The organism is Pseudomonas sp. NFPP02 (assembly GCF_900119355.1).
Lineage (GTDB): Bacteria > Pseudomonadota > Gammaproteobacteria > Pseudomonadales > Pseudomonadaceae > Aquipseudomonas > Aquipseudomonas paracarnis.
Genome location: NZ_FPJI01000013.1, coordinates 110,345 through 155,496, shown reverse-complemented (window position 1 = coordinate 155,496; position 45,152 = coordinate 110,345). Strand labels below are relative to the sequence as shown.

At 61.8% G+C, this 45,152-nt stretch carries 43 protein-coding genes; 20 read left to right on the top strand and 23 right to left on the bottom strand.

The features are described 5' to 3' along the window. Window positions 1-73 precede the first annotated feature (73 nt). The 3 genes from BT204_RS22090 to BT204_RS22080 form a co-directional block, all read right to left on the bottom strand. Entirely contained in the window at window positions 74-685 is a 612-nt protein-coding gene (locus BT204_RS22090) for a 3'-5' exonuclease (protein WP_032895195.1), read from the bottom strand. A 25-nt stretch (window positions 686-710) separates the two neighbouring features. After that, complete coding sequence (locus BT204_RS22085; RefSeq protein ID WP_003194396.1) at window positions 711-1,187, bottom strand: LabA-like NYN domain-containing protein; 477 nt, start codon at window positions 1,185-1,187, stop codon at window positions 711-713. Between the two features lie 119 nt (window positions 1,188-1,306). After that, window positions 1,307-2,032, bottom strand: a complete 726-nt coding sequence (locus tag BT204_RS22080; RefSeq protein ID WP_054896176.1) for a DUF2076 domain-containing protein — start codon at window positions 2,030-2,032, stop codon at window positions 1,307-1,309. Between the two features lie 182 nt (window positions 2,033-2,214). On the opposite strand from BT204_RS22080, the gene BT204_RS22075 reads away from it, so the two are divergent. Both BT204_RS22075 and BT204_RS22070 read left to right on the top strand, forming a co-directional pair. Next, window positions 2,215-2,874, top strand: coding sequence for a YciC family protein (locus BT204_RS22075; RefSeq protein WP_032873246.1), 660 nt, complete (start codon window positions 2,215-2,217; stop codon window positions 2,872-2,874). A gap of 41 nt (window positions 2,875-2,915) precedes the next feature. Beyond that, on the top strand, window positions 2,916-4,004 hold the full coding sequence (locus tag BT204_RS22070) for an endonuclease/exonuclease/phosphatase family protein (protein ID WP_072448271.1): 1,089 nt from the start codon (window positions 2,916-2,918) through the stop codon (window positions 4,002-4,004). 122 nt (window positions 4,005-4,126) lie between these two features. On the opposite strand, the gene hrpB is transcribed toward BT204_RS22070, so the two are convergent. After that, a complete protein-coding gene (gene hrpB / locus BT204_RS22065) occupies window positions 4,127-6,634 on the bottom strand; it encodes an ATP-dependent helicase HrpB (RefSeq protein WP_072448269.1) in 2,508 nt (835 codons plus the stop codon). Between the two features lie 253 nt (window positions 6,635-6,887). Here hrpB and BT204_RS22060 point away from each other — a divergent pair, with 253 nt between their 5' ends. Continuing rightward, window positions 6,888-7,307: a hypothetical protein gene (locus tag BT204_RS22060; RefSeq protein WP_003194410.1), complete on the top strand. Its 420-nt coding sequence runs from the start codon at window positions 6,888-6,890 to the stop codon at window positions 7,305-7,307. Between the two features lie 9 nt (window positions 7,308-7,316). Then, window positions 7,317-8,210, top strand: coding sequence for a cation diffusion facilitator family transporter (locus BT204_RS22055; RefSeq protein WP_054896180.1), 894 nt, complete (start codon window positions 7,317-7,319; stop codon window positions 8,208-8,210). Here BT204_RS22055 and BT204_RS22050 read toward each other — a convergent pair. After that, window positions 8,207-9,169 carry a DUF6515 family protein gene (locus tag BT204_RS22050; RefSeq protein ID WP_054896181.1) on the bottom strand — a complete coding sequence of 321 codons (963 nt, stop codon included), beginning with the start codon at window positions 9,167-9,169 and terminating at the stop codon, window positions 8,207-8,209. The two genes, BT204_RS22055 and BT204_RS22050, sit on opposite strands and share 4 nt — an antisense overlap. Before the next feature lie 427 nt (window positions 9,170-9,596). Here BT204_RS22050 and BT204_RS22045 point away from each other — a divergent pair, with 427 nt between their 5' ends. Beyond that, entirely contained in the window at window positions 9,597-10,076 is a 480-nt protein-coding gene (locus tag BT204_RS22045) for an Lrp/AsnC family transcriptional regulator (protein ID WP_003194418.1), read from the top strand. Between the two features lie 227 nt (window positions 10,077-10,303). Continuing rightward, the gene (locus BT204_RS22040; RefSeq protein ID WP_025999909.1) at window positions 10,304-10,513 is read left to right on the top strand and encodes a DUF2788 domain-containing protein; all 210 of its coding nucleotides are present in this window, start codon (window positions 10,304-10,306) and stop codon (window positions 10,511-10,513) included. On the opposite strand, the gene BT204_RS22035 is transcribed toward BT204_RS22040, so the two are convergent. The 4 genes from BT204_RS22035 to BT204_RS22020 form a co-directional block, all read right to left on the bottom strand. Then, window positions 10,508-11,143 carry a pseudouridine synthase gene (locus BT204_RS22035; RefSeq protein WP_072448267.1) on the bottom strand — a complete coding sequence of 212 codons (636 nt, stop codon included), beginning with the start codon at window positions 11,141-11,143 and terminating at the stop codon, window positions 10,508-10,510. The two genes, BT204_RS22040 and BT204_RS22035, sit on opposite strands and share 6 nt — an antisense overlap. A 71-nt stretch (window positions 11,144-11,214) precedes the next feature. Further along, a complete protein-coding gene (gene amn, locus BT204_RS22030) occupies window positions 11,215-12,687 on the bottom strand; it encodes an AMP nucleosidase (protein ID WP_153475217.1) in 1,473 nt (490 codons plus the stop codon). A 182-nt stretch (window positions 12,688-12,869) separates the two neighbouring features. Further along, window positions 12,870-14,522, bottom strand: a complete 1,653-nt coding sequence (locus BT204_RS22025) for an acyl-CoA dehydrogenase family protein (RefSeq protein WP_072448265.1) — start codon at window positions 14,520-14,522, stop codon at window positions 12,870-12,872. Window positions 14,523-14,590: 68 nt separating this feature from the next. After that, window positions 14,591-16,990 carry a hybrid sensor histidine kinase/response regulator gene (locus tag BT204_RS22020; protein ID WP_057975545.1) on the bottom strand — a complete coding sequence of 800 codons (2,400 nt, stop codon included), beginning with the start codon at window positions 16,988-16,990 and terminating at the stop codon, window positions 14,591-14,593. A 275-nt stretch (window positions 16,991-17,265) separates the two neighbouring features. Here BT204_RS22020 and BT204_RS22015 point away from each other — a divergent pair, with 275 nt between their 5' ends. The 4 genes from BT204_RS22015 (at window position 17,266) to BT204_RS22000 (ending at window position 20,799) form a co-directional block, all read left to right on the top strand. Then, window positions 17,266-18,063 (top strand): hydroxymethylpyrimidine/phosphomethylpyrimidine kinase, encoded by a 798-nt coding sequence (locus tag BT204_RS22015; RefSeq protein ID WP_060764047.1) that lies wholly within the window; start codon window positions 17,266-17,268, stop codon window positions 18,061-18,063. A 30-nt stretch (window positions 18,064-18,093) separates the two neighbouring features. After that, the gene (gene thiE, locus BT204_RS22010; RefSeq protein ID WP_014720063.1) at window positions 18,094-18,723 is read left to right on the top strand and encodes a thiamine phosphate synthase; all 630 of its coding nucleotides are present in this window, start codon (window positions 18,094-18,096) and stop codon (window positions 18,721-18,723) included. An 11-nt stretch (window positions 18,724-18,734) separates the two neighbouring features. Then, on the top strand, window positions 18,735-20,018 hold the full coding sequence (gene hemL, locus BT204_RS22005; protein WP_072448264.1) for a glutamate-1-semialdehyde 2,1-aminomutase: 1,284 nt from the start codon (window positions 18,735-18,737) through the stop codon (window positions 20,016-20,018). Window positions 20,019-20,244: 226 nt separating this feature from the next. Further along, window positions 20,245-20,799 carry a tetratricopeptide repeat protein gene (locus BT204_RS22000; protein ID WP_034126914.1) on the top strand — a complete coding sequence of 185 codons (555 nt, stop codon included), beginning with the start codon at window positions 20,245-20,247 and terminating at the stop codon, window positions 20,797-20,799. Between the two features lie 126 nt (window positions 20,800-20,925). On the opposite strand, the gene BT204_RS21995 is transcribed toward BT204_RS22000, so the two are convergent. Further along, window positions 20,926-21,252, bottom strand: a complete 327-nt coding sequence (locus BT204_RS21995; protein ID WP_003215457.1) for a DUF1820 family protein — start codon at window positions 21,250-21,252, stop codon at window positions 20,926-20,928. A gap of 130 nt (window positions 21,253-21,382) precedes the next feature. Between BT204_RS21995 and miaB the strand changes: the two genes are divergently transcribed. The 5 genes from miaB (at window position 21,383) to lnt (ending at window position 26,811) form a co-directional block, all read left to right on the top strand. After that, a complete protein-coding gene (miaB, locus tag BT204_RS21990) occupies window positions 21,383-22,711 on the top strand; it encodes a tRNA (N6-isopentenyl adenosine(37)-C2)-methylthiotransferase MiaB (protein WP_014720071.1) in 1,329 nt (442 codons plus the stop codon). Window positions 22,712-22,941: 230 nt separating this feature from the next. Beyond that, on the top strand, window positions 22,942-23,946 hold the full coding sequence (locus tag BT204_RS21985; protein WP_019818064.1) for a PhoH family protein: 1,005 nt from the start codon (window positions 22,942-22,944) through the stop codon (window positions 23,944-23,946). Then, complete coding sequence (gene ybeY, locus BT204_RS21980) at window positions 23,939-24,397, top strand: rRNA maturation RNase YbeY (protein ID WP_003194442.1); 459 nt, start codon at window positions 23,939-23,941, stop codon at window positions 24,395-24,397. Before BT204_RS21985 ends, ybeY begins: the two co-directional genes overlap by 8 nt. Before the next feature lie 42 nt (window positions 24,398-24,439). Next, entirely contained in the window at window positions 24,440-25,279 is an 840-nt protein-coding gene (locus tag BT204_RS21975) for an HlyC/CorC family transporter (protein WP_003194444.1), read from the top strand. Window positions 25,280-25,287: 8 nt separating this feature from the next. Further along, window positions 25,288-26,811 (top strand): apolipoprotein N-acyltransferase, encoded by a 1,524-nt coding sequence (lnt, locus tag BT204_RS21970; RefSeq protein ID WP_072448262.1) that lies wholly within the window; start codon window positions 25,288-25,290, stop codon window positions 26,809-26,811. Window positions 26,812-26,917: 106 nt separating this feature from the next. On the opposite strand, the gene BT204_RS21965 is transcribed toward lnt, so the two are convergent. Beyond that, complete coding sequence (locus tag BT204_RS21965) at window positions 26,918-27,679, bottom strand: YdcF family protein (RefSeq protein ID WP_072448260.1); 762 nt, start codon at window positions 27,677-27,679, stop codon at window positions 26,918-26,920. Between the two features lie 97 nt (window positions 27,680-27,776). Further along, window positions 27,777-28,082 carry a hypothetical protein gene (locus tag BT204_RS21960; protein WP_034126911.1) on the bottom strand — a complete coding sequence of 102 codons (306 nt, stop codon included), beginning with the start codon at window positions 28,080-28,082 and terminating at the stop codon, window positions 27,777-27,779. Window positions 28,083-28,343: 261 nt separating this feature from the next. On the opposite strand from BT204_RS21960, the gene leuS reads away from it, so the two are divergent. The 5 genes from leuS (at window position 28,344) to BT204_RS21935 (ending at window position 34,506) form a co-directional block, all read left to right on the top strand. Continuing rightward, on the top strand, window positions 28,344-30,950 hold the full coding sequence (leuS, locus tag BT204_RS21955) for a leucine--tRNA ligase (protein WP_072448258.1): 2,607 nt from the start codon (window positions 28,344-28,346) through the stop codon (window positions 30,948-30,950). Between the two features lie 87 nt (window positions 30,951-31,037). After that, entirely contained in the window at window positions 31,038-31,643 is a 606-nt protein-coding gene (gene lptE, locus BT204_RS21950; RefSeq protein ID WP_014720078.1) for an LPS-assembly lipoprotein LptE, read from the top strand. Window positions 31,644-31,682: 39 nt separating this feature from the next. Then, window positions 31,683-32,720: a DNA polymerase III subunit delta gene (gene holA / locus BT204_RS21945; RefSeq protein ID WP_072448256.1), complete on the top strand. Its 1,038-nt coding sequence runs from the start codon at window positions 31,683-31,685 to the stop codon at window positions 32,718-32,720. Between the two features lie 234 nt (window positions 32,721-32,954). After that, window positions 32,955-33,119: an alternative ribosome rescue factor ArfA gene (gene arfA, locus BT204_RS21940; RefSeq protein ID WP_003176285.1), complete on the top strand. Its 165-nt coding sequence runs from the start codon at window positions 32,955-32,957 to the stop codon at window positions 33,117-33,119. Window positions 33,120-33,180: 61 nt separating this feature from the next. Next, window positions 33,181-34,506 (top strand): lytic murein transglycosylase, encoded by a 1,326-nt coding sequence (locus BT204_RS21935; RefSeq protein WP_003194458.1) that lies wholly within the window; start codon window positions 33,181-33,183, stop codon window positions 34,504-34,506. Window positions 34,507-34,621: 115 nt separating this feature from the next. Here BT204_RS21935 and BT204_RS21930 read toward each other — a convergent pair whose 3' ends face one another. From BT204_RS21930 to rsfS, 11 genes are all read right to left on the bottom strand, one after another. Next, window positions 34,622-35,542 (bottom strand): S66 peptidase family protein, encoded by a 921-nt coding sequence (locus tag BT204_RS21930; RefSeq protein WP_057975549.1) that lies wholly within the window; start codon window positions 35,540-35,542, stop codon window positions 34,622-34,624. A gap of 152 nt (window positions 35,543-35,694) precedes the next feature. Then, window positions 35,695-36,696, bottom strand: coding sequence for a lipoyl synthase (gene lipA, locus BT204_RS21925; RefSeq protein ID WP_161793230.1), 1,002 nt, complete (start codon window positions 36,694-36,696; stop codon window positions 35,695-35,697). 25 nt (window positions 36,697-36,721) lie between these two features. Further along, window positions 36,722-37,369, bottom strand: coding sequence for a lipoyl(octanoyl) transferase LipB (lipB, locus tag BT204_RS21920; RefSeq protein WP_072448254.1), 648 nt, complete (start codon window positions 37,367-37,369; stop codon window positions 36,722-36,724). Then, window positions 37,369-37,650, bottom strand: coding sequence for a DUF493 domain-containing protein (locus tag BT204_RS21915; RefSeq protein ID WP_005791752.1), 282 nt, complete (start codon window positions 37,648-37,650; stop codon window positions 37,369-37,371). The genes lipB and BT204_RS21915 overlap by 1 nt, the downstream gene beginning before the upstream one ends. An 85-nt stretch (window positions 37,651-37,735) precedes the next feature. Further along, window positions 37,736-38,893 (bottom strand): D-alanyl-D-alanine carboxypeptidase family protein, encoded by a 1,158-nt coding sequence (locus tag BT204_RS21910; RefSeq protein WP_003194468.1) that lies wholly within the window; start codon window positions 38,891-38,893, stop codon window positions 37,736-37,738. Window positions 38,894-39,076: 183 nt separating this feature from the next. Further along, a complete protein-coding gene (locus tag BT204_RS21905) occupies window positions 39,077-40,081 on the bottom strand; it encodes a septal ring lytic transglycosylase RlpA family protein (RefSeq protein WP_032895156.1) in 1,005 nt (334 codons plus the stop codon). Beyond that, window positions 40,081-41,091 (bottom strand): lytic murein transglycosylase B, encoded by a 1,011-nt coding sequence (gene mltB, locus BT204_RS21900; RefSeq protein WP_054896188.1) that lies wholly within the window; start codon window positions 41,089-41,091, stop codon window positions 40,081-40,083. The genes BT204_RS21905 and mltB overlap by 1 nt, the downstream gene beginning before the upstream one ends. A 17-nt stretch (window positions 41,092-41,108) precedes the next feature. Beyond that, a complete protein-coding gene (rodA, locus tag BT204_RS21895) occupies window positions 41,109-42,212 on the bottom strand; it encodes a rod shape-determining protein RodA (RefSeq protein WP_044268991.1) in 1,104 nt (367 codons plus the stop codon). 31 nt (window positions 42,213-42,243) lie between these two features. Next, the gene (gene mrdA / locus BT204_RS21890; RefSeq protein ID WP_034126905.1) at window positions 42,244-44,142 is read right to left on the bottom strand and encodes a penicillin-binding protein 2; all 1,899 of its coding nucleotides are present in this window, start codon (window positions 44,140-44,142) and stop codon (window positions 42,244-42,246) included. Window positions 44,143-44,157: 15 nt separating this feature from the next. Beyond that, window positions 44,158-44,625, bottom strand: a complete 468-nt coding sequence (gene rlmH, locus BT204_RS21885; RefSeq protein ID WP_003176297.1) for a 23S rRNA (pseudouridine(1915)-N(3))-methyltransferase RlmH — start codon at window positions 44,623-44,625, stop codon at window positions 44,158-44,160. Between the two features lie 9 nt (window positions 44,626-44,634). Next, on the bottom strand, window positions 44,635-45,129 hold the full coding sequence (gene rsfS / locus BT204_RS21880) for a ribosome silencing factor (RefSeq protein WP_003176298.1): 495 nt from the start codon (window positions 45,127-45,129) through the stop codon (window positions 44,635-44,637). Window positions 45,130-45,152 lie beyond the last annotated feature (23 nt).

The window sequence follows — 45,152 nt, the reverse complement described above, 5'->3', positions numbered from 1 at the left end:
CTCTTAAAGTCGTGACGCGGAGCGTCTCCAGATGCATGCCCACGCGGAGCGTGGGGACGATCAGCGCCAGGCCTTAAAACCCGCGATGTTTCTTCAGGTGCTCATTGATCTTCGCGGCCGGCACTTTCTGCAAGGTGCACAGCAAGTCATGGGACAGCTCCCGCAAGCCATGAGTCTGGCGCAGTTCCTGGGCCAGGTGCGCTGTGAGGTTGGCGGCCATTTCCGCATCCGCCAGCGCCCGGTGAGCCTGGCCGGTGTGGGGCAGTTTGGCGTAGGTGTTGAGGGTGCCGAGCTTGTGGTTGGGCGCCGCCGGCATCAGGCGGCGGGCCAGCAGCAGGGAGCAGGCGAATTTCTGCAGGCGGGTGCGGCGGATCAGGCCCAGTTCAAAGTCCCAGAACTTCTGGTCGAACGCGGCGTTGTGCGCCATCAAGGGCGTGGTGCCGACGAACTCATTGACTTCGTTCATCACCCGTTCAGCCGGTGGCGCGCTGCGCAGCATGGCGTTGCTGATGCCGGTGAGCTGTTCGATAAACGCCGGTACGCGCACACCGGCGTTCATCAGGCTCTGGTAGCGGTCCACGATCTGCCCACGCTCGAGGATGACCACGCCAATCTCCGTGGCCCGGCAGTGGCTGCTGGGGGTGATGCCAGTGGTTTCAAAGTCGATGACCGCTATACGTTCCAAACCTGTTCCAACTCCGTTCTACGATCTATTTAAGCAACAACGCGCCTTCGATCGGCACGTAGTGGCTGGCGGCGCGTATCAATGAGTTGGCCGTCAGCCCCGGCACGCCGTAGGCCACGGCCCGCACGCCATGCTTGTGGATGATGCGTTCGAGCAACATGTCGAAATCACCGTCACCAGAGGCCAATACGACTTCGTCGACATGGTCGGCGGCGTCCATGATGTCCAGCGTGATGCCCACGTCCCAGTCGCCCTTGGCGGAGCCGTCGCTGCGCTGGATATACGGCTTGAGTTTTACCGTGAAGCCCAGGTTGCGCAGGATCTGCTGGAACTGCTGCTGCTTGCTGTCGCCGCGGTCGATGGCATAGGCGTACGCCTCGACAATCTGCCCGCGCGCGCTGATGTCAGCCCACAGGGCGGCGTAGTTGAAGTGGCAACCATAGGCCTGGCGCACGGTGTAGTAGAGGTTTTGCACATCGGCGAACACTGCAATTTTTTTCACCGCACTTCCTCATGGACAGCCAGGCGCCAGCGCCCGGAAAGGGCGCCAGTATGCCAGCCAAGGGAGCGTTTCCGGGAAAAAATCAGACCGGAGCGCCGCAGCGCCCCGGGCCTGATGTGTCAGACGAAGGAATCGTCGTCGCCAAAGGAAGAGGAATCGTCGGAATAATCGCTGTCGGCGAAGCTATCGGCGTTATTGCTGCCCCAGCTGTCATTGCCGGCAAACGTCTGGTCATCGTTGCCCCAGTTACCTGAATCACTGGCCGGTGCCGGTTGTTCGATGATCTCCTCCACCACCTGCGGTTGCTGGTTGTGATGGAACAGGCTGCTGATCCCTTCGGCCAGCAACACCCCACCGGCCACGCCGGCGGCGGTCTTCATGGCACCACCGAGGAAGCCACTGCCGGCTGGCGCGGCTGCCGGTGCTTGCGCCGGCTGATAGTTCTGCTGGGGCGCTGGCTGGTTGAACGATGGCCGCGCCGGTTCACGCCAGCCGCCACCTGAGTTGCTCGGCGCAGGTTGTGGCTCACGGGAACCGCCGCCAAAGATGCTCGACAGGAACCCACCACCGCTGGCCGGCGCAGGTTGCGTGGCTTTGGCCCGTTGCAGCTCGTCCTGCAATTGCTGAATCTGCTGGGCCTGTTGCTTGTTCTGCGCGTCAAGACTCTGCAGCGCATGTTCCTGTACCAGAATCGACTGGGTCATGTAGTAGCCGACGGCAGGTTGGCGAGCCATATGCTCCTTGATCCGCGCTTCGGCCTGGGCGTCGCGGGGGGCTGAGTCCGTTTCGGCTTGCTGCAACCGTGAAAACAGTCCATCGATCAGGGTTTGCTCTTCGCTATTCATGGCGACCTCGTTAGATTGCCGATAAAAAATTCCGGTCCCGCCTGTGATCAGGCTCGGGGCTTTCCAGTTATGGGGATGTTACGAGTTGTTTCAATGGTCTTTACTCAAGGTTTACGTTTGCGCCCCTTGGACCCTGATCGGTTAAAGTGTGGCCCTCTGCTTCCAGGCCTGTGATGACCCTGATGAATCCGTTAGACGTTTTGCGCGACTCCTTCCGCTTTACCCAGCGCAACCTGGGCGCCATCGTCCAGCTGTGCCTGCCATTGGTGATCCTCGAAGCCTTGCTGCAACAGGTGCTGGACCACACGCTGGGCCCGGATGCGTTTCCCGGCTACAGCGTGGTCGTAGGTTTGTTGGTGTACCCGCTGTACACCGGCGCCCTGATCCTGTTTCTCGACGCCCGCACCCGGGGCGAGTCGCCGCGCACCAAGGACGTGTGGGCCATGGCCTTGAGCCTGTGGCCGCGTTTTGCCCTGCTGACAGCCATGAGCACCTTGCTGATTCTGTTGGGGCTGTCGCTGTATTTCCTGCCGGGCTTGTGGCTGATGGTGGTGCTGGCGTTTGCCGAATACCTGCTGGTGCTGCGCGGCATGCCCGCCCTGGAGGCGATGAAGGAAAGCTTTCGCCTGACCCGCGGGCATTTCTGGCGCATCCTGGTGTGCCTGCTGTGCGTGATGACGCCGTTGTGGCTGCTCAAGGGCGCCAGCGTGGCGGCGTACCCTGAGCCCGCGCCGTTGCTGGGGTTGCTGATGGACAGCGCCCACAGCTTCCTGCAACTGTTCACCAGCGTGGTGCTGTTCCGTTTATTCATGCTGATCGGTGGCGACGCCGACGTGCGGTGATATGCTCCGTGGCTCTTCTGACACGCATATAAGCCGAGCCGATGACCCGTTTATTGCGCATAACCCTGTTGAGCCTGTTGATCATCGCCGGCCTGCTGGCCGCGCTGATCTACAGCCTGACCTGGCGCCCTGCCGACAAAGAGACCCTGCCCGTCAGTTGCGTGGCACCCCGCGCCCCGACACTGTTGCCGGGGCAGGCGCTCAAGGTTATGACCTGGAATGTGCAATACCTGGCCGGCAAGAACTACGTGTTCTGGTACGACACCCCGGACGGCAGCGGCCCCGACGATCGCCCCACCGTCGAAGACATGGCCTTTAGCCTCGACGAAGTGGCGCGGGTGATTCGCGACGAACAACCCGACATCCTGCTGTTGCAGGAAGTCGACGAAGGCGCCAAGCCTTCCCATTATCAGGACCAGCTTGCGCTGTTGCAGGAGCGTCTGGTCGACCTCTACCCGTGCAGCGCCCAGGCCTTCGACTGGAAAGCCGATTTTGTGCCCAGCCTGCATATCTTCGGCAGCGTCGGGCGCAAGCTCGCTACGCTCAGCCGCTACCAGATCGAACATGCCGAACGCCTGCAACTGCCAACCGCCGATGCCAACTTCGTCAGCCGGCAGTTCCAACCTAAACCTGCGTTGCTACTGACTTACCTGCCCTTGAGCGATGGCGGCCAACTGGCGGTGCTCAATACACGCCTGGACGGCGGCGCACCTGGCCGCTCGGCAGCGCAACAACAAGTGCAAGCCGCGGCCAAGCTGCTGGACAAGTTCGAAGGCCGGGGCACGCCCTGGTTGATCGGCGGGGATTTCAACCTGCTGCCACTGGGCCAATACCTGCGCCTGGACGCGGCTAAGCGTGGGCAGTATGCGCCGGACAGCGAGTTGCACCTGCTGTGGGACAAGTACCCGATGATCCCGCGTAACAGCGAGTCCAGCGGGATTGATCGTGAGAAATGGCTGACGCACTTCCCCAATGACCCGAGCCTGGACGGGCCGGATCGCACCTTGAATTATCTGTTCTACAGCCCGCGCATCAAGCGGGTGGAGGCGAAGGTGAGGCAGGAGGACACATTGCGCATTTCCAACCATCTACCGGTTATCGCCCGCTTCCTGCTGCCTGCCGCGCAATAACCCACATCCTTAATCTTTTGTGGGAGCTGGCTTGCCTGCGATGCCGCCGATGCGGTCTTTCAGTGACACCGCAGCGATGCGATCGCAGGCAAGCCAGCTCCCACATTTGAACTGCATAGTGCCTACTTACGCGGCTTGATTCGGGCCGTCGCTTCGGCCACCAACGGGTCATCCGGCCAATAATGCTTGGGGTATCGCCCCTTGAGATCCTTCTTCACCTCGGCATAGGTACTGCGCCAGAAGTTCGCCAGGTCCTGCGTGACCTGCACCGGCCGGCGCGCCGGGGACAGCAAGTGCAACTTCACGGCCAGGCGCCCGCCGGCAATGCGCGGGGTGTCTGCCAGCCCGAACAATTCCTGCAAGCGCACCGCCAGGATCGGCGGCTGCTCGCTGTAGTCCAGGCGTACCGATGACCCCGACGGCACTTTCACATGCTGCGGCGCCAGCTCTTCCAGGCGTTGGGGCAAGGGCCAGGGCAGCAGGTTGTGCAGGTAGCTGGAGATATCCAGGTTGGCGAAATGGCTGAGGCGCGAGACCTTGCCCAGATAAGGCATCAGCCAGTGTTCGAGGCTGGCGAGCAGGGCCTTGTCGCTGAGGTCGGGCCACTCGCTGGTGTTGCCGGCATCCAGTTGGCGCAGCAGCATCACACGGGCTTGCCACTGACGCAGTTCCGGGGTCCAGGGCAGCAGTTCCAGGCCTTTGCGGCGCACCAGGTTGACCAGCGCCTGGCTGCGGGCGGATTCGTCGAGGCCGGTCAGGGGTTCGCGGCTGAGCACCAGTTCACCGACTTTGCGTTGGCGCTCGGCACGCAAGACGCCTTCGCGCTCGTCCCAGTCGAGTTGGTCGACGTTGCGCACTTGCTCGGTCAGCACCGTGTCGAACAGTGCCGGATCAAAATCCGCCGCCAGGTAGATGCGTTCTTCGCGCTGGCCCTGGCGGCTGCCCAGGTCGGCGATCACCAGCCAGGGTTGTTTCATCAGGCTGTCGGCTTCGGCAAACAGCGCTGCGCGGCCATTGGCCAGGCGGTATTCAGCGCCACCGGGGCGACGTTGCTGGGCGACGCGGTCCGGGTAGGCCAGTGCCAGCAAGGCGCCGAGCCAGCGCGGGTGGTCGGGGTTGTCCACCGGCTGGGTCGCCTTGCCGCGCAGGTAGCCACGGTATTGCCGGGCCAGTTGCTTGGCGCGCTGCACGCCACCCTGGGTACCTCGCGCACGCTCCTCGCCGGACATCAGCGCCAGGCGGCTGTGCAAATCGGCACCGCCGCCGCGCAAGATGTCGCGTTCGCCCAACAAGGCTGCCACGTCGCAGGCGGTGGCGGCGAGCCCCAGGTCTTGGCCACGCAATAACAGGTGGGCAATACGCGGGTGGGCGGGCAACTCGGCCATCTTCTGGCCATGGGCGGTGAGGTTTTCGTCGTTCAATGCACCGAGGCGTTGCAACAGATCCTGGGCCTGGGCATACGCGGCTGTGGGCGGCGCATCCAGCCACACCAACTGGCTGGGCGTCACGCCCCAACGGGCCAGTTGCAAGGCCAGCCCCGCCAGGTCGGCGGCGAGGATTTCCGCGCTGCCATAAGCGGCCAGACCGTCGTGCTGGTCTTCGGACCACAACCGATAACACACCCCCGGTTCCAACCGTCCTGCCCGACCGGCGCGCTGGGTGGCGCTGGCGCGGGAGATGCGCTGGGTGTCGAGGCGGGTCATGCCGCTGCCGGGGTCGAAACGCGGCACCCGAGCCAACCCGGCGTCGATCACCACGCGTACGCCGTTGATGGTCAGGCTGGTCTCGGCGATGTTGGTAGCCAACACCACTTTGCGCTTGCCGGCCGGCGCCGGGTCGATGGCGGCGCGCTGGGCATTGAGGTCCAGCTCACCGTGCAACGGGCACAGCAGCACATCAGGGCGATCACCCAGGGCATCGGCCAGTTGCTGGTTGACCCGGCGAATCTCCGCCTGCCCCGGCAGAAATACCAGCACACTGCCGGCCTCGTCATGCAGGGCTTCGAGGATGGTTTGCACCACGCGCGGCTCGATAAACTCCCCGGCCTGGTAAGGGCGCCCCCAGCGCATCTGCACCGGGAACATGCGCCCCTCACTGCGCAGGATCGGCGCGTCATCCAGCAGACCGGCCAGGCGCTCGCCTTCGAGGGTGGCGGACATCAGCAGGATCTTCAGCGGCTGCTCGTCGCGAAACAGCTCGCGGCCGTTAAGGCTCAGGGCCAGCGCCAGGTCGGCGTCGAGGCTGCGCTCGTGGAATTCGTCGAAGATCAACAAGCCCACGCCGTCCAGCGCCGGATCGTCCTGCAGGCGGCGGGTGAGGATGCCTTCGGTGACGACCTCGATGCGCGTGTTAGGGCCGACTTTGCTGTCCAGGCGAATGCGGTAGCCCACGGTCTCACCGACCTTTTCACCCAGTTCACTGGCCAGCCGCTCGGCAGCAGCACGAGCAGCCAGGCGCCGGGGTTCGAGCATCAGGATGGTTTGCCCGGCGAGCCAGGGCTCATGCAACAAAGCCAAGGGCACGCGGGTGGTTTTACCGGCGCCGGGGGGCGCTTCCAGCACGGCTTCATGGCGATGAGCCAAGGCGTCACGCAAGGCGGGTAAAACATCATCGATCGGCAACGAATTCATACTGGCTCCAAAGCAGAGCGGCGAGTATAACGGCGAACTGCCGGATGCCGATGCGGGTCTCAAAAACAGCCACTCTTGGGACTGGGAATGCAGTCAAAGGTCGGAGCTGGCTTGCCTGCGATAGCGGTATGACAGTTGCCACTGTATTCCCCGAGCCGACGCTATCGCAGGCAAGCCAGCTCCCACATGGATTCATCGGCGCCTGGCCGATCTGGCTTATAGTCACCCTTAAATCTGTTCAGGAGACTTTTTCATGCGTATCGCTTCCCGTGTCATCGGCGGTGTCCTCGCCGTCACCCTGCTGAGCCAACTCACCGCCTGTGGGTCGATTTTCTACCCCGACCGCCGTGGCCAGATCGACGGCAAGATCGACCCAACCATCGCGGTACTCGATGCCCTCGGCCTGTTGTTTTATGTGATCCCCGGCCTGATCGCCTTCGGTGTCGACTTCGCCACGGGCGCCATTTACTTCGAACCGGGCAAGACCGCCCAGGTCGCCCCCGAGAAACTGCACGAAGCCATCGGCGCCGACGGCACGGTCGATAACGCCAAGCTGCAAAGCATCATCCAGAAGGAAACCGGCCGCACCTTGCCGCTGGATGACCCGCGCCTGATCCAGTTCAAGGGCAGCGTGCAGCAACTGGCGGCCCTGGGCCTGCAGCCTGCCGCGTAAGGACAGCTCATGACCAGCAGCCCCGAACACGCAAGGCTCTTGCGCCTGGCCACCCGCGCCTCGGTGGGCGTGGCCTGTGTGCTGATTGTGACCAAGGCCATCGCCTGGTGGCTCAGCGGCTCGGTGAGCATGCTCGCCGGGCTGACCGACTCACTGCTCGACGGCGTCACTTCGCTGTTGAATTTGCTGGCAGTGCATTACGCCCTGCGCCCGGCCGATGACGATCACCGTTATGGGCATGGCAAGGCGGAGTCGCTGGCGGGGATGGCGCAGGCCTTGTTTATCGCCGGCAGTGCGGTGCTGATTGCGCTCCAGGCCTATGAACGGCTCAAGCACCCAGAGCCGGTTGGCGCACCGTGGTTGAGTATCGGCGTGATTATCTTGTCCCTGGCGCTGACCGTGGCCCTGCTGGTGCTGCAACACCGCGTGGTGCGCGAGACCGGCTCCAATGCGGTGCGCGCCGACTCGCTGCATTACCGCTCGGACTTGCTGCTCAATGGCAGCATCCTGATTGCGCTGGTGTTGGCAGGTTTTGGCTTTCATCAGGTCGACGCCTGGTTTGGCCTGGGGATCGCCGCCTACATTCTGTGGAGCGCGATCCAGATCGCCCGGGAAAGCTTTGCGGTGCTGATGGATGAAGAGTTACCGCCAGACGTCAGCCAGCACATGCTGGAACTGGCCCGGGGCGTACCCGGCGTGCTGGGTGCCCACGACTTGCGTACGCGGGTTTCCGGCAACCACTGGTTTGTGCAGTTGCACCTGGAGTTGCCGGGCGAGTTAACGCTGTCGGTGGCCCACGGCATCAGCGACCAGGCCGCCGATGCCATCCACCGGGAATATCCGAAGGCCGAAGTGCTGGTGCATGCCGACCCGCGGGAAGTGGTCACCGGCAACAAAACCTAGTACTGCACCTGATATCCACGACTGCCCAGGCAGTTGCCCTGGGCCTGGCGGTAAGTTTGTACCACCGCAGGGTCCGGGGCATAGGTAACGGTGCGCGGGTCGAAGCCACTTTGTTGCACCGCCCAGCGATAACAGTCGTAGCCGTCCTGCTGTACCTGGGCTGGCGATTGGCCGTTGGCCGGGTAAGCCACCACGTCATAGCCGTTGCCTTGAGGCGTCGGCGGAGGTGATGGCACCTGCGTCGGTGGTTGTACCACCACGTATTGCTGGGTGCTTTGCTCGTAGGCGTAATAGGCGCCTGCGGCGAGGAACAACAGCGAGCCGCCTACCCACACTTCACGTGCGTAGTCCGGCAGGTAATGCACGCGAATGCCATAGGGCGGCGTCACCACTACGTAGCGTGGGCCTTGGGGGCGATACCAGTAGCCGCCGGAGAAAAAGTAGTCCTGGCCACGGTAAGGCACGCGGTAATTGCGATCGGGGAAACGGTCGATGACATATCCAGGGCGATGCTGCGGGCCTGGACCCCAGCCATTGCCATGCCCGTCGGGGCGGCCTGGCCAGCGGTTATCACCGGGGCGATCGTTACTCGGACGCGAACCGGGGCCGCCGGCCTCCCAATGCCGGTTGTCATCGGGGCGTCTGGGAATATCACGGTAATAACCCTGGCGCGGCTCCTGGGTCTGGCGCACGGTATCGGGCCGGCCCTGGATCGGCAGGTTATTGGAGGGTTGCGGTTGCGGTGCTGGTCGCCCCGGCTCATGACCTTGAGGCCGACCTTGCCATTGGCCACCCTCGTGCTCGCCGCCACGATCACCCTGCGGGTTTTGTGGGCGTGGCTGATTGTGCTCAGGCCGTTGCCCCTGGCCCGGTGAGTTATCGCGTTCGTCGGCCATCGCCTGGGAGCCGACGCTGACCACCAGCAAACCAACACCTGCCATACGCCAGATGCGCTTCATGCTTTTCCTCACTGCGGATTGGGGCTTGATCATGAGACTGGAAAAGCCTCGCCCGGTTCTGAGACAGGTTATCAGTCACGAGAACTATTTTCTGAAGGCAAAACGCGCACAAAGAAAAAGGGGTGACCCGTCGGCCACCCCTTGAGAATTTCGTCCGTGCTCAACGCTTTTGACGTTGGCTCACCTCACGCCGTCTTGTGGACAGTGTGCAGCCTGGAGGCCGGCTCAACCCTGCTGGGGCGGCGGCCGCAACGGGCCTGATTGGGCGCGCTGCTGTGGACTGTTGTCCAGGCGGTGATTCTGTTGGTAATCATAGGCGTGCCAGGCGGGCAGAGGATTGCGAAGATTGCGTCAATAAACAGTGCTTGCGCAATTTTTAACCCTTCATGGATAATTAACCGCAATAGTTACGACAAAGGCCAACCCAATGAGCAAGCTTGACCGATACGACCTGAGTATTCTGGCGGAATTGCAGCGCGACGCGAGGATCTCCAACCAGGAGCTGGCCGAACGCATCGGCCTGTCGCCTTCGCCCTGCTCGCGCCGGGTCAAGCAATTGGAGGACGACGGCTACATCGCCCGCCAGGTCGCCCTGCTCGACCGCAAGATGCTCGGCCTGAGTCTTACGGCCTACGTACTGATCGGCATGGACCGTCACACGCCGGAACGCTTCGAGAATTTCGAAGCCGCCATCCGCACCCTGCCGCAAGTGCTGGAGTGCAGTTTGGTGACCGGGATGGATGCGGACTACCAGTTGAAGGTGGTAGTGCCGGACATGGATCACTATCAGAAATTGCTTCTGGGGCATCTGACCCGGATTGAAGGGGTGACCAGCGTGCGGTCCAGCTTTGTGCTCAACCAGGTATTGAACAGCACCGAACTGCCCCTGACCCACCTGCGCACCTGAGAACAACGATGCTCAGCTGTAGGAGCGAGCTTGCTCGCGAAAAACGTTAACGATAACCCGTGCCTCCTGAATGAACGCGGCGTCTGTGAGTTTTTCGCGAGCAAGCTCGCTCCTACAATGACATCAGGCCCCCCACAGTTTGACCGTGCAGGACTCAGGTCAATGTTGCGTTTGTGACGCTGCCGTATACTGCTCGCTTGTCTTGTCGGAAGAGCCCCATGAACAACATCGACCCCGCCCTGTTTGAAGAATGGATGATGACCGGCCTGGTCACTATCCTCATCATTTTCATGGGCTTCATCGTCTGGGACCTGGCGAAGAAATCCAAGGCCGGGCGCTTTGGTTCGTTCATCCTGTTTTTCGTGCTGGGCCTGGGCGTGGCGGCGTTCATCATCAAGAGCGTGGTGATCGGCCTGATTGAATCCGGCGCCTTATAAGCGCGCCGGCACTGCCTTCCAGTGGCCTTGATCCAGGCCATCGATCGACCACTCACCAATACGCACGCGCACCAGGCGCAGCGTCGGCAAGCCCACTGCTGCGGTCATGCGCCGTACCTGACGGTTGCGCCCTTCACGAATCACCAACTCCAGCCAATACGTCGGCACGCTTTTGCGAAAGCGTACCGGCGGGTTGCGCGGCCATAATGCCGGCTCATCCAGTTGCCGCGCCTCGGCCGGCAAGGTCATGCCGTCGTTGAGTTCCACGCCTTCACGCAGGCGTTGCAGCTGCTCTTCAGTCGGCTCGCCTTCCACCTGCACCCAGTAAGTTTTCGCCAGCTTGTGCTTGGGGTCAGCGATGCGCGCCTGGAGCTGACCGTCGTTGGTCAACAGCAGCAGGCCCTCGCTGTCACGGTCCAGGCGCCCTGCCGGGTAAATGCCGGGGATATCAATAAAATCCTTGAGGGTCGCGCGCCCACCTTCGTCGCTGAACTGGGTCAGCACATCGAAGGGTTTATTGAACAGGATCAACTTGGGCTCGGCCGGTGGCGCCTTGGCAACGCGGCGAGCGGCAGAGTACGGTGGTTTCACGCCAGGGCGGCGCGAATCGGGACGGCTGGGACGGGACATGGCAAAGGAACATCTAACGGTCAGGACCGACAATGCTAGTGGCCTGACCGCTAAATGACCATCCCAACCGCTTAGCGGAACGGCGGCTCGTCGAAGCTGCGCAGTTTGCGCGAGTGCAGGGAGTTGAGTTCGGTGCGCAACAGGTCGACCGCCTCGATGCCGATCTTCAAGTGCTGGCTGACCGCGCGCTCATAGAACGCGTTGGCCGAACCCGGCAGCTTGATCTCGCTGTGCAAGGGTTTGTCCGATACGCACAACAAGGTGCCGTAAGGCACGCGCAAACGGTAACCCTGGGCGGCGATGGTGCCGCTTTCCATGTCCACGGCCACGGCGCGGGACAGGTTGATCAGCGGCCGCTCCTGGGCCCAGCGCAGTTCCCAGTTCCGGTCGTCATAGGTCAGCACGGTACCGGTGCGCAGGCGTTTTTTCAGCTCTTCGCCTTTTTCGCCAGTGACTTTCGCCGCAGCTTGCTGAAGCGCCAGCTGCACTTCGGCCAGGGCCGGGATGGGGATGTTCGGCGGTACCACGCGGTCGAGAATCCCGTCGCGGCGCATATAGGCGTGGGCCAGTACGTAGTCGCCGATGGTCTGGGATTGGCGCAGGCCGCCGCAGTGGCCGATCATCAGCCAGCAATGCGGGCGTAGTACGGCCAGGTGGTCGGTGATGTTCTTGGCGTTGGACGGGCCTACGCCGATGTTCACCAAGGTCACGCCGTGGCCGTCAGTGGCCTGCAGGTGATACGCCGGCATCTGGTAGCGGTGCCAGACCACGCCGGCGGCAATGGCCGAGGCTTCGCCGTGGTCCATGCTCTTGTCGATCACCACGTTGCCGGGCAGCACCATACGGATAAACCGCGGGTCGCTGCGCAGTTGCTCCAGGCCATGCAGGATGAACTGGTCCACGTAGCGGTGGTAGTTGGTCAGCAAGATCCACGGCTGCACATGGCGCCAGTCGCTGCCGGTGTAATGCACAAGGCGACGCAGGGAAAAGTCCACGCGGGCGGCATCAAACAGGGCCAGGGGCAGCGGGTCGGTGTTTTCCCAGTCGTACAGGCCATCGGCAATGCCGTCGGTGGCGGCGGACAGGTCGGTACTGGGGAATACACGAGCCAGGGTCGCGGCGGTGACGCCGGAGCCGGCCAGTTCATCACCCTGCTCCACCACATAGGGGTACGGGATGTTCTGCTGGCTGACGCCCACTTCCACGGTCACGGTGAAGTCGTGCATCAGCGGCACCAGTTGCTCCAGCAGGTACTTACGGAACGCGGCCGGGTGGGTCACGGTGACGCTGTAGGTACCCGGCAGTTGCACCTTGGCATACGCCCGAGTGGTCTGTGGGACTTCGCCGTGGCAGTGGTAGGTCAGGCGCAGTTCCGGGTAGCGAAACAGTGCGCGTTGAGCGGCGTCGGGTTCGACGCGGTCCTTGAGGTATTGCTTGAGCGCTTGGTTGAGCGCGCCAGTCGCACGCTCATGCAGCGCCGCCAGCCGGTCCACGGCTTCTTCGGCGGTTTTAACGACAACAAAAGCTTCGGTCACGGTAAGCATCCTGTGTTCTGACTTGCAGGCCTTTATCTTGCCTGTATCCAGGCCTCACCGAAACACCGGAAGTGGAATGCTTTGATAGGTGGGAGCTGGCTTGCCTGCGATAGCGGTCTATCAGCCACATAATTGCTGGCTGGACCACCGCTATCGCAGGCAAGCCAGCTCCCACATTTGACTGTGTTTATTCAGAGGGATTGTGGGGTTGAGCGGGCGACAATAGCTTGCACATCCACCCCACGCGGCAAGGTGCCATATACCCGCCCCGACGACTCACCCAACCGACTGGCGATAAACCCGTCGCTCACCGCCGCATTACCCGCCTCCAACAACAACTTGGCCTGCAACGCCAGGGCAATGTCCTCGGTCAGCTGCCGTGCCCGATACTGGATATCCTGGGTGTCCATGAACGCCGCCTTCAACTGCTCGATATGCCGCGCCAGCTGTTTGTCGCCATGGCCATCCCCCAGCTCCACAAACAGCACCTCCAGCACACCCGGCTCTTTGGACAGTGCACGCAGCACGTCCAGGCATTGCACATTGCCAGAGCCTTCCCACGTGGAGTTAACCGGTGCCTCACGGTAAAGACGCGGCAGGATGCTGTCTTCCACGTACCCGGCGCCGCCCATGCATTCGGCGGCTTCGTTGATCATCGCCGGCGCTCGCTTGCAGATCCAATACTTGCCCACCGCCGTGACCAGCCGGGCGAACTTGGCTTCATGTTCATCATCAAGATGATCCAGGGCGCGCCCCATGCGCAGGCTCAAGGCCAGGGCCGCTTCGCTTTCCAGGGCCAGGTCGGCCAGCACGTTCTGCATCAGCGGCTGCTCGCTGAGCACGCGGCCACCCACTTGGCGATGGGCGCAGTGATGGCTGGCCTGGGTCAGCGCCTGGCGCATCAAGGCGCTGGAGCCGACCATGCAATCGAAGCGCGTCATGGCAACCATTTCGATAATGGTTGGAACGCCGCGGCCTTCTTCACCGACCATCCAGGCCAGGGCGCCGCGAAACTCCACTTCGCTGGAGGCGTTGGAGCAGTTGCCGAGTTTGTTCTTCAAGCGCTGGATATAGAACTCGTTGCGCGTGTCGTCCGGTCGGTGCCGGGGCAGCAAAAAACAGGTCAGGCCCTTGTCGGTCTGGGCCAGGGTCAGGAAGCCATCGCACATCGGTGCCGAGCAGAACCATTTATGCCCCACCAGTTCGTAGGCTTGGCCGGGGCCACCCGCGCCTACGGGGTAAGCGCGAGTGGTGTTGGCGCGTACGTCGGTGCCGCCCTGCTTCTCGGTCATGGCCATCCCGATAGTGGCGCCGGCCTTGTGGGCGATGCCGACATTGCGTGGGTCGTAGTGGGTATTGAGTACTTTAGGCAGCCAGAGGTCCGCCAGCTCCGGTTGCAGGCGCAGGGCCGGGACGCAGGCGAAGGTCATGGTCAGCGGGCAGCCGCTGCCGGCTTCGGCCTGGCTATGCAGGTAGGTCATCGCCGCACGCGCCACATGGGCGCCAGGCTGCGGGTGGGCCCACGGCAACGACGGCAGGCCATGCTCGACGGCGGTGCGCATCAACTCGTGATAGGCCGGGTGAAACTCCACCAGGTCGATACGATGGCCGTAACGGTCATGGCTACTGAACACCGGTTTGTTCTGGTTGGCCAGGAACCCGGCTGCCATCAACGGCCCACCGGCCAGCGCACCGTAGGCATCAATGCGCGCTTGTGCCCAACCGGCGCCGAAGCGGCGTGACCATTCCTGCAAAGGCAAGTCGATGCGATAGAGGTTAGTGCCGTCCAGGGACGGTGGCTGGTTGGTGACGTCGTGGGTTTCGGCAAACTGATGCAGGTTCATGACGGGCCTCCTGGAAAAAAGGCCGTATGAACAGTGGCCCGGAATTCAGTTAAGCACCGTGCAAGACCTTAAAAAAGTGGCATACGCGCCGAATGTTCGGCGCTTTCACCCTCATCCGCGCACAGCACGCTACGTTCAAGTGCCGCCTGCAAGGCGTCGAAACGCACCGGTTTGGCCAGTCGGTCCGTCATGCCAATGCCATGGCAGCGCTCACGCTCCGGCCCATTGGGCGAAGCACTCAGGGCGATCACCGGCAATTCACCACAGCCGGGCAATGCGCGAATCTGGCAGCACAACGAAAAGCCACCCTCTGGCACATCCAGCAGCACGGCGTCGAAGCTGTGCCCCTGCAATGCAGCGAGCGCCGCCGGGCCGCTGTCTACGGTTTTGACCCGGTAACCGAGCTTGAGCAACATGCCACGCACCGCCAACTGGCCCACGCTGTTGTCGTCCACCAACAGCACCGTGCACTCCTGAGGCGCACGCTGTGCAGGCAGCGTTTGCGTGGCGGGCGTCACCTGCTGCGGCACCGCGCTGACGTCCATTTCCAACTGGAAGCGGCTGCCTTTACGGGGCTCCGAATGATGGGTCAGGCGCCCGCCCAGCAGTTCGATCAACTGCCGGCAAATCGCCAGGCCAATGCCCAGGCCGCCGTATTCACGCGTCATCGAGCCGTCCAACTGAAAGAAACGCTGATACAACGTGGCCTCATCGAGAAAGGCAAAGCCGATACCGGTGTCGGTGACGATAAAGCTCAAGTGCAAGGCGCCATCCCCTTGCGGCACGCCCACCACACGCAAACGCACCGCGCCGACGTGGGTGAATTTGAACGCATTGTCGAGCAGGCAATCCAGGCACTGGCGCAACTTTTGGGCATCGCCGATGAGCCGGTCTGGCAGCTCATCCGCGACGTCAATGGAGAACGCCAGGCCCTTGGCCTGGGCGCTGCCGGTGAACTGCTGGCGCAAGGTATCGAGCTCGCCGCGCAGGCTGAACACTTGCGGCTGGGCCACCAGGCGACCGGCCTGCAACTCGGTGAGGGTGAGGATGCCGTTGACCATGCGCATCATGTCCCGCGCCGAGCCGGCGGCGGTTTGCTGGTACTGCGTCAGGTCATCGTCCAAAGGCACGGTTTGCATCAGTTCCAAAGAGCCGATCACACCGTTCATCGGCGTGCGCAATTCGTGGGTCAGGGTGGCGAGAAATTCGTCTTTGAGGCGATTGCTGCGGGCCAGTTGCTGGTTGAGCGCTTCCAGCTTCTGGCTGGCATCGAGGAGAATCTGCGCCTGCTGTTCGCGCATGCCGTTGATACGGTCAGCCAGGGCCAGGGACAACAGCGCCACTTCAATGGCTGAGCCGAGCTGGCTGGCGTACATGGTCAGGAACACGTTAGGCAGATAACCCAGCACCATCAGGGTATTGATCACCCCGCCGAGCAGGAAGGCCGACCAGGCGATGATGAAATAACGCGCCATGCGCTGCCCGCAATACCAGGCCTTGATGGCCGCCACGAAGATGGTCACGGTAAACACCAGCGCCAGCGCAGTGGCCAGGCGCAGGGCCACGGCGTAACTGGTCAACAGCGCCAGTGCCATCACCAACCCGCCACAGGCCGCCAGCGCCAGCAGGATGCGGTTGAGCCAGCGACTGTGCTGCGCAGTGTGCAGGAAACTGCGCGCGAACAGGCTGCCGAACAAAGCCGCCGAGCCGATCAGGAAGGGAACCGCCGCATTCGCCCACCAGGGGTTGTTCGGCCAGAAGTACTCCACCGCAACGCCATTGACCGACAGCTGATACAAGCCGAACGAAGCGATATAGAAGATGTAATAGAGGTAGCTGGTGTCGCGTACGCTCAGGTAGATAAACAGGTTGTAGATCAGCATGCCCAGCAACACACCGTAGATGGCGCCGAGCACGTACAAACGCAACGGTTGCTCTTCCATATAGGCAGTGCCCGCCCACAACGTCAGCGGTGCCTGGATCGAGCCTTGGCTTTGCAAGCGCAGGTAGACGGTTTGTTGCTGGTCGGGCAAGAAGCTGAGCTTGAACAGGTAGTTGCTCTGGCTCACCTCACGGCTGGAAAACGGTAATGCGCTGCCGGTGCGGGCGGTGAGGCGGTAGTGGCCGGTGCCGTCGTTCTGGTAGAGGTCCAAGCGATTGAGCGGCGGGTAGGCCAGTTCCAGAAACCAGGTGCGCGGTGCGCGGGGATCTTTGGCGGTGTAGTGCAGGTTGACCTTCAGCCAGAACACCGAGCGTGAATAGCCGGCATTGAGCGTGTCTTTGTCGTGGGTCTTGAATTGGGCGGCATAGGCGGGGGAACTGACATCGGCGATGGTGAGGGCATCGGTTGGGTCTTCGAGCACTTGCATGACCCGGCCCAACGGGAGGCTGCGCGTGTCCTGGTTGAACTCGACAGCGCCGGCGAGCATCGGTAGCCCGCACAATATAAACATCAGCAAATAGCGCATAGAGCCCCAGCGTAGCCTGGTCCGGTTGTGTCAAAAGCCCCCCATTCCTTTTGAGAAGACGTACACCGGCGATACAGTAAGTTATTGGGATGCACTTTAGCATAGCCAGTAAAAGCCATTAGCCACTGCAGGAACTTTTTTTAGAACAGCTCTAGCGCAATGCTTTCAGACCACTGTGTTGCAGCGTTCGGCCACGCAAAGCGATGCTGCAGCAGCAAACTTCTGCCATCGCCAGGCAGCCACGCAAAAAGCGTTTGGTGGTAAGCTCGCGCACCATGAATATCTACAGTTCTCGCCCCGTTGTCCTCTGTCTCTCCGGCCACGACCCCAGTGGTGGCGCCGGCCTGCAGGCAGATATCGAAGCCCTGCTCGCCCAGGGTTGCCACGCGGCCCCGGCCGTCACCGCGCTGACCGTGCAGAACACCGTCAATGTCAGTGACTTCCGCGTGCTTGACCGTGAGTGGGTACTGGCCCAAGCCAATGCCGTGCTCGGCGACTCTGAAGTCGCGGCGGTCAAGCTGGGCATGCTCGGCTCCACTGCGATGGTCGACACCGTGGTCGAACTGCTGCAGGCGCACCCGCATTTGCCGGTGGTCTGCGACCCGGTGCTGCGCGCCGGCGGCGGCGGTAGCCTGGGCAAGGACGAGGTCGGTTATGCGATGCGCGAGCGGCTGCTGCCCCTGTCATTGATCGCCACCCCCAACCTGCCAGAAGCGCGCATCCTCGCGGAACTGCCCGACGGCAGCGCCGACGACTGCGCCGAGAAGCTGCTGCCGTACATCAAGCACCTGCTCATCACCGGCGGCCATGGCGATGAGCACGAAGTGCACAATCGCCTGTACAGCCGCGACGGCACGCGCCAGACCTTTACCTGCCAGCGCTTGCCCGGCAGTTATCACGGCTCGGGTTGCACCTTGGCCAGTGCGCTGGCCGGGCGCATTGCCCAGGGTGAAGGCCTGGCCAGCGCCGTGCAATCGGCCCTCAACTACACGTGGCGTACCCTGCGTGATGCCGAACAACTCGGCCAGGGCCAGTTCGTGCCGCGTCGATTGCCGCTGGATTTCTGCTCGTAACTTATCGCTCGTCAGCAAGGGGTTTGCCCGATGAAACTACGCGGCCTTTACGCCATTACCGACAGCCAACTGTTGGCCGGCAAATTCCTCGCCTACGTCGAGGCGGCGCTGGACGGTGGCGTCACCCTGTTGCAGTACCGCGACAAAAGCAGCGACGAGGCACGGCGCCTGCGTGAAGCCGAAAAGCTCTATGAACTGTGCTCGCGCTACAAGACTCAATTGATCATCAACGACGATGCCGAACTGGCCGCGCGACTGGGCGTCGGCGTACATCTGGGCCAGACCGACGGCCCGCTGACCTCGGCCCGGGCATTGCTCGGCGCCAAGGCGATCATCGGCGCCACCTGTCACAGCCAGATCGAACTGGCCGAACAGGCCGCCAAAGAAGGCGCCAGCTACGTCGCCTTCGGCCGCTTCTTCAATTCCACGACCAAACCCGGCGCACCCGCCGCCACCGTTGACATGCTGGCCCAGGCCCGCAAGCGCCTGCACCTGCCGATCTGCGTAATCGGCGGCGTCACCCTGGAAAACGCCGAGCCGCTGGTGGCCCACGGGGCTGACCTGCTCGCCGTGGTCCATGGCCTGTTCGGTGCCGACAGCACCCAGGAAGTCACCCGCCGCGCCCGTGCATTCAACGACCTTCTTAAATCTTCAGTTTAGAGAGCCCGATCATGTCCCGTTCCGAAACCCTGTTTGCCAACGCCCAGAAACACATCCCCGGCGGTGTGAACTCCCCCGTGCGTGCGTTCAAGAGCGTGGGCGGCACGCCGTTGTTCTTCAAGCATGCCGAAGGCGCCTACGTCACCGATGAAGACGACAAGCGCTATGTCGACTATGTCGGCTCCTGGGGCCCGATGATCCTCGGCCACAGCCATCCGGACGTGCTGGACGCGGTGCGCCAGCAACTGCAGCACGGCTTGTCCTACGGCGCCCCGACCGCGATGGAAACCGAGATGGCCGACCTGGTCTGCTCGATCGTGCCGTCGATGGAAATGGTGCGCATGGTCAGCTCCGGCACCGAAGCCACCATGAGCGCGATCCGCCTGGCCCGTGGTTTCACCGGCCGCGACAACATCATCAAGTTCGAAGGCTGCTACCACGGTCACTCCGACAGCCTGCTGGTAAAAGCCGGCTCCGGCGCGCTGACCCAAGGCGTACCCAATTCTGCTGGTGTACCTGCGGCGTTCGCCAAGCACACCCTGACCTTGCCGTTCAACGACCTCGCGGCCGTCGAGCAGATGCTCAGCGAAGTCGGCCAGGACGTTGCCTGCATCATCGTCGAGCCAGTCGCCGGCAACATGAACTGCGTTCCACCGGCCCCGGGTTTTCTTGAGGGCCTGCGCGAGCAGTGCGACAAGCATGGCGTGGTGCTGATTTTTGACGAAGTGATGACCGGTTTCCGGGTCGCCCTCGGTGGCGCCCAGGCTTACTACGGCGTCACGCCAGACCTGAGCACCTTCGGCAAGATCATCGGCGGCGGCATGCCGGTAGGCTGCTTCGGCGGCAAGCGCGAGATCATGCAACACATCGCCCCGCTCGGCCCGGTCTACCAGGCAGGCACCTTGTCGGGTAACCCGCTGGCAATGGCCGCCGGCCTGACCACCCTGCGCCTGATCAGCCGCCCGGGCTTCCACGCCGAGCTGACCGACTACACCACACGCCTGCTCGACGGCCTGCAACAGCGCGCCGATGCCGCCGGCATCCCGTTTGTGACCACCCAGGCCGGTGGCATGTTCGGCCTGTACTTCAGCGGCGCCGACGATATCGTCACCTTCGATGACGTGATGGGCAGCGATGCCGAGCTGTTCAAGCGCTTCTTCCACCTGATGCTCGAAGGCGGCGTGTACCTGGCACCGAGCGCCTTTGAAGCTGGCTTCACTTCGATCGCCCATGGCGAAGCCGAACTGAAATTGACCCTGGATGCTGCCGAGCGCGCGTTCGCGGCCCTGAAATAAGTGACGGCAACCTCTGACGTTGCCCCTGGCAGCGTCAGATTTGCTACTTTGCTTACAGAGAATTCCTGGTTTTTTCGAGAATTGCCCTGCAATCCGGCAGATAACTTGCCCAAGCAGCAGAAAAACGAGTAAAGACTTTGTAAGCAGAGGCCTGCTTATTTCATAATGCGCGCTTATTGGACTCCCTCGAGGGTCCGCGCGCCCCGTCAGAGGTAAGTCGATTCCCATGAAACGCACCGGCCGCACCCTGGTTCTGGGCTGCCTGTTGCTCCTTCAACCGCTACTGGCACATGCCCAGGCCGGCGGCAACTCGTTGTTAATCCCAGCGATGGGTCGTTGCACCCTCAATACCCAGCCAGAGAGCCAGGCCGAAGCCCTGAGCGCGTGCCAGAAACAGGCCGAGGAAGGGGATGCGCAAGCACAATACGAGTTGGGCGAGTACTACCACGACAGCAAGAACCCGGCCGTTGACCTCAACAAAGCGTTGAGCTACTTCGAGAAAGCCTCGTTGCAGGGCCACGCCCAGGCGCAATACCAGTTGGGCAACATGTTCTTCAAAGGCGAAGGCGTGCCGGCCAACAACGTCCAGGCGTACATCGTGCTGAAAATGGCCGCGGTCAACGGCGCCGAAGACGCACTGGACACTGCCGACGAAGTCGCCGAGCATATGCAGCGCGATGAACTGGAAGTGGCAACCCAGGTGCTGGGGCAGATTTTCCGCAACTACCTGCAAGAACTGCAGAGTGCTGATGGGCGTTCGCCGTTCTCACCCCTTCCCTGATTTTTTGTAGACCTTACATCGCTATCGCAGGCAAGCCAGCTCCCACAGTGACTGCATTCCAGCATTGAAACGCGGTCGAGTGTGGGAGCTGGCTTGCCTGCGATAGACCCCCCTCGGTCTAAAGCCCTACTTCTCAGGCATCGGCATCGGAAACGGCATCACATTGCTCATGCCCCGAGCCTCACTGATCTTCGGCGTCCCCAGGCGCTCGACTTCATCGATGCGCACAATCGAATGCATCGGCACAAAGCTGCGCACCACACCTTCGAACTGGGCCTTGAGCTTTTCTTCGCCCGGATCGACCACCAACTGGGTGCGCTCGCCAAAGACGAACTCTTCCACCTCCAGGAAGCCCCACAGATCACTTTGATAGATCTGCTTGGCGTACATTTCGAACACCTGGCCCTGGTTGAGGAAAATCACCTTATAGATTGGAGCTTCACGTTTGGTCATGGTGGGCGAACAACACATGGGGATATAAAAGAGGGCGCGAACTATAGCATGGCACCCGATGCACAGCGCTAGGAACCAATGGGCATGCCCCCTATAATGCGCGGTTCTTTACCACCAGTTGACGATTCCCATGGCCAAGAAGCTTTACATCGAAACCCACGGTTGCCAGATGAACGAGTACGACAGCTCGCGCATGGTCGACTTGCTGGGCGAACACCAGGCCCTGGAAGTCACTGCCCGCGCCGAAGATGCCGACGTGATCCTGCTCAATACCTGCTCGATCCGCGAGCGGGCCCAGGACCGTGTATATTCGCAGCTGGGCCGCTGGCGCGAATTGAAACTGGCCAACCCGGACATGGTGATCGCCGTCGGCGGTTGCGTGGCCAGCCAGGAAGGCGCCGCGATCCGCGACCGCGCGCCCTATGTCGATGTGGTGTTTGGCCCGCAAACCCTGCACCGTCTGCCAGAGATGATCGACGCCGCACGCATCACCAAGCTGCCGCAAGTGGATGTATCGTTCCCCGAAATCGAGAAATTCGACCATTTGCCCGAGCCGCGTATCGACGGCCCGAGCGCCTATGTGTCAGTGATGGAAGGTTGCAGCAAGTACTGCACTTTCTGTGTAGTGCCCTACACCCGCGGTGAAGAAGTCAGCCGGCCGTTTGACGATGTGCTGTCGGAAATCATCCACCTGGCTGAAAACGGCGTGCGCGAAGTGACCCTGCTGGGCCAGAACGTCAACGGCTACCGTGGCCAGACCGATGACGGCCGCCTGGCCGACCTGGCGGAATTGATCCGCGTGGTCGCCGCCGTCGATGGCATCGAGCGCATCCGCTACACCACCTCGCACCCGCTGGAGTTTTCCGACAGCCTGATCCAGGCCCACGCCGAAGTACCAGAGCTGGTCAAGCACCTGCACTTGCCGGTGCAATCGGGTTCGGACCGCATTCTCTCGGCGATGAAGCGCAACCACACCGCACTGGAATACAAATCCAAACTGCGCAAACTTCGCGCCGCCGTGCCAGGCATTTGCATCAGCTCGGACTTTATCGTCGGCTTCCCGGGCGAAACCGAGAAAGACTTCCAGCAGACCATGAAGCTGATCGAAGACGTGGGTTTCGACTTCTCCTACTCGTTCGTCTACAGCCAGCGCCCAGGCACTCCGGCTGCCGACCTGCTGGATGAAACCCCGGAGGCGTTGAAAAAAGAGCGTTTGAACGCGCTGCAACATCGCCTCAATCAGCAGGGCTTCGAAATCAGCCGACAAATGGTCGGTTCGATCCAGCGCATTCTGGTGACCGATTATTCGAAGAAAGACCCGGGTGAATTGCAGGGTCGTACCGAGAACAACCGAATCGTCAACTTCCGCTGTGACAATCCCACGCTGATCGGCCAGTTTGCCGATGTGCACATTGATGCGGCGCAGCCACACTCGTTGCGTGGCTCGTTGATCAACTGATCTCGCTGACCGGATGAAGATCAAAATGTGGGAGCTGGCTTGCCTGCGATAGCGATGTATCAGTGCCCAATGTGCCAACTGACCCACCGCTATCGCAGGCAAGCCAGCTCCCACAGGGGTTCTTCAGGGTTATCGAGAGTGGGGCCAGGCTATTTAAGTGCTTTCGCACACCAGCGCCTGGCGTTATTCTCTCTCTCACCTCATCAGCCAAAGGGCGGCTAAAAGCAACCTTGAACGCACCCATAGCAGAACCCCATCGTTTTATCCTCGAGCCTTTTGAGGCTCGCCGTTTCGCCAACCTGTGCGGACAGTTCGACGAGCACCTGCGCCTGATCGAACAACGCCTGAGCATCGAGATCCGCAACCGCGGCAATCAGTTCGAGCTCATTGGTGAACCCCAACACACCACGTCTGCAGAAAACCTGCTGCGCCGTCTCTACCGCGAAACCAAGGGTAGCGAGCTGTCGCCGGAGACCGTGCACCTGTACCTGCAGGAGTCGGCTGTGGAAGACCTGGCCAATAACCCGGTGGCCGAAGCCAGCGTGGCCTTGCGTACCAAAAAAGGCATGATTCGCCCACGCGGCTTGAATCAGCAGAAGTACGTCAAGGAAATCCTGGGCAACGACATCAACTTCGGCATCGGCCCGGCCGGTACCGGCAAGACCTACCTCGCGGTGGCCTGCGCCGTCGACGCCCTGGAGCGCGAGCAAGTGCGGCGCATCCTGCTGGTGCGCCCAGCGGTCGAGGCCGGCGAAAAGCTCGGTTTCCTGCCCGGCGACTTGGCCCAGAAGATCGACCCGTACCTGCGCCCGCTCTACGATGCGCTGTACGAGATGCTCGGTTTTGAATACGTGGCCAAGCTGATCGAGCGCCAGGTGATCGAGATCGCCCCGCTGGCCTACATGCGTGGCCGTACGCTCAACAACAGCTTCATCATTCTCGACGAAAGCCAGAACACCACCGTCGAGCAGATGAAGATGTTCCTCACCCGTATCGGTTTCGGCTCCACTGCCGTGATCACGGGCGACATCACCCAGGTCGACCTGCCCAAGGGCACCAAGTCGGGCCTGGGCCAGGTGATCGAGGTGCTCAAGGACGTGCCGGGTATCAGCTTCACGCACTTCATGCCCAAGGACGTGGTGCGCCACCCGCTGGTGCAGCGCATTGTCGAAGCCTATGAGCGCTTCGAACACCGCGACGACGCGCCCGCCAAGGACGCTCGCCACGATGCTTGAGCTAGACCTGCAGCTGGCCACCGACGCGCCCGCCCCCAGCGAAGCCCAGTTCCGCCAATGGTGTGAACTGGCTTTGCGCCAGCGCACCGCTGACTCGGAGCTGACCATTCGTCTGGTGGACGAGGCCGAAGGCCGTGAGCTGAACCACACCTGGCGCCAGAAAGACTACGCGACCAACGTGCTGTCCTTCCCCGCCGACGTGCCCGACGAATTGCTGGATATCCCGCTGCTGGGCGACCTGGTGATCTGCGTCGCGGTGGTCGAGCGAGAAGCGGCGGAACAAGGCAAGGAACTTGAGGCCCATTGGGCCCATCTAGTCATCCACGGCTGCTTGCATCTCTTGGGTTACGACCATATAGACGATGACGAAGCCGAGGAAATGGAAGCACTGGAACGAACGTTGCTTGCAGAACTGGGTCACCGCGACCCATATGCAGACGACGAAAGCTGATCAACACTCAACTGTCATATCAAAGGATTTAGAGTAATCGCTATGAGCGAAGACCGATCGAGCAACGGGCAGAAGTCATGGCTGGGTAAACTGACCCAGGCTTTTGCCCACGAGCCGAAAAACCGCCAGGAGCTCTTGGAGCTGCTGCGCGATGCACACCAGAACAAGTTGCTGGACAGCGAAGCGCTGGCCATCGTCGAGGGCGCCATCCAGGTGGCTGACCTGCAAGTACGTGACATCATGGTCCCGCGCTCGCAGATGATCAGCATCAAGGCGACCCAGACCCCACGGGAATTCCTCCCGGCCGTGATCGACTCGGCGCATTCGCGCTATCCGGTGATCGGTGAAAGCCATGACGACGTCATGGGTGTCCTGCTGGCCAAGGACCTGCTGCCGTTGATCCTCAAGGAGAATGGCGACAGCTTCAACATCAAGGATCTGCTGCGCCCGGCCACCTTCGTGCCGGAGTCCAAGCGCCTGAATGTGCTGCTGCGCGAGTTTCGCGCCAACCACAATCACATGGCCATTGTGATTGACGAATACGGCGGCGTGGCCGGCCTGGTCACCATCGAGGACGTGCTGGAGCAGATCGTCGGCGACATCGAAGACGAGCACGACGTCGAAGAAGACAGCTACATCAAGCCGCTGCCCAGCGGTGACTTCCTGATCAAGGCGCTGACGCCCATCGAGAACTTCAACGAGTTCTTCGACAGCGAGTTTTCGGACGATGAGTTCGACACCGTCGGCGGCCTGGTGATGAGTGCGTTCGGGCACCTGCCCAAGCGTAATGAAACCACCGAGATCGGCGCCTATCGCTTCCGCATCCTCAATGCTGATAGCCGTCGTATCCATCTGATCCGCCTGACACCCATCGCCCGCTAAGGACTGACATGCGCCGTCTCACCTCACCCGGCTGGCCCGGTAATTTGCTGGCCGTGGTGGCCGGCGCCATCACAACCCTGGCGCTGGCGCCGTTCGATATCTGGCCGTTGGCGCTGGTTGCGGTCGGCCTGTTCTATATCGGCCTGCGGGACCTGACACCCCGCCAGGCCCTGGGCCGTGGCTGGTTTTTCGGCTTCGGCCTGTTTGGTGCCGGCACCAGTTGGATCTACTACAGCATCCACCACTTCGGCGGCGCTTCGGTGCTGCTGGCGGGGTTCCTGATGCTGCTGTTCACCGCCGCCATCGCCTGGTTCTTTGCCCTGCCCGCCTGGCTATGGGCGCGCTGGTTGCGCCGTAACGAAGCACCACTGGCGGATGCATTGACGTTCGCCGCGTTGTGGGTCGGCCAGGAAGCCTTTCGTGGCTGGTTCCTTACCGGTTTCCCGTGGTTGTACTCCGGTTACAGTCAACTCGATGGGCCATTGACCGGCCTCGCGCCATTGGGTGGGATGTGGCTGATTTCCTTCGCCCTCGCACTCACTGCCGCATTGCTGTGCAACCTGCCGCTCCTGCTGGTCACCAAGCGCAATGCCTTCATCGGCGCGGGCCTGTTATTGCTGGTTGCGCCCTGGGCGATTGGCCTGGCACTCAAGCATCACGCCTGGACATCGCCGTCTGGTGCGCCCCTGAGCGTGGCTGCGATTCAGGGCAACGTCGAGCAAAGCATGAAGTGGGACCCGGACCAGCTCAATGCACAGTTGGCGCTGTACCGCGACATGAGCCTGAGTTCCAAGCGCGTCGACCTGCTGGTCTGGCCGGAAACTGCCGTGCCGGTGCTCAAGGAGTCCGTGGAGGGCTACCTGGGCATGATGGGCAAGTTTGCCGCCGACCGGGACAGCGCGTTGATCACCGGGGTACCGATTCGCCAGGAAGTGCACCACCAGAAGCGCTACTTCAACGGCATCACCGTGGTCGGCGAAGGCGACGGCACCTACCTCAAGCAAAAACTGGTGCCGTTTGGCGAGTACGTGCCGCTGCAGGACATGTTGCGCGGGCTGATAGCCTTTTTCGACCTGCCCATGTCGGACTTCGCCCGCGGCCCTTCTGACCAGGCCATGCTGCAGGCCAAGGGTTATCAGATTGCGCCGTTCATTTGCTATGAAGTGGTGTACCCCGAATTCGCCGCCGGCCTGTCGGCCCAGAGCGACCTGCTGCTGACCATCAGCAACGACACCTGGTTCGGCCGCTCCATCGGCCCGCTGCAGCACCTGCAAATGGCGCAAATGCGTGCGTTGGAGGCTGGCCGCTGGATGATCCGCGCCACCAACAACGGCGTGACCGGGCTGATCAACCCGTTTGGGCAGATCACCGCGCAGATCCCGCAGTTCGAGCGTGGCATTCTCTATGGGGAGGTGGTGCCGATGCATAACCTCACGCCGTACCTGCAATGGCGTTCGTGGCCGTTGATCATTGTGTGTGTGCTGCTCTTTGGCTGGGCGCTGTTGGCGGCTCGGATGGCCAAAACGGTCTGACCTGTGGGAGCTGGCTGCGATGGCGGTGTATCAGTGCCCTGAGTGCTCACTGACCCACCGCCATCGCAGGCAAGCCAGCTCCTACATTTGATCTCCTGTGTTGCACCTATCGGTAGAACAATCGATACCCCACCTGCCCCACCACTTCATTGATCAACTGCCCGCTTTGCCACACCGCCTTGACCTCCGGCATCCAGCCACCCAGCGGTCGGCCATGGTCGACACCCAAAAAGCCCACCGGCCCCGGCACCACGGTGAAGCCGGCCTTTTCAAAACTCCACACCGAACGCGGCATGTGCCAGGCCTGGGTCACTACCACTACACGCTTGATGCCTTGCGGCAACAAAATCTCGGCGCTCATCTGGGCGTTTTCCCAGGTAGTGCGGCTGCGATCTTCTTTCCAGCGCACGGTGACACCGAAGTCATCCTGCATCGACACGGCCATCAGCTCGGCCTCACTGGGCGGCGTGCCGTAGTGCAAGCCGCCGCTGGTCAGCACTGGCAAACCGGATGCCTTGGCCAGCCGCGCGGCAAAACGCTCACGTTCCAGGCCAATTCCGGTGGGCTGGTCGCTGCCCCACGCAATGTCTCCACGCTCGCGCCCCGAGCCCAGCACCACAATCGCATCGGCACGCTGGGCCAGGGTGGCCCAGTCTTCCTGGGCCAAAGGCGGCTCTGTCTCCAGGGCACGGGCGCCCCATTGCACCATCACTGGTAGGCTGATCAACCACATTCCGCCCAGCCCCAGGGCAAAGCACAAGCCCGCCAGGCGCGGACGGCTGCGGCGAAACCACCAGGCACACGCCAACAACAGCAGAAAAATACCGGGCGGCAACAACAGTTGTTTAATGAAATAACGAAAAGGCATCGGGCATCTCCAAAGATGCCCGAAGCCTAGATGCATCGGGGTTTTGCAACAATCCTTACCGACAACATTTTGATAACGCTAACGGATAACGCGGGGCTCACTTGCACCGCACGGAGCGGAAGTTCTCTGGCCCGCGGCCGGTCGCCAGGTCTTTGAGCCAGATGACCTTGGCCGAATGAGCGGGCGGGGAAGCCTGCCCATGGGAGGCGCGGTCGTGATTCAACGCCAGATAGTTCTTGATCAATTCAAGCTCCGCCAGGCTCAAGCCTCGCAACTCCAGCTCCAGAGGCCGTTCATCACGCAATCGGCCTGCGGTTCTTGCGGCGTCCAATGCCCGACCCAAACGGTCGATCAATCCTTCATACAACTGCGGTTTCGTTAAAGTTCGCTGCGATTCAACCATCCCCTCACCTCATTGAAGAAATACTTGCTCCCCACTAAACAGCGTAGCCCCCGTTGCTGCGCCTGCCCGGTGCCGCGACAGACGGCCCTTGGCGCGCAATCAGGGTTTCCCTCGATAGAGTGGGGTCATGTATGCTACGGCGCTTCCTGTAACTCCACTTCCCGCAGGGTTTGGGCACGGACGCGCCGCTTCTTGGTGTCGAACAACCCGGACAGTGCACCGAAGAGGATTAGGCCACCCTTATCCAGTTCAAAAGTAGCCATGCACGAACAATATCAGCCCCGTGAAATAGAAAATGCCGCCCAAACCTTCTGGGACGAGCAAAAGTCCTTTGAAGTCAGTGAACAGCCGGGCAAGGAGACTTACTACTGCCTATCGATGTTCCCTTACCCCAGCGGCAAGCTACACATGGGGCACGTGCGCAACTACACCATCGGCGACGTGATTTCGCGCTACCAGCGCATGCTCGGCAAGAACGTGTTGCAACCCATGGGTTGGGACGCCTTCGGCATGCCGGCAGAAAACGCCGCGATGAAAAACAACGTGGCGCCCGCCAAGTGGACCTACGAAAACATCGCCTACATGAAGACCCAGCTGCGCAGCCTGGGCCTGGCGGTGGACTGGTCCCGCGAGGTCACCACCTGCAAGCCGGATTACTACCGCTGGGAACAATGGCTGTTCACGCGCCTGTTCGAAAAAGGTGTGATCTACAAAAAAAGCGGCACCGTGAACTGGGACCCGATCGACCAGACCGTACTGGCCAACGAACAGGTCATCGACGGTCGCGGCTGGCGTTCCGGCGCGCTGATCGAAAAGCGCGAAATCCCGATGTACTACTTCAAGATCACCGCCTACGCGGATGAACTGTTGTCGAGCCTTGACGATCTGCCGGGCTGGCCTGAACAGGTCAAGACCATGCAGCGCAACTGGATCGGCAAATCCAAGGGCATGGAAGTGCAGTTCCCGTACAACGTCGACTCCATCGGCGAAGCCGGCGCACTCAAGGTGTTCACCACCCGCCCCGACACCCTGATGGGCGCGACCTACGTCGCCGTGGCCGCCGAACACCCGCTGGCCACCCAGGCCGCACAGAACAACCCTAAGCTGCAGGCGTTCATCGCTGAATGCAAAGGCGGCAGCGTGGCCGAAGCCGATGTCGCCACCCAGGAGAAAAAAGGCCTGCCGACCGGCCTGTTCGTCGAGCACCCGTTGACCGGCGAGAAACTGCCGGTTTGGGTCGCCAACTACGTATTGATGCACTACGGCGATGGCGCCGTCATGGCCGTGCCGGCCCACGACGAGCGCGATTTCGAATTCGCCACCAAGTACAGCCTGCCTATCAAGTCGGTCGTGCGCACCAGCTCGGGTGATACCAACCCCGCTCCGTGGCAAGACGCCTACGGCGAGCACGGCACGCTGATCAACTCCGGCGAATTCGACGGCCTGGACTTCCAGGGCGCGTTCGACGCCATGGAAGTAGCCCTGATCAAGAAAAACCTCGGTGCCTCGCGCACCCAGTTCCGTCTGCGTGACTGGGGCATCAGCCGCCAGCGCTACTGGGGTTGCCCGATCCCGATCATCCACTGCCAAGCCTGCGGTGACGTGCCGGTACCGGAAGACCAACTGCCGGTCGTGCTGCCAGAAGACGTGGTGCCGGATGGTGCTGGCTCGCCGTTGGCGCGCATGCCCGAGTTCTACGAGTGCAGCTGCCCTAAATGCGGCGCGCCGGCCAAGCGTGAAACCGACACCATGGACACCTTCGTCGAGTCCTCGTGGTATTACGCTCGTTATGCCTCGCCGCACTATGAAGGCGGCCTGGTGGAGAAATCCGCAGCCGACCATTGGTTGCCAGTGGATCAGTACATCGGTGGCATCGAACACGCCATCCTCCACCTGCTGTACGCGCGCTTCTTCCACAAGCTGATGCGTGACGAAGGCCTGGTGAGCTCCGATGAGCCATTCAAGAACCTGCTGACCCAGGGCATGGTGATCGCCGACACTTACTATCGCCGCGAAGCCAATGGCGCCTACACCTGGTTCAACCCGGCGGATGTCGAGCTTGAGCGTGACAGCAAGGCCAAGGTCATCAGCGCGAAGCTGAAAGCCGACGGCCTGCCGGTGGAAATCGGTGGCACCGAGAAGATGGCCAAGTCCAAGAACAACGGCGTCGACCCACAGTCGATGATCGATCAGTTCGGCGCCGACACCTGCCGCCTGTTCATGATGTTCGCCTCGCCGCCTGACATGAGCGCCGAATGGTCCGACTCGGGCGTCGAAGGCTCGCACCGTTTCCTCAAGCGTGTCTGGCGCCTGGCCCACGCTCATGTCAGCCAGGGCCTGCCGGGCAAGCTGGATATCGGCGCGTTGAACGACGAGCAGAAAGCCGTTCGCCGCAGCATCCACCTGGCTATCCGCCAGGCCAGCCAGGACGTTGGCCAGAACCACAAATTCAACACCGCCATCGCCCAGGTGATGACGCTGATGAACGTGCTGGAAAAAGCCTCGCAGGCGACCGAACAAGACCGTGCGCTGATCCAGGAAGGCCTGGAAACAGTTACCCTGTTGCTCGCGCCGATCACGCCGCACATCAGCCATGAACTGTGGAGCCGTCTGGGCCACAGCGGTGCCGTCATCGATGCCGCCTGGCCGGTGCAGGATGACAGCGCCCTGGTACAGGACACGCTGCAACTGGTCATCCAGGTTAACGGTAAACTGCGTGGCCAGATCGACATGCCGGCCAGCGCCAGCCGTGAAGAGGTTGAAGCAGCTGCACGTATCAATGAGAACGTGCTGCGCTTTACCGAAGGCCTGACCATCCGCAAGGTGATCGTGGTACCCGGCAAACTGGTCAATATCGTCGCCAGCTAAATCGGATCGGGCGCGGGGCTTGGCCCCGCGCCGAACTAAACCTTTAGGGCCCGATAAGGCCCACCTGGTTTCAAGGGGAGCAACAAAATGATCAAACGCAATCTGCTGGTTATGGGCCTTGCCGTGCTGTTGAGCGCTTGCGGCTTCCAGCTGCGCGGCACCGGCACCAATGAGCTGTCGCTCAAGGAACTCGACGTCAGCGCCCGCAACGCCTACGGCGAAACCGTCACCCAGCTGCGCCAGACCCTGGAAAACAGCGGTGTGCACGTGTACAACGGCGCAACCTACAAACTGATCCTGACGGATGAGCGAGAAACCCAGCGCAATATCAGCTACGCCAGTGCTGGCCGTGCGTCCGACGTCGAGTTGAACACGGCGCTGATGTTCGAAATACAAGGCCGTGATCAGTTGCCGTTGATGGGTGACAAGATCCAGGTGCAGAAAGTGGTGAGCCACGATGGCAACAACCTGGTGGGTTCGGACTCCGAGACCATCCAGGTGCGCAAGGAAATGCGTCGTGAGCTGATCCAGCGCATGATGACTCGCCTGCAAATGCTCACCCCGGAAAAACTGGCTGAGCTGCAGCAAGTGGCCGACAACAAGGCCAAGGCTGACGCCGACGCCCTGAAAGCCGCGCAGGAATATGAAGACAACACACCGAAACAGTCGCCTGTTGAAGTCCCTGTCGAGTAAGCCAGACGGGGCGCCCCTGGCGCCCCGTTCGCCCCGCCTATGAAACTTGCCCCCGCCCAACTCGCCAAGCACCTGCAAGGTGGCCTTGCGCCTGTCTATATCGTCAGCGGTGATGACCCGCTGCTGTGCCAGGAAGCGGCCGACGCTATTCGCACCGCCGCACGCCAACAAGGCTTCGATGAACGCCAGGTCTTCAGTGCCGACGCCAGTTTCGACTGGGGCACGCTGCTGCAAGCTAGCGCGAGCATGTCGCTGTTTGCCGAGAAACGCCTGCTGGAACTGCGCCTGCCCTCGGGCAAGCCGGGCGATAAAGGCGCGGCGGCCCTGATGGAATACTGCTCGCGCCCCGCCGAAGACACCGTGTTGCTGGTCAGCCTGCCCAAGCTCGACGGCAGCGCGCAGAAAACCAAGTGGGGCAAGGCCCTGGTTGAAGGTCCACAGACTCAGTTCATCCAGATCTGGCCGGTGGACAGCAACCAGTTGCCGCAGTGGATTCGTCAGCGCCTGTCTCAATCAGGTCTCGCTGCGACACAGGATGCCGTGGAGCTGATCGCCGCTCGGGTCGAGGGCAACCTGCTTGCCGCCGCCCAGGAGATCGAAAAGCTCAAGCTGATGGCCGAAGACGGGCAGATCACCGTCGAAACCGTGCAAGGCGCAGTGGCCGATAGCGCGCGCTTTGATGTGTTCGGCCTGGTGGACGCCATCCTCAACGGCGAGCCCGCCCACGCCCTGCGCATGCTTGAAGGCCTGCGCGGCGAAGGGGTGGAACCCCCGGTGATTCTCTGGGCCCTGGCCCGTGAGCTGCGCGTGTTGGCGAACATTGCGCTGCAATACAGCCAGGGCACACCGCTGGACAAATGCTTCAGCCAGGCCCGGCCACCGGTGTGGGACAAGCGCAAACCCCTGATGAGCAAAGCCCTGCAACGGCACTCGGCGCAACGCTGGGCGCAACTGTTGCTGGAAGCGCAGCGCATCGATGCACAGATCAAAGGCCAGGCGGCCGGCTCGCCGTGGATGAGCCTGAGCCGTCTGTCGCTGTTGATGGCCGGCCAGCGCCTGGCGTTGCCTGCCGAATAAACCCTTCTGTACAACAGCACAAAACCCTGTGGGAGCTGGCTTGCCTGCGATGGCGGTGTATCAGTGCCCTTTGTGCCAACTGACCCACCGCCATCGCAGGCAAGCCAGCTCCCACATTGACTCTGCCCACTGCTTATTTGCGACATTTCCCACCTATCGACGGGCTTTACAGCCGGCCCACTTCGGCAGATGATTTGCACCGCTGCATTCCACCCCCAAGCGAGAGAATCCATCATGAGCAAAAAGCCATCCAAGCATGGCCCCAACAAAGCCAAATCCATCATCGCCCAGCCACTGTTCCGCAGCCGTCAGGAACGCGCCGGCAAGGGCAAAGGCAGCTACCGCCGCGAAGCCTTCCAGTCTAATAGCTGGGAGGCTTCTTACTTTCTGGCTGCCTGAAGGCAAGCGCCCCTCTGGCATGATAAGGTCTGTACCTGATTTGTAACCCCTGGACCTGTGCATGCCCTCTCGTCTTTCTCGTCATTGGCACCTACGCCAATTGATCGCTGCCTCCAGCCTCATTCTGCTCGTCGCCTGCGCCGAAAAACCTACCGCTGCGGACGCTCAACCCCTGCCCAAGCTCCAGACGGCCCCGGCTATCGCGCCTGCCGTGGTGGCCCCGTTGGCGGTGGACAATCTCGATATCCAGCCGACCCAGACCTTTGCCGAATGGCAAGCTGGCTTCCGTGCTCAAGCGCTGCAAGCCGGGATCACTGCGGCCGTGTTCGATAACGCTTTTGCCGGCGTCACCCCTGATATGGCGGTGATTCGCGCCGACCGCAGCCAACCGGAATTTTCTCGCCCGGTGTGGGAATACCTCGACGGTGCACTGTCGCCGGTGCGCGTGCGCAATGGCCAGGCACTGCTGGTCAAGTACGCCGATATTCTGCAAAGCATCGAGCAACGCTATGGCGTCGACCGCCAGGCGCTGGTCTCGGTGTGGGGCATGGAGAGCAACTTCGGCGCTTTCCAGGGCAATAACTCGGTGATCCGCTCCCTGGCCACCCTGGCCTATGAAGGACGTCGGCCGGCCTTTGCGCAAGCGCAGTTGCTGGCAGCGCTGCAGATCATCCAGCATGGCGATATTCAGGCCGACCAGATGAAAGGTTCCTGGGCCGGGGCGATGGGCCAGACCCAGTTCATCCCGACCACCTACAACACCCATGCCGTGGACTTTGACGGTGACGGTCGCCGCGATATCTGGAACAGCCCGTCCGACGCCCTCGCCTCCACGGCGCATTACCTGCAAAGCTCGGGGTGGCAGAAAGGCCAGCCGTGGGGCGTTGAAGTACAGCCGCTGCCGTCGGGCTTCGACTACAGCCTGGCCGATGGCGGCGTGCGCAAGACCGTGGCGCAATGGCTGCAACTGGGCATCCAATTGCCGCCTGGCGTGAGCCTGCCGGCCAATGTCGACCAGCTGTCCGCCGCCCTGCTGCTGCCGGCCGGCTACCGTGGCCCGGCGTTCCTGGTGCTGGATAACTTCCGCGCGATCCTCAAGTACAACAATTCGTCGTCCTATGCATTGGCGGTTGGCTTGCTGTCGGAGCGATTTGGCGGCGGCGGTGTGATTCGGGGCAGCTGGCCAAAAGATGAGCTGCCACTGAGCCGTTCGCAACGCATTGACCTGCAGACGGCGCTCAGCGCCAAAGGCTATGACGCGGGTAATGCCGACGGGATTATTGGCGCCAACACGCGCAAGGCGATTCGGGCTGCACAGCAGGCGCTGGGCTGGCCGGCGGATGGGTATCCGACGGTGAAATTGCTGGAATCGCTGCAGAACCGCTGAAGTGATCGCTCCCACGCTCTGCGTGGGAGTGCTGCCTTGGACGCTCCGCGTCCGCGGCTGAAGAGGGTGACGCAGAGCGTCACTGGAGGAATTCCCACGCAGAGCGTGGGAACGATCAGGCCTTGAACACTACATCCTGCTCCAACACCACCCGCTGCTCCCCCGCATCCAGGCGCACCAAGGCGCCCATCGGCAATGTCAGGTTCGGGTCGCAATGCCCACTGCGCCAGCCTGCCAGCACTGGAATGCACAGCGGCTCAAAGGTCTGCTTCAGCAGATGCGCCAACGCCGCGCTATCCACACCGGCCACATCCCCTACCAGCACACCGGCGACCTGGGCCAGCTTGCCAGCCAATCGCAGGTGAGTCAGCAATCGGTCGATGCGATAGAGCGGTTCGTTGACGTCTTCGATAAACAGGATGATGCCGTCAGCGTCTATTTCGTACGGCGTGCCCATGACTGCGGCGATCATCGACAAGTTACCGCCCAGCAAGCGCCCACAAGCCACACCGGGCTCGATTGTGATCAACGGGTAGGCCATCGGGTGCGGCAGCACACTGCCGGCGCCCCGTTGGCCACGCAGCAGGCTGAACAAAGAGGATTCGGTGGGCGGCTGTTTGCCACCGAGCAGGTCGGCATTGAGCATCGGGCCATGGAACGTCACAAAGCCCGCATAGCGGTTGATGGCCAGGTGCAAGGCGGTGATATCGCTGTAGCCCACAAACGGCTTGGGGTTGGCGCGCAGCAGGTCAAAGTCCAGCGCATCGAGCAAACGGGGCGTGCCATAGCCGCCACGCAGGCAGAGGATGGCATCGATGTCGGGGTTGGCGAAGGCGGCATGCAAATCGCGCAGGCGCACTTCATCGCTACCGGCCAGGTAGCCGTCGCGCTCGTGCACACCAGGGAAAATGTGCAGGTCGTAGCCACGGGCACGCATCCATTGCCGGGCTTTTTCAACATCCAGCGCGGCGGGGCCGGCGGGGGCGATCAGGCCGAGGGTGCCTTCGGGGCGCAGTGCAGGTACGGCGGCGGTCATCCATGGTTCTCCCTATATGACGCAGAACGAAATGTGGGAGCTGGCTTGCCTGCGATGCAAGCGCCTCGGTGTATCAGTGACACCGAGGTGATGCTATCGCAGGCAAGCCAGCTCCCACACAAGCCCGCATTTCACATTGATCCTGGAGCGGCTTACGAAACCAGGCTCGCCTTGACCAGCTTGGCCTGCTCATCGGCGTGGTACGAAGACCGCACCAACGGGCCCGAGGCCACGTTCTTGAAGCCCATCTTGTAGCCTTCCTCGGCGAACCAGGCGAAGGTGTCCGGGTGCACGAAGCGCTGCACCGGCAAGTGGCTGCGGGACGGTTGCAGGTACTGGCCCAGGGTCAGCATGTCGATGTCGTGTTCGCGCATGCGCTTCATGACTTCGATGACTTCTTCGTCGGTTTCACCCAGGCCCAGCATCAAGCCGGACTTGGTCGGGATGTGCGGCATCATCTGCTTGAATTTCTGCAGCAGGGTCAGCGACCACTGGTAGTCCGAACCCGGGCGCGCCGCCTTGTACAGGCGCGGCACGGTTTCCAGGTTGTGGTTGAACACATCCGGCGGCTCGGCAGCGGTGATGTCCAGGGCGACGTCCATACGGCCCCGGTAGTCCGGCACCAGGGTTTCGAGCATCACGTTCGGCGACAGCTTGCGGATCTCGCGGATGCAGTCGGCAAAGTGCTGGGCACCACCGTCACGCAGGTCGTCGCGGTCCACGGAGGTGATCACTACATACTTGAGCTTCAGGTCGGCGATGGCGATGGCCAGGCTTTCTGGCTCGTTGACGTCCAACGGCTTCGGACGGCCGTGGCCGACGTCGCAGAACGGGCAGCGACGGGTGCAGATGTCACCCATGATCATGAACGTGGCGGTGCCGCCAGAGAAGCACTCGCCCAGGTTCGGGCAGGAGGCTTCTTCGCATACGCTGTGCAACTTGTGTTTGCGCAGCAGCGACTTGATACGGTCGACTTCCGGCGAAACCGGGATGCGCACGCGAATCCAGTCAGGTTTCTTCGGCAGTTCGGTGGTCGGGATGATCTTGACCGGGATGCGTGCAACCTTCTCGGCGCCGCGCAGCTTGACGCCGGCTTCCACCTTGGCACGCGGGGCCGGGGCTGGACGCTCAGTGATGTCCAGCGTCGGGATCATGGTTTGCACAACATCAGTAGTCATATCAATCGATTCCGCCCGTCAGGGTCGTCTGCTCTGCATAGTCGAGGTGTTTGACGAGCTGCGCGCGCAGCCGGGCACTTACCTCGGCAAATTCTATGGATGTTGCATGGTCACTCAACTGGGTCATCGCAAGCCCGGCGTAACCGCACGGGTTGATCCGTCGGAACGGCGCCAGGTCCATGTCCACATTCAAGGCCAGGCCATGAAAGGAACAACCGAGGCGAATGCGCAGCCCCAGGGAGGCGATTTTCGCGCCATCCACGTATACACCCGGTGCATCGGGCTTGGCCACGGCGGTCACGCCGTAACTGGCCAACAGCTCGATCAGGCACGTCTCCATGCGGCTGACCAGGTCGCGCACGCCAAACCCCAGCTTGCGCACGTCCAGCAGCAGGTAAGCCACCAGTTGACCGGGCCCATGGTAAGTCACTTGACCCCCTCGGTCGACCTGCACCACCGGAATATCACCCGGCAGCAGCAAGTGTTCGGCCTTGCCGGCCTGGCCCTGGGTGAATACCGGCGGGTGTTCTACCAGCCAGATTTCATCCGGGGCCAAAGTGCCGCGCTCATTGGTAAAGCGCTGCATGGCATGCCAGACCGGCTCGTATGCCATCCGGCCGAGCTCGCGAAAGCCCAGGACTTGCGACATCACAGCACCATATGCACGAAGCCGGTGGCTCGCAGTTCGCTGTTGATGTTGTAGAGCTGGTCTTGATCGGTCGCAACGATGTGCAACTGGATCGTGGTGTACTTGCCGGTGGAGCTTTGGCGCTCGTCCACGCGGTTGTCGTTGATCGTCGCGTGCTTCCTGACGATCTCGAGAATCTTGTCCTTGCGGCCGACACCGGTATCGCTGATCACCTTGACGGGATAATCCGTCACAGGAAATTCGATCTTTGGCGCCTTTACTTCTACGTCTTTATCGGTCATGGCAGAACAGCCTCGTAAGCGCTAAGCCGTGGCGACGGGCAAAGCCCCGCGTTGGATCAACGCGGGGCTTTGCAGGTGCACACAATCAGTTGAACAAGCCGTAGAAGAATAGACGGATGCTATCCCATACGCGGCGGAAGATACCACCTTCCTCGACAGCGTCCAGCGCGATCAGGTCGGCGCTGTGCACCACCTTGTCGTCCAGCTTCACTTCGACCTTGCCGATCACATCACCCTTGGCGATTGGCGCAACCAATTGCGGGTTCAGGGTCATGCTGGCGGCGAGCTTTTTCAGCTGGCCTTTAGGCATGGTCAGGGTCAGGTCGTCGGCCAGGCCGGCCTTGACTTGCGACGTCGCGCCCTTCCACACCGGCGCGGTCGCCAGCTCAGCACCCTTCTGGTAGAAGGTCTGGGTTTCGAAGAAGCGGAAGCCGTAAGTCAGCAGTTTTTGCGTCTCGGCCGCACGGGCCTGCTCGCTGTTGGTGCCGAATACCACGGCGATCAGGCGCTGGCCATCACGTACGGCGGACGACACCATGCAGTAGCCGGCTTCGTCGGTGTGGCCGGTCTTCAGGCCATCGACGGTCTTGTCGCGCCACAGCAACAGGTTGCGGTTAGGCTGCTTGATGTTGTTCCAGAAGAATTCCTTCTGGGAGTAGATCGCATAGTGCACCGGGTCAACGCGGATGATGGCGCGCGCCAGGATCGCCATGTCATGAGCCGACGAATAGTGCTCTGGGTTCGGCAGGCCGGTCGGGTTCATGAAGTGGCTGTTGGTCATGCCCAGCTCACCGGCGGTTTTGTTCATCATGTCGGCGAAGGCGTCTTCGCTGCCGGCGATGTGCTCGGCCAGGGCGACGCTGGCGTCGTTACCGGACTGGATGATGATGCCGTGCAGCAGGTCGCTCACGGTGACTTGCGAACCCACCTTGATGAACATCCGCGAACCACCGGTACGCCAGGCGTTTTCGCTGACGGTAACCGGGTCGTTTTCGCCGATCTGGCCGCGACGGATTTCCAGGGTCGCGATGTAGGCAGTCATCAGCTTGGTCAGGCTGGCAGGCGGCAGGCGTACATCACCGCCGTTTTCGACCAGCACGTTGCCACTGGCGGCGTCCATGAGGACCCACGACTTGGCGGCCAGTTGCGGGGAGGCCGGCACCATTTCAACCGCCCAGGCGGCTGGGGTGATGATCAGCGAGATAAGCAGGCACGTACGTTTGGCTAAGGTGGTGATGTTCATCCGTCTCTCGAAATTGCTTATGGAAACTTGCCCTCGCGGGCAAAACTATTCAGACAGCCCGCTTCCAGACTGTCACGTGTTCGGTTGCCCGCTCACCCCTTGCCCCTGGGTTTTTATTGTTCAACGAGCCAACAACCAGGGTTCAAGCGCGCATGCGCGTCTGAGCCATCAATCCGTTACTGCTTATTCTGCGGTGACCACGCTGGGTTGCCCCAGATTGGCCAGACGCACGCTGTTCTGCACTTGTGCCACTTCGCTCGGCGAGCCGATAGGGCCCATGCGTACACGGTGCAAGGTTTGCTGGTTACGCACGATGGAACTGATGAAGACCGGCGCGCTGACCATGCCGCTGAGCTTGGACCTTAACAGTTCTGCCGCATCCGGGTTGGCGAAAGCGCCGACCTGCAGGTATTGCCCACCGGCCATGGAGGCGCCCGCTGCCGCGTGAGGTACCACCACGGTATCAGGCGCATGCTGGGCAGGTGGCGGGGTCCATTGCTCGATCTTGCCGGTGGAGGCCGTCACTTGCGGTTGCGGGGTTGGCGGTTCGTTGAGCATCAACGGCGCGGGTTTGCCACGCTGGGCCCAATACTGCGCCGGATCGATGCCTTCGACCTTGACCCGTGCGGTGCCGGTTTCGGCATAACCGAGTTTCTTGGCGGCCGCGTAGGACAAGTCGATGATCCGGTCCGAATAGAACGGCCCACGATCATTGACCCGCAGGATCACGGTGCGATTGTTGTCCAGGTTGGTCACGCGCACATAGCTAGGCAGCGGCAGGGTCTTGTGGGCCGCGCTCATGCCATACAGGTCATACACTTCGCCGTTGGCGGTGTTCTGGCCATGGAACTTGGTGCCGTACCAGGACGCGGTGCCTGACTGCACGTAAGTCTTGGATTCCTGCAGCGGGAAGTAATTCTTGCCCAGCACGGTATAGGGGTTGGCCTTGTACGGGCCGGTGTGCAGGGTCGGCGTGGCGTCCGGGATTTTCGACACATCCACATCCCACCACGGCGCGCCGTCTTTGTGCGCGCGGTTGATGTCCAAGCCCGGCTGGGCACGTACCACCGCACCGCCCGCCTTCTTGGCCGGCGCACGGTTAGGGGTGGTGGAGCAACTGGCTACCAACAAGGACAACGCGGCGAACGCCACCAGCTTGAGCGGTTTTTTGAACGGCGATACCCGCATTACTTGTTGCCCCGTGCTTGAACCAGCTCATCTGACAGCTGATGCACGGCCATGGCGTACATCACACTGCGGTTATAACGCGTGATTGCGTAGAAATTCTTCAGGCCCATCCAGTATTCAGGGCCATTTGCGCCTTCCAGGCGGAATGCCGTCACCGGCATGTCGTCGCGTGGCGCATTCTGACTCGACCAGCCCAGCGCTCGCAACTCCCCGACGGTCTTGACCGGTTCGATACCTTGGGTCAGGCCCTCGTCGGCGCGCTCGCCCGTGACATCGGCGCGGATAACCACCGGCTCGCCGGCGACCCAGCCGTGGCGCTTGAAGTAGCTGGCCACGCTGCCGATGGCATCGTCGGGGTTGCTCCAGATATTGATGTGCCCGTCACCGTCGAAATCCACCGCATAGGCGCGAAAGCTGCTCGGCATGAACTGCGGCAAGCCCATCGCCCCGGCGTAGGAGCCCTTGAGGCTCAGCGGGTCGACCTGCTCTTCGCGGGCCAGCAACAGGAATTCGCGCAGTTCCTTGCGGAAGAACTCGGCGCGGGGCGGGTAATCGAAGCCCAGTGTCGACAAGGCGTCGATCACCCGGTAGCTGCCGGTGTTGCGCCCGTAGAAGGTTTCGATGCCGATGATCGAGACGATCACCTGCGCCGGCACGCCGTACTCCTGCTCGGCGCGGGCCAGTACCGCCTCGTGCTGGCGCCAGAAATCCACGCCGCGGGCGATGCGCGCATCAGTGAGGAACATCGGGCGATAGTCCTTCCACTGCTTGACGCGTTCGGCGGGCCGGGAGATGGCGTCGAGGATCGCCTGCTTTTTCTGGGCTTCGCGGAACACGCCCATCAGTTGCTCACCGGCAAAACCGTAGTCGCGGGTCAGCTCACCGACAAATTCGGCAACCTGGGGAGAGCCATCGTAGTCACCGGCCTGCGCCTCTTGCGTTGCCCCCAGCAGCCCGATCAGGCCCATCCAGGTCGCATGCCGAGTCGCCCAGCCGCGCATTACTTGCATTGACATCTTCACCTTATTCAAACCTGTGCGATCCACTTGCGATGCGTATGAATCGACATCAAAACCCCAAACGCTGACAGCAATGTCACCAGCGAAGTTCCGCCGTAGCTAATGAATGGCAACGGCACCCCAACCACCGGCAGCAGGCCACTGACCATACCGATGTTGACGAAAACATAAACAAAAAAAGTCATGGTCAGGCTGCCGGCGAGCAATTTGCCGAACAGCGTCTGCGCCTGGGCAGTGATCACCAGGCCGCGACCAATCAACAGCAGATAAATCAGCAACAACGCGCAAATGCCCACCAGACCGAATTCTTCGCCCATCACCGCGATAATGAAGTCGGTGTGGCTCTCGGGCAAGAAGTCCAGGTGAGACTGGGTGCCCAGCAACCATCCCTTGCCAAATACCCCGCCGGAACCGATGGCCGCCTTGGATTGGATGATGTTCCAGCCAGTACCCAGCGGGTCGCTCTCCGGGTCGAGGAACGTCAGGATCCGTTGCTTCTGGTAGTCGTGCATGAAGAAGAACCACATGGCCACGGCCACGGGCACGGCGGCTGCCAGCACGCTGAGGATCCAGCGCCAGCGCAGGCCGCCCATGAACAATACGAACGCGCCACCGGCGAGGATCAGCAACGAGGTGCCAAGGTCCGGCTGGCGCACGATCAACACAAAGGGCACACCGATCAGGATCAGGCTGATCGCCACGTGCTTGAGCTGCGGCGGCAAGGTGCGCTTGGAGAGGTACCAGGCAATGGTGGCGGGCATCAGGATCTTCATGAATTCCGACGGCTGGAAGCGAATCACACCGGGGATGTTGATCCAGCGCGTGGCGCCCATGGCGTTGTGGCCCATGACGTCCACCACCACCAGCAACAACACGCCGGCGACATACCCCAAGGGCACCCAGCGCGCCATGAAACGCGGCTCCAACTGGGCGATCACCACCATCGACAGCAGGCCCAGGCCAAACGAGGACGCCTGCTTGATCAGCAGGTCCCAGTTCTTGCCGCTGGCCGAATACAGTACAAAAAGGCTGCCGGCCGCCAGGGTCAGCAGCAGGATCAGAAGGGGGCCATCAATGTGCATGCGTTGCAGCAACGTCGCACGGCGACGCATCACATCTTCGCTGGAGAGGATGCGGTCAAAATTACTCTTCACGGGCCGTAACCTCGGGGCTTGAAGGGGGGCCGCCATACTCGGGCTTGAGCCGGCCATCGTCGGCCAGCAGCCAGGCGTCCATCACCTGGCGTACCACTGGGGCCGCGACGCCGGAGCCGGACTCGCCGTTCTCGACCATCACTGCCACTACGATCTTCGGGTCTTCCGCCGGGGCAAAGCCGACAAACAAGGCGTGGTCGCGGTGGCGCTCCTGCACCTTGGAGCGGTCATACTTTTCGCCTTGTTTGATCGCGACCACTTGGGCGGTACCACTTTTGCCGGCAATGCGGTATTGAGCGCCAATTGCCGCTTTGCGCGCAGTGCCGCGAGCGCCGTGCATCACCTGCTGCATGCCGTGGTTGACCTTGGCCCAATCGGACGGGTCACGCAGCACAATGTCAGGAATCGGATTGTCGTCCACCGGCTTTTCGCCTTCGATGGTCCTGGCCAGATGCGGTCGGTTCCACACGCCTTTGTTCGCCACCAGCGCCGTGGCCTGGGCCAGTTGCAGCGGAGTGGCCTGCATATAGCCCTGGCCGATACCCAGGATCAGGGTTTCGCCGGGGAACCACGCCTGGCGGCGGGTCGCACGCTTCCACTCCCGCGACGGCATCAGGCCGGGGGATTCTTCGAACATGTCCAGGGAGACTTTCTGACCGAGGCCGAACTTGCCCATGTAGGCAGACAGCCGATCAATTCCCAGTTTATGGGCCAGGTCGTAAAAATAGGTGTCGTTGGAGCGCATGATCGCGGTGTCCAGGTCGACATAGCCGTCACCGGAGCGGTTCCAGTTACGGTACTTGTGATCGTAGTTGGGCAGCATGTAGTAGCCAGGGTCGTACACCCGGCTTGAGGCCGTGACCACGCCAGCATCCAGGCCGGCAATCGCCACCGCCGGCTTGATGGTCGAGCCCGGTGGGTACAGGCCGCGCAACACACGGTTGAACAGTGGCCGGTCGATGGAATCACGCAGCTCTGCGTAGGCCTTGAAGCTGATGCCAGTCACAAACGGGTTGGGGTCGAAGCTGGGCTGGCTGACCATCGCCAGCACTTCGCCAGTCTTCGGGTCCAGCGCCACTACGGCACCCCGCCGACCGCCCAGGGCCATCTCGGCAGCTTCCTGCAACTTGATGTCCAGACTCAGGACAATGTCCTTGCCAGGCACCGGATCGGTGCGCTTGAGCACGCGCAATACGCGACCACGCGCATTGGTCTCGACTTCCTCGTTACCTACCTGGCCATGCAACTCGGCCTCGTAGAAGCGCTCGATACCGGTTTTGCCGATGTGATGGGTGCCGCTGTAGTTGATCGGGTCGAGGGTTTTCAGCTCTTTCTCGTTGATCCGCCCCATGTAGCCAACGGAGTGGGCAAAGTGCGGCCCTTGCGGGTAATGCCGCACCAACTGCGCCACCACTTCCACACCCGGCAGGCGGAACTGGTTCACCGCAATACGGGCGATCTGCTCTTCGGTCAGCTCGAACAGGATCGGCACCGGCTCGAACGGCCGGCGCCCCTGCCGCATGCGCTTCTCGAAGACGGCCCGGTCTTCCGGCGTCAGTTGCAGCACCTCGACGATGACATCCAGGACCTGCTTCCAGTCGCCGGAGCGTTCACGGGTCATGCTCAGGCTGAAGCTGGGCCGGTTATCGGCAACCACTACGCCATTGCGGTCGAAAATCAGCCCACGGGTCGGGGGAATCGGCTGCACATGCACCCGGTTGTTTTCCGACAGCGTGGAGTGATAGTCGTACTGGATCACCTGGAGGAAATACAGCCGCGCAATCAGCACGCACATCAGCACCACCACCAAGACAGCACCGAACACCACCCGCGCGCGTACCAGACGTGCGTCTTTCTCGTGGTCCTTGATGCGGATCGGCTGGGTCATCGGGGGCAGCGCAGACTATTTGTGGTAAGGGTGCCCGGACAGAACTGTCCAGGCGCGATACAGCTGTTCACCGATCAGAATCCTTACCAACGGGTGCGGCAACGTCAGCGCCGACAGCGACCAGCGCTGATCGGCCCGCGCACAGACTTCCGGCGCCAGCCCTTCCGGGCCGCCGACCATGAAATTGACCGTGCGCGAATCCAGGCGCCAGCGATCCAGTTCCACCGCCAGTTGCTCGGTGCTCCAGGGCTTGCCGTGCACTTCAAGGGTGACGATGCGCTCATTGGGGCCGACCTTGGCCAGCATGGCTTCGCCTTCCTGACGGATAAAGCGCGCCACGTCGGCGTTCTTGCCCCGGGTATTGAGCGGTATTTCCACCAGCTCAAGCGACAGCTCAGCGGGCAGACGCTTGGCATATTCGTGCCAGCCTTCTTCCACCCACTTGGGCATGCGTGAACCGACAGCGATCAGACGCAGGCGCACAGCCGTTCCTTATTCCTGGTCTTTGTTGAGCTTGTCGAAGTGCGCGTGGCCCACTTCCGGGCTGTGGTGCTTGCCATCGGCGGCACGGCTCTGCTCGGCGCCTTTCCACAGACGTTCCAGGTCGTAGAACTGGCGAGCATTGGAGGTCATCATGTGAACGATCACATCGTCCATGTCCAGTAGCACCCAGTCGCTGTCGCCCTTGCCTTCTTCACCCAGTGGCTTGACGCCCTGGGCTTTGACGGCTTCGCGAACCTTGTCCAGCATCGCGCCGATCTGGCGGTTGGAGGTACCGGTGGCGATGATCATGAAGTCGGTGATGCTCTGCTTGTCGCGCACGTCCAGCACCTGGATGTCCTGGGCTTTAACATCTTCCAGGGCAGCCACGGCGACTTTCACCAGCTCTTCGCCAGCCAATTCCGGGCCGACATGGGCTTCAACCGGCAGCGGCGCGCTTTTGAAGGTGCCTTTGCGCTTAACTTTGCTTACGTCTTTGTTCGTCATATAAAACTCGTTTTGCTCGTATG

Bases quoted from the DNA above. Each gene is read 5' to 3' on its own strand.
- BT204_RS22080 (WP_054896176.1), bottom strand. From the start codon at position 2,032: ATGAATAGCGAAGAGCAAACCCTGATCGATGGACTGTTTTCACGGTTG.
- BT204_RS22075 (WP_032873246.1), top strand. From the start codon at position 2,215: ATGAATCCGTTAGACGTTTTGCGCGACTCCTTCCGCTTTACCCAGCGC.
- BT204_RS22070 (WP_072448271.1), top strand. From the start codon at position 2,916: ATGACCCGTTTATTGCGCATAACCCTGTTGAGCCTGTTGATCATCGCC.
- hrpB (WP_072448269.1), bottom strand. From the start codon at position 6,634: ATGAATTCGTTGCCGATCGATGATGTTTTACCCGCCTTGCGTGACGCC.
- BT204_RS22060 (WP_003194410.1), top strand. From the start codon at position 6,888: ATGCGTATCGCTTCCCGTGTCATCGGCGGTGTCCTCGCCGTCACCCTG.
- BT204_RS22055 (WP_054896180.1), top strand. From the start codon at position 7,317: ATGACCAGCAGCCCCGAACACGCAAGGCTCTTGCGCCTGGCCACCCGC.
- BT204_RS22050 (WP_054896181.1), bottom strand. From the start codon at position 9,169: ATGAAGCGCATCTGGCGTATGGCAGGTGTTGGTTTGCTGGTGGTCAGC.
- BT204_RS22045 (WP_003194418.1), top strand. From the start codon at position 9,597: ATGAGCAAGCTTGACCGATACGACCTGAGTATTCTGGCGGAATTGCAG.
- BT204_RS22035 (WP_072448267.1), bottom strand. From the start codon at position 11,143: ATGTCCCGTCCCAGCCGTCCCGATTCGCGCCGCCCTGGCGTGAAACCA.
- amn (WP_153475217.1), bottom strand. From the start codon at position 12,687: ATGCTTACCGTGACCGAAGCTTTTGTTGTCGTTAAAACCGCCGAAGAA.
- BT204_RS22025 (WP_072448265.1), bottom strand. From the start codon at position 14,522: ATGAACCTGCATCAGTTTGCCGAAACCCACGACGTCACCAACCAGCCA.
- BT204_RS22020 (WP_057975545.1), bottom strand. From the start codon at position 16,990: ATGCGCTATTTGCTGATGTTTATATTGTGCGGGCTACCGATGCTCGCC.
- BT204_RS22015 (WP_060764047.1), top strand. From the start codon at position 17,266: ATGAATATCTACAGTTCTCGCCCCGTTGTCCTCTGTCTCTCCGGCCAC.
- thiE (WP_014720063.1), top strand. From the start codon at position 18,094: ATGAAACTACGCGGCCTTTACGCCATTACCGACAGCCAACTGTTGGCC.
- hemL (WP_072448264.1), top strand. From the start codon at position 18,735: ATGTCCCGTTCCGAAACCCTGTTTGCCAACGCCCAGAAACACATCCCC.
- BT204_RS22000 (WP_034126914.1), top strand. From the start codon at position 20,245: ATGAAACGCACCGGCCGCACCCTGGTTCTGGGCTGCCTGTTGCTCCTT.
- BT204_RS21995 (WP_003215457.1), bottom strand. From the start codon at position 21,252: ATGACCAAACGTGAAGCTCCAATCTATAAGGTGATTTTCCTCAACCAG.
- miaB (WP_014720071.1), top strand. From the start codon at position 21,383: ATGGCCAAGAAGCTTTACATCGAAACCCACGGTTGCCAGATGAACGAG.
- ybeY (WP_003194442.1), top strand. From the start codon at position 23,939: ATGCTTGAGCTAGACCTGCAGCTGGCCACCGACGCGCCCGCCCCCAGC.
- BT204_RS21975 (WP_003194444.1), top strand. From the start codon at position 24,440: ATGAGCGAAGACCGATCGAGCAACGGGCAGAAGTCATGGCTGGGTAAA.
- lnt (WP_072448262.1), top strand. From the start codon at position 25,288: ATGCGCCGTCTCACCTCACCCGGCTGGCCCGGTAATTTGCTGGCCGTG.
- BT204_RS21965 (WP_072448260.1), bottom strand. From the start codon at position 27,679: ATGCCTTTTCGTTATTTCATTAAACAACTGTTGTTGCCGCCCGGTATT.
- BT204_RS21960 (WP_034126911.1), bottom strand. From the start codon at position 28,082: ATGGTTGAATCGCAGCGAACTTTAACGAAACCGCAGTTGTATGAAGGA.
- leuS (WP_072448258.1), top strand. From the start codon at position 28,344: ATGCACGAACAATATCAGCCCCGTGAAATAGAAAATGCCGCCCAAACC.
- lptE (WP_014720078.1), top strand. From the start codon at position 31,038: ATGATCAAACGCAATCTGCTGGTTATGGGCCTTGCCGTGCTGTTGAGC.
- holA (WP_072448256.1), top strand. From the start codon at position 31,683: ATGAAACTTGCCCCCGCCCAACTCGCCAAGCACCTGCAAGGTGGCCTT.
- arfA (WP_003176285.1), top strand. From the start codon at position 32,955: ATGAGCAAAAAGCCATCCAAGCATGGCCCCAACAAAGCCAAATCCATC.
- BT204_RS21935 (WP_003194458.1), top strand. From the start codon at position 33,181: ATGCCCTCTCGTCTTTCTCGTCATTGGCACCTACGCCAATTGATCGCT.
- BT204_RS21930 (WP_057975549.1), bottom strand. From the start codon at position 35,542: ATGACCGCCGCCGTACCTGCACTGCGCCCCGAAGGCACCCTCGGCCTG.
- lipA (WP_161793230.1), bottom strand. From the start codon at position 36,696: ATGATCCCGACGCTGGACATCACTGAGCGTCCAGCCCCGGCCCCGCGT.
- lipB (WP_072448254.1), bottom strand. From the start codon at position 37,369: ATGTCGCAAGTCCTGGGCTTTCGCGAGCTCGGCCGGATGGCATACGAG.
- BT204_RS21915 (WP_005791752.1), bottom strand. From the start codon at position 37,650: ATGACCGATAAAGACGTAGAAGTAAAGGCGCCAAAGATCGAATTTCCT.
- BT204_RS21910 (WP_003194468.1), bottom strand. From the start codon at position 38,893: ATGAACATCACCACCTTAGCCAAACGTACGTGCCTGCTTATCTCGCTG.
- BT204_RS21905 (WP_032895156.1), bottom strand. From the start codon at position 40,081: ATGCGGGTATCGCCGTTCAAAAAACCGCTCAAGCTGGTGGCGTTCGCC.
- mltB (WP_054896188.1), bottom strand. From the start codon at position 41,091: ATGCAAGTAATGCGCGGCTGGGCGACTCGGCATGCGACCTGGATGGGC.
- rodA (WP_044268991.1), bottom strand. From the start codon at position 42,212: ATGCGTCGCCGTGCGACGTTGCTGCAACGCATGCACATTGATGGCCCC.
- mrdA (WP_034126905.1), bottom strand. From the start codon at position 44,142: ATGACCCAGCCGATCCGCATCAAGGACCACGAGAAAGACGCACGTCTG.
- rsfS (WP_003176298.1), bottom strand. From the start codon at position 45,129: ATGACGAACAAAGACGTAAGCAAAGTTAAGCGCAAAGGCACCTTCAAA.